This is a genomic window from Paenibacillus sp. MER 99-2, from assembly GCF_023714095.1.
Taxonomy (GTDB): Bacteria; Bacillota; Bacilli; order Paenibacillales; family Paenibacillaceae; genus Paenibacillus.
On sequence record NZ_JAMAUZ010000003.1, the window covers coordinates 749,731 to 807,401 of the forward strand.

General features: G+C 46.0%; 46 protein-coding genes. 33 read left to right on the top strand and 13 right to left on the bottom strand.

What is annotated here, in order from left to right; genetic code table 11:
• Positions 1-46 precede the first annotated feature (46 nt).
• From M3636_RS18160 to M3636_RS18240, 17 genes are all read left to right on the top strand, one after another.
• Positions 47-385: a hypothetical protein gene (locus tag M3636_RS18160; RefSeq protein WP_251383462.1), complete on the top strand. Its 339-nt coding sequence runs from the start codon at positions 47-49 to the stop codon at positions 383-385.
• Positions 386-527: 142 nt separating this feature from the next.
• Positions 528-2,435: a helicase-related protein gene (locus tag M3636_RS18165; protein WP_251383463.1), complete on the top strand. Its 1,908-nt coding sequence runs from the start codon at positions 528-530 to the stop codon at positions 2,433-2,435.
• A 43-nt stretch (positions 2,436-2,478) separates the two neighbouring features.
• Positions 2,479-3,597 (top strand): ComFC family protein, encoded by a 1,119-nt coding sequence (locus M3636_RS18170; protein ID WP_251383464.1) that lies wholly within the window; start codon positions 2,479-2,481, stop codon positions 3,595-3,597.
• Between the two features lie 361 nt (positions 3,598-3,958).
• Complete coding sequence (locus M3636_RS18175; protein WP_251383465.1) at positions 3,959-8,944, top strand: fibronectin type III domain-containing protein; 4,986 nt, start codon at positions 3,959-3,961, stop codon at positions 8,942-8,944.
• A gap of 261 nt (positions 8,945-9,205) precedes the next feature.
• A complete protein-coding gene (locus M3636_RS18180; protein ID WP_251383466.1) occupies positions 9,206-9,613 on the top strand; it encodes a TIGR03826 family flagellar region protein in 408 nt (135 codons plus the stop codon).
• Positions 9,614-9,877: 264 nt separating this feature from the next.
• A complete protein-coding gene (gene flgM / locus M3636_RS18185) occupies positions 9,878-10,162 on the top strand; it encodes a flagellar biosynthesis anti-sigma factor FlgM (RefSeq protein WP_251383468.1) in 285 nt (94 codons plus the stop codon).
• A gap of 11 nt (positions 10,163-10,173) precedes the next feature.
• Positions 10,174-10,677: a flagellar protein FlgN gene (locus tag M3636_RS18190; RefSeq protein WP_128103753.1), complete on the top strand. Its 504-nt coding sequence runs from the start codon at positions 10,174-10,176 to the stop codon at positions 10,675-10,677.
• Between the two features lie 18 nt (positions 10,678-10,695).
• A complete protein-coding gene (gene flgK / locus M3636_RS18195) occupies positions 10,696-12,234 on the top strand; it encodes a flagellar hook-associated protein FlgK (protein WP_251383469.1) in 1,539 nt (512 codons plus the stop codon).
• Positions 12,235-12,258: 24 nt separating this feature from the next.
• The gene (gene flgL, locus M3636_RS18200; RefSeq protein ID WP_251383471.1) at positions 12,259-13,179 is read left to right on the top strand and encodes a flagellar hook-associated protein FlgL; all 921 of its coding nucleotides are present in this window, start codon (positions 12,259-12,261) and stop codon (positions 13,177-13,179) included.
• Positions 13,180-13,194: 15 nt separating this feature from the next.
• Positions 13,195-13,764, top strand: coding sequence for a DUF6470 family protein (locus tag M3636_RS18205; protein WP_251383472.1), 570 nt, complete (start codon positions 13,195-13,197; stop codon positions 13,762-13,764).
• Between the two features lie 42 nt (positions 13,765-13,806).
• Positions 13,807-14,295 (top strand): flagellar assembly protein FliW, encoded by a 489-nt coding sequence (gene fliW / locus M3636_RS18210; protein WP_251383473.1) that lies wholly within the window; start codon positions 13,807-13,809, stop codon positions 14,293-14,295.
• A gap of 1 nt (position 14,296) precedes the next feature.
• Positions 14,297-14,542, top strand: coding sequence for a carbon storage regulator CsrA (gene csrA / locus M3636_RS18215; protein WP_251383475.1), 246 nt, complete (start codon positions 14,297-14,299; stop codon positions 14,540-14,542).
• A gap of 144 nt (positions 14,543-14,686) precedes the next feature.
• Positions 14,687-16,387, top strand: coding sequence for a flagellin N-terminal helical domain-containing protein (locus tag M3636_RS18220; protein ID WP_251383477.1), 1,701 nt, complete (start codon positions 14,687-14,689; stop codon positions 16,385-16,387).
• Positions 16,388-16,514: 127 nt separating this feature from the next.
• Positions 16,515-16,895 (top strand): flagellar protein FlaG, encoded by a 381-nt coding sequence (locus M3636_RS18225; RefSeq protein ID WP_251383478.1) that lies wholly within the window; start codon positions 16,515-16,517, stop codon positions 16,893-16,895.
• Positions 16,896-16,909: 14 nt separating this feature from the next.
• Positions 16,910-18,499 carry a flagellar filament capping protein FliD gene (fliD, locus tag M3636_RS18230; protein WP_251383479.1) on the top strand — a complete coding sequence of 530 codons (1,590 nt, stop codon included), beginning with the start codon at positions 16,910-16,912 and terminating at the stop codon, positions 18,497-18,499.
• A gap of 13 nt (positions 18,500-18,512) precedes the next feature.
• On the top strand, positions 18,513-18,905 hold the full coding sequence (fliS, locus tag M3636_RS18235; protein ID WP_251383480.1) for a flagellar export chaperone FliS: 393 nt from the start codon (positions 18,513-18,515) through the stop codon (positions 18,903-18,905).
• Positions 18,898-19,233, top strand: a complete 336-nt coding sequence (locus M3636_RS18240) for a hypothetical protein (RefSeq protein WP_251383481.1) — start codon at positions 18,898-18,900, stop codon at positions 19,231-19,233. Before fliS ends, M3636_RS18240 begins: the two co-directional genes overlap by 8 nt.
• A gap of 461 nt (positions 19,234-19,694) precedes the next feature.
• On the opposite strand, the gene M3636_RS18245 is transcribed toward M3636_RS18240, so the two are convergent.
• Both M3636_RS18245 and M3636_RS18250 read right to left on the bottom strand, forming a co-directional pair.
• Positions 19,695-20,006, bottom strand: a complete 312-nt coding sequence (locus M3636_RS18245; protein ID WP_251383482.1) for a hypothetical protein — start codon at positions 20,004-20,006, stop codon at positions 19,695-19,697.
• Entirely contained in the window at positions 20,006-21,163 is a 1,158-nt protein-coding gene (locus M3636_RS18250; protein ID WP_251383483.1) for a hypothetical protein, read from the bottom strand. Before M3636_RS18250 ends, M3636_RS18245 begins: the two co-directional genes overlap by 1 nt.
• 361 nt (positions 21,164-21,524) lie before the next feature.
• On the opposite strand from M3636_RS18250, the gene M3636_RS18255 reads away from it, so the two are divergent.
• From M3636_RS18255 to M3636_RS18275, 5 genes are all read left to right on the top strand, one after another.
• Positions 21,525-21,722 carry a cold shock domain-containing protein gene (locus M3636_RS18255; RefSeq protein ID WP_024631599.1) on the top strand — a complete coding sequence of 66 codons (198 nt, stop codon included), beginning with the start codon at positions 21,525-21,527 and terminating at the stop codon, positions 21,720-21,722.
• Positions 21,723-22,217: 495 nt separating this feature from the next.
• Positions 22,218-22,781: a ribosome hibernation-promoting factor, HPF/YfiA family gene (gene hpf, locus M3636_RS18260; protein WP_128103739.1), complete on the top strand. Its 564-nt coding sequence runs from the start codon at positions 22,218-22,220 to the stop codon at positions 22,779-22,781.
• Between the two features lie 1,052 nt (positions 22,782-23,833).
• Complete coding sequence (gene secA / locus M3636_RS18265; RefSeq protein ID WP_251383484.1) at positions 23,834-26,338, top strand: preprotein translocase subunit SecA; 2,505 nt, start codon at positions 23,834-23,836, stop codon at positions 26,336-26,338.
• A 358-nt stretch (positions 26,339-26,696) separates the two neighbouring features.
• Positions 26,697-27,810 (top strand): peptide chain release factor 2 gene (gene prfB / locus M3636_RS18270; RefSeq protein ID WP_251383485.1). Its coding sequence is split into 2 segments (ribosomal slippage): positions 26,697-26,768 and positions 26,770-27,810, totalling 1,113 coding nucleotides; the frame shifts between segments, so codons are not numbered across the junction.
• Between the two features lie 120 nt (positions 27,811-27,930).
• On the top strand, positions 27,931-28,842 hold the full coding sequence (locus M3636_RS18275) for a YitT family protein (protein ID WP_251383486.1): 912 nt from the start codon (positions 27,931-27,933) through the stop codon (positions 28,840-28,842).
• A gap of 236 nt (positions 28,843-29,078) precedes the next feature.
• Here M3636_RS18275 and cls read toward each other — a convergent pair whose 3' ends face one another.
• Positions 29,079-30,527: a cardiolipin synthase gene (gene cls, locus M3636_RS18280; RefSeq protein ID WP_128103736.1), complete on the bottom strand. Its 1,449-nt coding sequence runs from the start codon at positions 30,525-30,527 to the stop codon at positions 29,079-29,081.
• A 383-nt stretch (positions 30,528-30,910) separates the two neighbouring features.
• On the opposite strand from cls, the gene argC reads away from it, so the two are divergent.
• From argC to argH, 7 genes are all read left to right on the top strand, one after another.
• Complete coding sequence (argC, locus tag M3636_RS18285) at positions 30,911-31,960, top strand: N-acetyl-gamma-glutamyl-phosphate reductase (RefSeq protein ID WP_128103735.1); 1,050 nt, start codon at positions 30,911-30,913, stop codon at positions 31,958-31,960.
• A 124-nt stretch (positions 31,961-32,084) separates the two neighbouring features.
• Positions 32,085-33,323, top strand: coding sequence for a bifunctional glutamate N-acetyltransferase/amino-acid acetyltransferase ArgJ (argJ, locus tag M3636_RS18290; RefSeq protein WP_251383487.1), 1,239 nt, complete (start codon positions 32,085-32,087; stop codon positions 33,321-33,323).
• A 405-nt stretch (positions 33,324-33,728) separates the two neighbouring features.
• A complete protein-coding gene (argB, locus tag M3636_RS18295; RefSeq protein WP_251383488.1) occupies positions 33,729-34,568 on the top strand; it encodes an acetylglutamate kinase in 840 nt (279 codons plus the stop codon).
• Positions 34,569-34,607: 39 nt separating this feature from the next.
• Entirely contained in the window at positions 34,608-35,870 is a 1,263-nt protein-coding gene (locus M3636_RS18300; protein WP_251383489.1) for an acetylornithine transaminase, read from the top strand.
• A 220-nt stretch (positions 35,871-36,090) separates the two neighbouring features.
• Positions 36,091-37,059 (top strand): ornithine carbamoyltransferase, encoded by a 969-nt coding sequence (gene argF / locus M3636_RS18305; RefSeq protein WP_251383490.1) that lies wholly within the window; start codon positions 36,091-36,093, stop codon positions 37,057-37,059.
• Positions 37,060-37,352: 293 nt separating this feature from the next.
• Positions 37,353-38,591, top strand: a complete 1,239-nt coding sequence (locus tag M3636_RS18310; RefSeq protein WP_128103731.1) for an argininosuccinate synthase — start codon at positions 37,353-37,355, stop codon at positions 38,589-38,591.
• 307 nt (positions 38,592-38,898) lie between these two features.
• A complete protein-coding gene (gene argH / locus M3636_RS18315; RefSeq protein ID WP_251383491.1) occupies positions 38,899-40,302 on the top strand; it encodes an argininosuccinate lyase in 1,404 nt (467 codons plus the stop codon).
• Positions 40,303-40,414: 112 nt separating this feature from the next.
• Here the strand turns inward: argH and M3636_RS18320 are convergent, their stop codons facing one another.
• From M3636_RS18320 to allC, 8 genes are all read right to left on the bottom strand, one after another.
• Positions 40,415-41,770: an allantoinase gene (locus M3636_RS18320; RefSeq protein ID WP_251383492.1), complete on the bottom strand. Its 1,356-nt coding sequence runs from the start codon at positions 41,768-41,770 to the stop codon at positions 40,415-40,417.
• Positions 41,771-41,833: 63 nt separating this feature from the next.
• Positions 41,834-43,228 carry an NCS1 family transporter gene (locus M3636_RS18325; RefSeq protein WP_251383493.1) on the bottom strand — a complete coding sequence of 465 codons (1,395 nt, stop codon included), beginning with the start codon at positions 43,226-43,228 and terminating at the stop codon, positions 41,834-41,836.
• A gap of 321 nt (positions 43,229-43,549) precedes the next feature.
• The gene (locus tag M3636_RS18330) at positions 43,550-44,410 is read right to left on the bottom strand and encodes a fumarylacetoacetate hydrolase family protein (protein ID WP_251383494.1); all 861 of its coding nucleotides are present in this window, start codon (positions 44,408-44,410) and stop codon (positions 43,550-43,552) included.
• The gene (locus tag M3636_RS18335) at positions 44,407-45,738 is read right to left on the bottom strand and encodes an amidase family protein (RefSeq protein ID WP_251383495.1); all 1,332 of its coding nucleotides are present in this window, start codon (positions 45,736-45,738) and stop codon (positions 44,407-44,409) included. Before M3636_RS18335 ends, M3636_RS18330 begins: the two co-directional genes overlap by 4 nt.
• Complete coding sequence (locus M3636_RS18340; RefSeq protein WP_251383551.1) at positions 45,735-46,613, bottom strand: solute carrier family 23 protein; 879 nt, start codon at positions 46,611-46,613, stop codon at positions 45,735-45,737. Before M3636_RS18340 ends, M3636_RS18335 begins: the two co-directional genes overlap by 4 nt.
• The gene (locus M3636_RS29775) at positions 46,495-47,094 is read right to left on the bottom strand and encodes a purine/pyrimidine permease (protein WP_251383496.1); all 600 of its coding nucleotides are present in this window, start codon (positions 47,092-47,094) and stop codon (positions 46,495-46,497) included. The genes M3636_RS18340 and M3636_RS29775 overlap by 119 nt, the downstream gene beginning before the upstream one ends.
• Before the next feature lie 277 nt (positions 47,095-47,371).
• Positions 47,372-48,592 (bottom strand): pyridoxal-phosphate-dependent aminotransferase family protein, encoded by a 1,221-nt coding sequence (locus M3636_RS18350; protein ID WP_251383497.1) that lies wholly within the window; start codon positions 48,590-48,592, stop codon positions 47,372-47,374.
• A gap of 25 nt (positions 48,593-48,617) precedes the next feature.
• Complete coding sequence (allC, locus tag M3636_RS18355; RefSeq protein WP_128104624.1) at positions 48,618-49,862, bottom strand: allantoate deiminase; 1,245 nt, start codon at positions 49,860-49,862, stop codon at positions 48,618-48,620.
• A 171-nt stretch (positions 49,863-50,033) separates the two neighbouring features.
• Here allC and M3636_RS18360 point away from each other — a divergent pair, with 171 nt between their 5' ends.
• Entirely contained in the window at positions 50,034-51,665 is a 1,632-nt protein-coding gene (locus M3636_RS18360) for a PucR family transcriptional regulator (protein WP_251383498.1), read from the top strand.
• A 181-nt stretch (positions 51,666-51,846) separates the two neighbouring features.
• On the opposite strand, the gene M3636_RS18365 is transcribed toward M3636_RS18360, so the two are convergent.
• Positions 51,847-52,635 carry an alpha/beta hydrolase gene (locus tag M3636_RS18365; protein WP_251383499.1) on the bottom strand — a complete coding sequence of 263 codons (789 nt, stop codon included), beginning with the start codon at positions 52,633-52,635 and terminating at the stop codon, positions 51,847-51,849.
• A gap of 221 nt (positions 52,636-52,856) precedes the next feature.
• Between M3636_RS18365 and M3636_RS18370 the strand changes: the two genes are divergently transcribed.
• The 3 genes from M3636_RS18370 (at position 52,857) to M3636_RS18380 (ending at position 56,030) form a co-directional block, all read left to right on the top strand.
• Entirely contained in the window at positions 52,857-53,486 is a 630-nt protein-coding gene (locus M3636_RS18370; RefSeq protein ID WP_251383500.1) for a YhbD family protein, read from the top strand.
• A 16-nt stretch (positions 53,487-53,502) separates the two neighbouring features.
• On the top strand, positions 53,503-54,330 hold the full coding sequence (locus tag M3636_RS18375) for a polymer-forming cytoskeletal protein (protein ID WP_251383501.1): 828 nt from the start codon (positions 53,503-53,505) through the stop codon (positions 54,328-54,330).
• A gap of 143 nt (positions 54,331-54,473) precedes the next feature.
• Positions 54,474-56,030 (top strand): MDR family MFS transporter, encoded by a 1,557-nt coding sequence (locus tag M3636_RS18380; RefSeq protein ID WP_128103722.1) that lies wholly within the window; start codon positions 54,474-54,476, stop codon positions 56,028-56,030.
• Between the two features lie 108 nt (positions 56,031-56,138).
• Here M3636_RS18380 and M3636_RS18385 read toward each other — a convergent pair whose 3' ends face one another.
• Positions 56,139-57,572, bottom strand: coding sequence for a VanW family protein (locus M3636_RS18385; RefSeq protein ID WP_251383502.1), 1,434 nt, complete (start codon positions 57,570-57,572; stop codon positions 56,139-56,141).
• Positions 57,573-57,671 lie beyond the last annotated feature (99 nt).

Consider the following 57,671-nt stretch of genomic DNA (forward strand, 5'->3'; position numbering starts at 1 on the left):
GTGGTAGTAATGTCCATATAATTACTTATTATGGATATTGATTGGAATGTGTACATATCAGCGGAATGGACGAATTACTGAGGTGAAAGAATTGAAGCAGTCTTTAATTAGTTTGCTAGTGTTGTTGGGTATAATCTATAGTGGCCTGAGTGTTGATCCAAACACAACAGTTGCTGAAACCGATAATATGGATGACCTTCCTACACAGGAGAAGCTGTCCTTAGATGATTTTGATGTGCAAGATATTCCGGATATATACGGTACCTCGCCTGACACGACATTTAAATTCATGTTCAATGGACGTGTACTTGAGCCTGGAGAATCTATTCTTGTATGTACTGCCGCACCAGGGCAGCCATGTCATGATAAGGATGAAGAACAGTAAATAGAATAATGAGTGTTTGAAAAAATGGACATGAAGCACATGCGCCGGCGAATCGCTGGGAGAGCATGTGCTTTTTTCGTTTTACTTGGATGTGAGTGTGGATTGAATTGTGCATCTTGATGGGGAAAGGGAGGGGAACTAGGTGAGAGTGGCGTTGTATGTATGTAGGGTAGAGCTTGGATGGAGCATGATGTTGTCACTGGACATCCGTGTGGATGTGAGTTGGTGGCTGGAGGGAGCGAGTGGTCGGCGTGTGTCTCGTTGGCTGTTGCTGCATGAGGCGTTACCGTTAAGCCAGGCATCGTGGATGGTAGAGCATTTTCGCATGGAACGAGATATGGATCAGTGGCGGGAAGAACAGTGGCAGGCATATGTGCGCGGCAAAATAGAAGCGTATGAGCGGGCTTCCGGGGAACACGAAGCCCGGCGTAGCGCAGGTGGCGGCAGGCATGAAGCTGCCGCACTGCGGGGTAGGGGTGGCGGGATTCCAGAGTCGTATCCCGCCTGGGCATGGGCTCAGCTCGAACAGGGCGCTGCCCTGCTGGCTGAGCAATTACACGGCCGCCAATTGCTGGCGGCCGAGGCAGAGGCGCTGCTGGCGGACAACGCCCCGCCGCTTGCCTCTGCCTGGCGCGCGGCTGCGCAGCTCGCGCACCTACATGGGCGGCTTAGCATCGCTGCCGCCCTGGAGTGGCCTGCCACGCGGCGTCGCCGTGCGTGGCTGGGTAGCGCGCAGAGCGCGCCGCGCTGCCGCCGGTGCGGCAGCGTAGCCGAGCAGCGCGTGCCCTGCGCTGCGTGCGGCCAAGCGGCGTGCGCCTACTGCGAGGCCTGCCTCGCGCTGGGGCGCAGCCGTGCCTGTGCGCTGCTGCTGCGTAGCGCAGCGCCTGGGGTCGTGCCCGTACGAGGCGAAGCATCGCGTGGCACGGCGGGTGTTTCCACCGGCGATGATCTGAGCCGGTGGGGGCTTAGCCCTGCGCAGAGCGAGGCTGCTGCCGCGGCGCTGGCTTTTTTGGCTCAGCCGCCCGCAGGGGGCGAGCCGGGGAGGTTTTTGCTGTGGGCTGTGACGGGAGCGGGCAAGACGGAAATGATTTTCCCGCTGTTGAACCACATTTTGGAGCGTGGCGGTCGGGCACTCGTTGCTACACCGCGTAGAGACGTGGTATTGGAGCTAGCGCCGCGGCTTGCGAAGGCATTTCCAGACGTTTCACTTGCGACACTCTATGGCGGCAGCACCGAACGTTGGAAAGACGCCCAGCTCACCTTGGCGACCACGCATCAGCTCATGCGTTTCTACCGAGGGTTTGACCTAGTGATCATCGACGAATTAGATGCATTTCCTTACCATAATGATCCGATGCTCGCCCATGCGGCCACGCACTCGTGCAAGCCTGACGGACATTTTGTGTATTTATCTGCTACCCCTCCATCCAGGCTGCAGAGAGAAGTTGCACAAGGAAGATTACTTCATGCGAGAGTACCCGTACGTTTTCATCGTCACCCATTGCCTGTACCTCAGCTGTTGAAGATGTCCACGGTGGCTCAGTGCATTCGGCAAGGCAGTATTCCAGCTGCTCTGAAGAAAGGCATTCAGATTTCATTACAGAGAGATGCACAAATCTTCGTTTTTGTTACCCGAATTGCGCAGATTGAGGCGTTTGTGAACCTCATGCGTCGTCAATTCCCACAAATTCATATTGAAGGAACGTCATCTCAGGACGCCGAGCGTGCCAGCAAAGTTATCGCATTTCGTGAACGCACCATCCGCCTGCTTGTAACCACGACGATTCTGGAGCGGGGTGTCACTATTCCACGGAGTGATGTATTTATTCTGGATGCAGATAACGGACTTTTCGACGAAGCTTCCCTCGTGCAGATGGCTGGCCGAGCAGGGCGCTCCATGGATGATCCAAAAGGAAGAGTTGTCTTTGCATCATCTCGCCGTACACGATCTCAAGTGAAAGCCGTGGGTCAGATCAAAAAAATGAACACCATTGCCCGGCGCAAAGGCTATCTACATCCACCATCTAAACAACCAATCCAACAACGTTAGTTCACGGCTGCTCAAAACAATCCAACGACTGGAGGCAACCCTCATGCCCTATTGGCTCGACGCGATTACCGAACACCTACAGCCGCTGATCCGGCGATTACACCATCTGCTTGCCCCGCCAGGAGCGACTTGCCTAACCTGTAACACACGAGCGCTCCTATCTTCAACGTATCCTGGAATATGCCTCAAGTGTGTGGAGCGAATTCCGTGGATTCGTTCCATCCGTTGTCCGCGGTGTGGTCGGGGAATGGGGTGCCCTGACTGTGCCCGCCCACATATGCAAAACCGCTCCTTCACCTGCAACCGCAGTGCCGTCCAATACAATGAGTTAATGAAAGATTGGATTGGCATGTACAAATTCCGAGGACATCAGCGCTATGCGCCACTCCTTACCTCACTGCTCGTACAGGCGTTTCAGGCGATGAGCGAAGAGATGACTGCTGCTTTGGCAAAAGAACCCCCTGCCTCTGTGGCTCATGCCGCCACCTTTGCCCAGAATCAGGTGGATGCATACCCGCATCCACCCCGACCAAGCGCGCCCCATGAAGGGCACGCTCAGCAAAACCGCTCGCACACATCAACAGATGTGCGAGCCAACCCTCTCGCAGCGACCCGCAATCCGCAGTCGCTGCTCCAGAGCTCCAAGCCGCGATGGCGGCCTGACGCGGTAACTTACGTTCCCGTCAGCGCTGAGCGCCTGGCCGAGCGCGGCTTCAATCAGGCAGAGCGACTCGCTGCTGGACTTGCTGCAGCGACCCGCCTGCCCCTCGTTGATCTGTTGCAACGCCAGATCAACACCACGAAGCAGAGCTTCAAAACACGCGGCGAGCGGATTCAGACGATGCAGGATGCTTTCGCCATCCAGTCGAATGGTGTGGAGCTATTGCAATCACTGCAAGGGGAGGCTCATTACCATTCACAAGTGCACCCACTCCAGCTCCCCGCAACCTCTTCTATATACGAAGAAGTACAACATTCAACGCATCCATCATCAATGACCAACCCCACTACTAATCTAAGGCAGCCGCTACGCTTGCTACTTGTAGATGACATTTATACAACAGGGAGCACCTTGGATGCTTGTGGACGGGTTATATTGAATACAGGATATTCTCACGGCATACCTATCGAGATTTACACCTTAACATTAGCGAGATCTTGAACTTCTATGGATGGCGCAAGGAACTAATTTTGATGAGAATATGAAGAAAAACTGTCTATATAGTTGTGATTAGCTTTAACGAGATAACTCCTCTTGAAAACGAAAAAAGGACTATATCTTCGGTGCGAATATATGTTCTTTTATTAATGAGTAAATACTGTATGAGTCCATCTTCTATGCATTATAATCATTTTAAATATCAGTTGTTTAACGAAATAATGATGAGAGTTTACAATCAAGAAAAAATTTCCATGAAAAAAGAGGGATTGCTATAATAGTGTAGAATAGATAATTCTGCCATTTACCACAGGTGACAGCTTCGGGAGGGGCACAATATATCTATTTGAAGGGGAGAAGAACGGTGGTTGCAAGACGAAAAAATGGGTTGTATGTATGGACTGTCCGTTTACTAGTATTTGTACTGGTATTCGGACAGTTTGGCGTGTACGGGGGGAACCGGGCACATGCAGCGAGCGGTACGATTGTATCATCTGATAAGGATTACCGTTATGTCCTTTCACGGCAGGGTGACACACTTAGCGTGAATCAGGTGCCGATCGATCTTGGTTGGGCGAGATCATACAGTTTTTCGGCTACGGGTTATTCCTTTTCAAGAAGCCAGTCGATTCGCGGAACAGTACAGGATATAACCAATGTAACTTTTGGTTCGTACACGTCCACGTACGCTGGCAAAGTGAATAACGCATTTCTCATTGATTTTAATGAGGTGTGGGAGTATTACAGTGTTATGGAGTTTAGACAGTCTGGAAAAGAACCGGGATACTGGAACATTTCCAAAGTGGATGAGTTCGGCATGGAAACACCAAGATATGTACAAAGTTATGAAGCAACACAACTTAGTTTGATTGTTGATGCTGATACAGGAAGAGTAGTCGATTTTGTTTCCAACCTGAATCCGTATTACACACGAAAAGCAGAATCCTTTAGTTTTGTGAAGGAAACCGGAACGAAGACACCAATTACTACAGTTCCAGCTACGCCTGTTAACTTAGCGGCGACTGCGAGTGATACTGCAATTCATGTGAACTGGAATGCTGCTGAGCAAGCAGTGCAGTATGAGATTGAAGAAAATGGCGTAGTAAAAGAACCGTTTTATGGAGTGCAATATCGAACTTCTCCATTTAAACCGAATACTACATACACTTATAGAGTGCGTGGGGTTAACACGATAGGGGCAGGGCAGTGGAGTGAACCGTTTGAACTAACAACTTTACTAGAGAAGCCCGTGCTAAAAGTAACTTCAGAAGAGAGTAAAAATACGATTGAGTGGAAGGCAATTGAATTCGCCGATCGCTATCAATTACAGATTGATGGTGGCACACCGATTGAGCTTGGAAATGTAACTTCCTACGTGCATGAAGGCTTAGAAGCTAATTCAACGCACACCTACGTTCTGAAAGCCTTCTCGGCTAACAATGAGAGTGCATGGAGTAAATCCGTAAGTCAGCTAACGGTACCAGATCGTGCTGATGGATTAAAGGTTACCGATGTTACGTTTAATAAGCTGACTTTGGCTTGGACGGCGGTTAAGGGTGCTACTGGATATGACTTAGAGATCAATGGAGTAGTTACAGCTGTTACTGGCACGACGTATAGCAAGACAGGACTGACAGCAAATACCGAGTATAGTGTTAGAATTAGACCCAAAAATGCGGGTGGAGCAGGAAGCTGGAGTGATCCAATCACAGGCATTACTCAGATGAGCACACCCGTAATTGAAGCTAGTCCGTCGCAAGAAGAGGTTGTTCTTGTCTGGGCAGCAGTGGACGGAGCTACCTCCTATGAAGTTGAGGCAGACGGAGTTGTTGTTGAAGGGATAGAGGATTTAATCTACAACCATGCAGGACTTACACCAGGGACAGCACACAAATATCGTGTACGAGCAATCAGTGAGAATAACACAAGTGCCTGGTCAGCGATCAAAGCACAAAATACATTACCTGGTTCCGTTGCTGGACTAGTGGTTAGTGCGGCGACGAATGCAGCGATCACTTTGAAATGGAACGTTGTATCAGGTGCTACGGGATATGACATGGAGATCGATGGTGTAGTTGTTGCAGTGACAGGTTCTACTTACACCAAAAGTGGGCTTGGTGCCAATACAGAGCATACCTTCCGTATTCGCTCGAAGAATGCTGCAGGGGCTGGGGCATGGAGTGAGCTTGTAACAAGTCGAACTCTGTTTAATACACCTGTATTAAAGGCTACGTCAGAGAAAGAGGCTATTACATTAACATGGCCGGCTATAGCTGATGCTACCGAATATGAGGTTGAAGCGGATGGCGTGGTATCCATTGTTACAGAGCCTACATTCACACATCTGAATATATTGCCGGGTACATCTCACAAATATCGTGTACGTGTAGCAACGGCGAATAATACAAGCGCATGGACAACCGTATTAACACAAAGTACGCTCCCGGATTCCGTTGCAGGTCTGGTTGTGACGACAGCCACCAATACGACTATAGCGGTCAAATGGAACGCGGTTACGGGAGCAACAGGATATGACCTAGAAGTTGATGGGACAGTCGTTCCGGTCAGTGGATTGACTTATAACAAAACTGCACTTGCAGCCAATACAGAACACACCTTCCGCGTGCGTTCCAAAAACACGGCGGGTGTAGGTGCATGGAGCGAAGTAATTACAGCAACAACGCTACTAAACACACCGGTGTTGAAAGCTGCATCAGAAGAAACAGCTATTCAATTGACTTGGGCCGATGTAGCTGATGCAACAAAGTATGAAATTGAGGCAGATGGAATCATTGTAGGTACGGTTAATGAACCAACATATCAACATATGAATTTGTTACCTGGAACAGCACATAAATATCGTGTACGTGCTTTGACAGAAACGAACATGAGTGCATGGACTGCTGTTTTGTCGCAAAATACATTGCCCGGATCTGTGACAGGGTTAAATGTAACTTCGGTAACGAACGTAGCTATTGCGCTGAAATGGAACGCAGTTACGGGTGCAACCGGATATGACCTAGAAATTGATGGCACGGTTGTGCCGGTCAGTGGATTGGTTTACACGAAAAGTGGCCTGGGGGCGAATACGGATCATACGTTCCGCGTACGTTCCAAAAATGCAGCTGGAGTGGGCGCATGGAGTGAAGCAATTCTTAGCACAACGATGCTCAATACGCCTGTTTTGACAGGTACATCCGAAGAAACGTCGATTACATTAACCTGGCCTGATGTTACAGATGCTACGAAATATGAGATTGAGGCAGACGGAATCATTGTAGGAACAGTAAGTGAACCGACGTACCAACATGGCAACTTGTTGCCTGGAACAGCACATAAATACCGTGTGCGTGCGTTAACAGAAGATAACACAGGTGCGTGGACAGCTGTTCTATCTCGAAATACTCTACCAGGCTCTGTTACAGGCCTCACAATTACTTCTACAACAAGCGCAGCCATTGCACTGAAATGGAATGCGGTGACAGGAGCAACTGGGTACGATCTGGAGATTGACGGTACGGTTGTTTCAGTTAGCGGATTAGTGTATACGAAAAGTGGTCTCGGTGCGAATACGGATCATACCTTCCGAATTCGTTCCAAAAATGCAGCAGGTGTGGGTGCATGGAGTGATCTGGTGACAGGTGTAACACAGTTGAGTGTGCCAATCCTGAAGGCAGTATCAGAGGAGACGGCAATTACAATTACATGGCCAGAGGTTACCGATGCGACCAAGTATGAAGTGGAGGCCGATGGGGTTGTCGTTGGAACTGTTGCTAATCCTAAATACACCCATGAGGATATCCTCCCGGGTACTGCCCACAAGTATCGAGTACGCGCATTGACCGATACCAATAGCAGTATCTGGACAGCTATTTTGACACAAAGTACATTACCGGGATCAGTAACCGGTCTGAACGTTACTTCTACAACAAGTGCAGCCATTGCATTGAAATGGAATGCAGTGACTGGCGCTACCGGATATGATCTGGAAATTGACGGTACGGTTGTTTCAGTTAGCGGATTAGTGTATACGAAGAGTGGATTAGGTGCAAATACAGATCATACCTTCCGGATTCGTTCCAAAAATGCAGCAGGTGTTGGTGCATGGAGTGATCTGTTACCAGGTACGACACTGCTTACTACACCAGTTCTGAAAGCAACGTCTGAAGAGACCGCTGTTACATTGACATGGGCAGAAGTTAAAGATGCAACCGCATATGAAGTTGAAGCAGACGGTACCATCGTAGGCACTGTGGATGAGCCAACCTATGTGCATAATAAGTTACTTGCAGGAACCGCCCATAAATATCGTGTGAGAGCATTGACGGACACCAATACAAGTGCATGGACGGCTGTCCTTACGCAAAATACAATACCTGGTTTGGTAACAGGACTGAGTACCTCTTCAGTGACTAATACAGCCATTGCATTAAAATGGAATGCTGTCACTGGAGCAACTGCATATGATCTAGAGATTGATGGTGTAGTGGTACCTGTAACAGGCGTGGCATATACCAAAACAGGCTTGATCACGAACACAGAGCATACCTTCCGTATCCGCGGCAAAAATGCTGCTGGAACGGGTGCCTGGAGCGAGATTGTAACAGCCTATACTCAGCTTAATGTGCCTATTGTCAAAACGACATCAGAAGAAACAGCAATTACTCTAAACTGGGCTCCAATTGCAGATGCAACAGCATATGAGATTGAAGCAGATGGAGTCGTTGTAGATCGTGTAAGTGAACCGACATACACACACCGTGATTTACTTGGTGGGACAGTTCATAAATACCGTGTACGTGCATTAACAGAAATTAATAGCAGTGCATGGACAGCGATATATTCTTCAACTACGTTGCCAGCAGTGGTTTCTGGTTTAAGTGTAAATACAACAACAGCCAACTCTATCGCCATACGATGGAATGCAGCTACAGGTGCTAGTGGTTATGACCTTGAGGTTGATGGTGTTGTTGTAGCTGTAACAGGAACAACGTATTCACGCAACAACTTTACAGCGAACACAGAACACACCTTCCGTATTCGTGCCAAAAATGCGATCGGTGCAGGAGCTTGGAGTGAAGCTCTGATACAGACTACACAACTTGCAACCCCAATTCTCAAAGGTACCGCGGATAAAACAAGTGTTTCATTGACTTGGGATTCTATTGCGGGCGCATCGTCGTATGAGGTTGAAGCAGATGGTCAGGTTGTTGCAATTACGACGGATCCATCATGGGCACATGTAGAGTTGCTGCCTTCAAGCTTGCACAGATACCGCATTCGGGCATTCAATGAGCAAAATACAAGCATCTGGTCATCCATACTCAGTGTGAGAACGACGTTGAACTAAAGTCTATACTGTCTTGGATGTAAGTTATCCCTTGATTCTGAGGCGGAGTGATACTTCTTTTTATAGAAGTTACACACATACGCAGGTTGAATTTATGAAAGATTAGAATAAAACATTTGAAAGAGAGGAATAAGGTTGCGTAGTTATGCACCATATTCCTCTCTTTTATTTCGCGAAACCCTATGGACTTGATGTGAGAAAATAAGGTAATCTATAGATATTATCCATGCGGAATGAAAGTGTGAGAGGGGCGTTTAAGCGATGAATCTGGGTAATTGTCCTCGCTGTGGCAGACTATATGCAATAAATATTCGGGAAGTGTGCACAAACTGTATTAAAGAAATAGAAATAGAATACCAAACTTGTGTAGACTACTTGCGTGAGAATAAAGGTGCTAACATTCAGGAATTGTCTGATGCAACGGAAATTTCGATTAAACAGATTACCAAGTTCATCAGAGAGGGACGAATTTCCATCGAAAACGCCCCGAATATGATGTATCCTTGTGAAGTATGCGGAACCTTGATTCGTGAAGGTCATATGTGCGACTCTTGCCGTAACCGATTGACTAAAGACTTGGCTGGGGCAGCCCGCGAAGTAGGTCAGAAGGAGAACAATAATATAGGCGGACGAACCTATACTGCTGTCGACAAACTGCGCGATTCATAGGAATCAGGGCTTAATTACATGTTTTGCTATAACAAATGTTTTGGAACGTACCGATAAACTTATTAAAGATTATCGGTTTTTTTTATTATCCTAATTATTTGATAACGTAAAGATAAAGTAAGAAAAGCGAATATCGATGTAAACCAAGGAAGAAAGACCACAATGTAGTAGTAGTTTTTCTGGTGATTATAGAATCTTCGGCATTGCTGATAACGTATCATTCTATAATCGAAAAATCCTAAGGTGGAAGGAAGTGTAGTTCACATGAAGATCAATGAACCAAATCGAATTGGTGCTATCAATTCATATCAGAGGAACGTTGAATCCAATCAGCAGGCTGAGGCTAAGAAAAGCCGCCGTAAGGACGAGGTATCCATTTCTCCGGAGGCGATGAAGATGCTTGAGGAACAAGGTCGTACACAGGATATAGGACGTTTGGAGCGTATCCAACAGTTGAAAGAGCAAGTGAGCTCAGGAACATATCAGGTAGACAGCAGTAAACTTGCCGACAAGTTGCTGCCGTACTTTAAGTCTTTTGATAAGGAATAGGTGATCATGTAATGGCAGCACTGGACAGATTAATTGCAGTATTGCAGCAGATGGAACAAAGTCACCGCGACATGCTGGCACTTAGCGAGATCAAGCGACAGGTGATCGTCAAGAACGATGTGGATGAACTTATTGCCGTTCTGAACAAGGAATCTAGGTTTATGAAGCAGCAGGAGCCATTGGAGACTGAACGACAGCGTGCCGTGCACGAACTGCTTCAGGAGCGGGGAATCAAATCCATGTTGAATCTGAACATTACCGAAATTTCAAAATTGATTTTTGATCCGGCTGACAAGCAGCGATTACTCGAGGTTCAGAAGAAGCTAGCGGGAACATTACAAGAATTGAAGGAAATTAACCAATTGAATCAAAAGCTGATCGAGCAGTCCTTGATGTTTATCGACCTATCGATGGACATCTTCGCTTCAAGACCAGAACAGGATGCCACCTATCAGCATCCTGCCGATAAGAACGGCAATCCAGGGCGAATCGGTCTGTTTGACACGCGTGCCTAAACATTAGGGGGAAACTAAGTGGCATCTACATTTCATTCAATCGAAACGGCTAAACGCAGTTTGTTCACACAGACGACAGCTCTTAGCACAACAGGCCATAACGTAGCGAATGCGAATACGGAAGGGTACTCGCGTCAGAAGGTAAATATGCAGGCATCTATTCCTATGGAGCCGTTTGCATTTCTGCATTCTACAACACCTGGACAGCTCGGCACAGGGGTAGAGTTTGATTCTATCACGCGTGTACGTGAGAAATTCCTCGACGACCAATATCGTAATGAGAATACGAACTTCGGAAGCTGGTCCATCCAGCGCGATACCTTGGAGAAGCTCGAAGCAATTGTAAATGAACCATCCAACACAGGCTTCCGTACTGTTATGGATAATTTCTATAAATCATGGTCTGATCTAAGTAAGAATCCAGAAGATGTTACAGCACGCCGAATTGTAAAAGAAACGACGCTAGCTTTGACGGATGCGATGAATCAGATCAGTCGTCAATTGAATGCACTAAGTGAGGATTTGGATAGTAATATTGCAGTTAAAGCTAATGAAATCCAGGGCTACCTGGGGAATATAGCGAACTTGAATAGTGCCATTGTGAAAGTCGAGTCGCTAGGTGACAATGCCAACGATTTGCGTGATCAACGTGACTTAATGGCAGATAAGCTATCCAAAATTATGAATATTACAGTTACAGATTCTCCACAAGGTTACCAGATCCAAATGAATGGACAGGCGCTTGTTACAGGTGGAGCTGTACAGGTTCCTGTAGATCCAGCCTTTTTGAACACGGCTTATACAGCGGGAACCTTAACTAATGGTGAAGTTCACGGCATGATCAAGTCCAGAGATACGTTGGTAAGTGATTATCGGAAGCAAATGGATGAGTTGGCGAATACGCTCGCAAATGGGGATATCGAAATCACACTTCCAGCAGGATCGGTTATCCCTGCTACGAACGCCTTAGGACTTGCAGGGGGCGCGTTAGCGACAGATACGAAGGTAACTGTAAAAGGACTCAATGGTCTGCATCAGCTGGGGTATACGATGGATGGTACAACCACCCCGGGTCTACCTTTCTTCACAGCATCGGATGGCGGAACAACCATTACTGCTGGAAATATATCGCTAAACGCAGAAATTCTGGCTGATCCGAACAAGATTGCGACTTCACTTCGCACAACGGATGCTTCTGGCACGGAGACTGTAATCAAAGGGAACAACACACTCGCCATCTTGCTTGCGAATCTGAAAGATACACCGATGAAATCAGCAGATGGTTTGCGTAATGCGACCATTGGTGCTCAATTTAGTGCAATTGTTGGACAATTAGGGGTACAGTCTCAAGAAGCTGCACGTCAGACATCTAACTCGGAATTTTTGGTAGAACAGGTGGACACTCGTCGTCAATCCGTTAGTGGTGTGTCATTGGATGAAGAAATGGCTAATATGATCAAATTCCAGCATGCCTATAGCGCATCTGCACGTTTTATGACCACATACGATCAACTGCTAGATAAACTAATTAACTCTACGGGTATGGTAGGCAGATAATAGAAAGGAGTGACATAACAGATTATGAGAATTACGAATAACATGCTTAGTTCGCAGTTACTTTTGAACCTGAATCGTAATGCACAGCAGATGAATAATACACAGACTCAACTTGCGACAGGTCGTAAAATCAACAAGCCTTCTGATGATCCGGTAGGGATTACCTACTCCCTTCGTTATCGGGCTGAATTGTCTTCTAATGAACAATTTCAGAAAAATGTAGATAGTGCAGTATCCTGGCTAGAATTCAATGATACCGTGATGAATCAAGCAGGTAATGTGGTTCAGCGTCTGCGTGAGTTGACGGTTCAAGCATCGACTGGAACGAATCCTCAGTCCGCACTGGATAGTATCAAAGAAGAGGTGAGTCAACTTAAGGAACAGCTTATTGATATTTCCAACAGTAAGCTTAACGGAAAGTATATATTTAACGGTGAAACCTATGACGTGAAGCCTTACGATTTCCCGACTAATGCTGATGGGACGATGGATACAACTACAGCTACATCGATCATTACAGATAAAGGGAAAATTAATTTTATTGTTGGTGAGAGCGTACAGCTACCGATTAATGTGAGTGGAAATGAAGTATTTGGTACCTCTACGGAAGAAGATAATCTATTTGGTATTATGAACAATATCATGAAGGCATTGGGCAGTGGTAACAAGGCAGAACTTTCCAATCAGTTGGGAAATATCGATAGTCGTATGGATAAGATGTTAGCGATCCGTTCTGAAATTGGTGCAAAAACGAACCGTGTTGACTTGATGGCAGGCCGCTTAGACGATTTGGGCATAAACTTAACGAATCTTCAAGCCAAAGTTGAGGATGCTGATTATGCGGAACTTGCGATGCAATCTAAAATTCAGGAAAATATCTATAATGCTTCCTTGTCTGCGGGAGCCAAAATCATCTCTCCATCGTTAGTAGACTTCCTGAGATAGAAGGAGGATGTATCTTTGAGTACTCTTCCAATTGTTCAAATTAGAACAACGCCATCGTTATTAAGTATAGATGCCGATCTTGGCCAATTTTCTATACGTCAGCCCAAAGCAGATGTGCAACTCAATACTAAACCTTCTAAATTAACGGTAGAGAGTCATCCTATTCGACTGAATGTAGATCAATCCAAGGCGTTCTCTGCATACACTGGCGGAAATATGATAGATATGAATGCGAGGATATATTCAGGTATTGAACAGCAATTCCTGCAAAATATGGCCAATCGCGTACAACAGGGCAATCAATTGGCAGCTATTCACAAACCGGGTAACACGATTGCTAATATCATAGGTACGGACTGGCAACCACAGCCTTTCCCTGAGACTCGAACTCCTGCATCATTTGATAACGTAGATATTCGTATTGAAACGAGACCGCCTGATATTCGTTTTCAAGCCGCTGTTTCGGAAATGAATGTTACGGTCAACAGACCTGAGATTGAATACCAGAGGGGAAAGCTCGATATCTATGTTAAGCAGTATGCATCAATTCAATATACTCCACCTACTGTAGATATGGGGTTATAAGATATAATGTAGAGCTATAGACGGTCTCTGATACAGTCCTCTATGGCTTTTTTTTATCAATTTTTGCCGAGGGAGGCGTTTGTCATTCATATCCAAACAAGCATATGGGGAGAAATAGAAGTTAAAGAAGAAGATATATTTAAGTTTCCTAAAGGTTTACCGGGATTCGAGGAGAAAACAGAATTTACATTAATCCCATGGGAGGATACGCCTTTTACTTATTTGCAGTCGATACAAGAGCCTGGACTTTCATTTCTGTTAGTAAGTCCATTTGTGTTTATGCCTAGCTATAGTTTTGAACTGGCCGACGTAGACAAAGAAGAGCTCGCGATTGAAGATCAAGTCACCGTATACACAATTGTTACAATACATTCTCAAGCTAATAATTCTACAATGAATTTGCTAGCACCGATTGTTTTGAATCCTGAAAATCGCCTAGGTAAACAGGTTATACTTCATCAATCTGGTTACGAACCACGCCATCTCATTTGGGCTGAAGAAGAGAAGACCTCAGTGAAGGGTGGAGTATAACATGCTGGTTTTATCACGGAAAAAGGGTGAATCTATTATCATTCAAGATAATATTGAAGTTACAATATTATCTGTAGAGGGTGATACGGTGCGTATTGGAATTTCAGCACCTAAACACATTGATATCTTCAGACAAGAAGTATATCAATCTATTCAGGAGACAAATAGAGAGTCTGCAACACCTCTTGCGGCTAACGTTGAAGCATTTATGGAACGTCTTCGAAATAGTAGCAACAAAAAAGAATAAAAAAATTCCAATTTGCTATAAACACTTGCTCTCCTCCTGTCGATATATAATTTAGACGCTGCTTCGGCAGGGCGGCCGACCTTAATGTCGCGGCGTTTACCACAAGGATGTGGTACTAACTTATTTTCAGGGAGGAACTATCTAATGATTATCAATCATAATATCGCTGCGTTGAATACGCACCGTCAGCTGAGTGTAAACTCCGCTAACACAAACAAAAACATTGAAAAATTGTCTTCTGGTCTTCGCATCAACCGTGCTGGTGACGATGCTGCTGGTTTGGCAATTTCCGAAAAAATGCGTTCCCAAATCCGCGGTTTGGATCAAGCGAGCCGTAACGCTCAAGATGGTATCTCTTTGATTCAAGTAGCAGAGGGTAACTTGAACGAAACTCACTCTATCCTACAACGTGTTCGTGAATTGGCTGACCAATCTGCCAACGGAACGAACACTGCAGAAGATCGTAAAGCTCTTCAAAACGAAGTAAGCCAATTGAAATCTGAGATCGACCGTATCGGTGATACTGCAGAGTTCAATACACAAAAATTGTTGAATGGTAACTTGAGTGGTGCTGGTGGTTCTAACGGTATCAACCAACTATCTGGTTCCCAAGTATTCAAACAAACTGCTGGTACTTTGACAGGTGCAGACGCTAGTGGAGTAGCAACTAGCACAGGTGGAGCAGAAGAGCTTAAGTTTGACAAAAAAGATGCAATCGTAATTGATGGAAAAACCATCACGATCGACTGGAGCAAGCACTTAAGCGAAGCAGATAAGGCTGTATTGACAGGTGACTGGTCAACAACTCCAATGGATGCAACTGCAAGTGGTAAAATCCGCGATGTATTGCAAAAAGCAATCAATGCATCTATTGATGATTCTGGAACTGGTGTAGAGCATGTTAAAGTGACTGATGCAACTCCAGGTAACTTCAAAATCGAAAGTGGTTCAAAAGGGACTTCTTCGAAAGTTGAAAACTACTTTGGTGACGGTGCTACGCTTACAGCTAAACTTGCAGACGGAACTGATGCTGCAGGAAGCGGTTCTGTATTAGACGTGTTCGTTGGTGCGGCTGCTGAGCAAGCAGGTGCAGTAACAGTTGCAGCTGGACAGAACAAAGTTCTTGATGCAATTGTTGCAGCTGATAAATTTAGCTTTAGCATCAATGGTGAAACTCGCACAGTTACGGGTCTCACTGCAAATGCTGACACCGATGCTAAAGCATTGGCTGATGCTCTCGCAACAGCTATCAATGCGCAAATTCTCGATATCAACACTAAAGGTGGATTTACTGACACCGATAAAGAAATTAAAGACGTTGAAGTGAAAGCTGAAAATGGTCGTTTGACTGTAACTAGCCCAAGCGGAGTAATTGATTTCGGTGAACTTGCTAATGGTGATGTATTGTCTAAACTCGGTCTTGATCAAGCTTCTCGCGAAGCTTCCGGTACGGGTGCTGTTTCTCTGCAAATTGGTGCGAATAAAGGCCAAAACCTTACATTCTCCATCAACGATATGAGATCCAACGCGCTGGGTATTTCCGGTGTAGATATCTCCAGCCAAACTGGAGCACAAAATGCTCTGACTAAATTGGATTCCGCAATCTCCAAAGTTTCTGCTGAGCGTTCTAAACTGGGTGCTGTTCAAAACCGTTTGGAGCACACAATCAACAACTTGGGAACAACTTCTGAGAACTTGACTGCTTCCGAATCCCGTATTCGTGACGTAGACATGGCAAAAGAAATGATGGAACAAACAAAAAACAACATCCTTGCACAAGCTGCACAAGCAATGTTGGCACAAGCAAACCAACAACCGCAAGGCGTTCTGCAATTGCTTCGTTAATTTTCACTTTAGTAATCAAGCTCCGGATTTTTCCGGGGCTTTTTTTATTTTTGTTAGCATTTCCCTAAATATCTGTTTGATTGTAACCGATATATACTTTAAATAAGCTTGGTTGGAGGATAGGCTCATGAATGTACAGCTTTCTCTATCCGCTTCAGGATCAGTTAGCGGACAACCCAGATCTGATGCTTCAGTGACGGGTGATTCAGTAACCTCAACACCTGCTATAAAGAATACGAAAGAGATGAATTTAAAAGAGCTACAAGGTGCTAATGTCTCTATTGCTGATGAACATTTAATTAAAACGATTGAGCGTGCTGTGCAGTCCTTACAGGGCCCTCAGACAACCTTAGAGATAAGCGTGCATGAGAAAACTCATGATATTATGGTAAAAGTTCTTAATAGAGATACGGGTGAGTTGATTCGAGAAATCCCACCGGAGAAAACATTAGATTTAGTTGCTAAAATGATGGAAATTGCCGGAATATTAGTTGATGAGAAGATATAGAGAGGGGATAAGGTATGGTAACTCGTATTAATGGTTTTTCGGGTATGGATATTGATAGTATGGTCAAAAGTATGATGGCTGCCAAGAGAGTTCCTCTGGATAAGATGAATCAGCAAAAACAAATCTTAGAATGGACAAGAGATAGCTATCGGGAGATTAATAGTAAGCTAGTTGAGTTTAGAACCAATAAACTCGTTGATAAGTACGGGAAAAGCGCAGCATTGAATACGAACAAATCAGTTATTAATGGTAATACAACAGCAGTTAGGGCAGAAGCAGGGCCTTCAGCTACAGGAATAGACATGAAGGTGAGTGTAACACAACTAGCTTCTAACAAAACTGTGGAGACAAGGGGTGTGGGGCAGAGCGTTTCTAGCTCCAAAACTCTTGCTGACCTGAAAATGATTAGTGATGGTGTGACAGATCCTGCAGTATTAACCGATGCTGATCGCGAGACTTATAACAAGGCAGTGTACCCATTAACAATTGGTGGGGTTACTTATGAGGACGATAAAGGGGAGCCATTATTTAATGGAACTACGTCCATCGCAACTCTAGTATCCACAATTAACGGTAACTCTAAGTCAAATGTTACTGCTAAGTTTGATGAAATTACGGGTAAATTGATGTTTACCTCAAAAAAAGGTGGTACTTTAGGTAATACAGATGAAATAATCTCAAGTGGTGATAATAGCACATTGAAATTATTTAACCAAAGCTATGATTCTGTTAACGATCCCACTGAGTTTGTTACCAAGACAGGGAAAGATTCAATATCGTTAGTTAATGGTGTTGAATTTAAAAATAATAGTAATAGTTTCACGGTCAACGGTGTGACTTTAACTTTATTAAAAGAAACATCCAGCACAGTGGGTGGTGTTACAACGGATACGCCCGCTGAGATTTCAATCCAATCAGATACTGAAACGGCAGTACAAAATATTAAAAATTTTGTAGAAGATTATAATTCGCTGCTTAATTTACTGAATTCGAAAGTCGATGAAGCCAAATATCGTAATTTTGCACCTTTGACGGATGAGCAGAAGTCAGCCATGAAGGACGATGACATAAAGAACTGGACAGAAAAAGCAAAAAGTGGACTTTTGAAAAATGATGATATTCTCCGAAGTACAATTTCTTCTATGCGTAGTATTATTTCAAAAGAAGTTGTAAACTTAAAAGAAATTGGAATTAATCTGGGGGATTATAATACTAAAGGTAAGCTAGAGCTAGATGAAGCGAAGTTGAAACAAGCACTGGCTACTAACCCACAGAAAGCAATTGATCTATTACAAGGTCCTGCAAGTGATTCTGAAAATGGGATCTTTGATAAATTAGCATCTAAAGTTACAGAATCTCTTGAGAGTATGGTAAAAAGAGTAGGTACCAGTCGATATTCTACTGATCTGACGACGACATTTAATGAGCAGAGTGTTATGGGTAAGAGACTTAAACAGTACAATGATAGAATTAGTGTTATGCTGACCAATTTAAATAATGCTGAAACACGGTTTTACAAACAATTCACTGCGATGGAAACAGCTATGAGTAAACTCAGCAGCCAATCCTCTAGCTTGTTTTCAAGCTTGGGAATGAATTCTTAAAGAGGGTGAGTACATGATTAAATCTCCTTATGATAAGTATCGGCAATCTTCAGTTCAGACATCGTCTCCTTCACAACTCGTTGTTATGTTGTATGACGGTGCAATACGATTTGCACGTACCGGTATTGAAGGATTGAAACAAAATGATTATGAAGCGACTAGTCTTAACTTGGGTAAAGCTCAGACTATTATTAGCGAACTTATGAGTACCTTGGACAACTCCGTTGAAATTTCAAAGGGATTGTATTCAATGTATGAATATACTAATTATCTCCTAGTGCAGGCTAATATTCAGAAACAACCTGATAAAGCTGAAGAAGCCATTGGGTATCTTACGGACTTACGTGAAACATGGATACAGGCTTCTAAAATAGCTGTATCACAGTCAGAGAGTGCACATGGATGATTTAATAGCAGAGTTAGAACTATTGAACTCTAATATAATAAGTGAATTGTCAGACGCGAATTATGAAGAATTGGTTGAATATGTAGATAAAAGAGGAATAATCATTCAACGTATTCAAGATCATTTACACAATGTTTCTATTGATTCAGCTCAGAAGGCAAGAATTGTTGCGTTAACAGACCATGATGCTGCTATCTTAAGCCAAATGAATTTACTTCGTGTTGAGGCTCAGGATTGGCTTATGAAGCGTAACCAGGCAAAGGCTCAGCGTAATGCATACGAGAGTGACTTCTCTCCTGAAAGTATTTTAATGGATAGAAAAAAATAAAAATATATAGAAACAAAAATGAGTGAATATAAAGGTAAACGTTGTGGCTGCTTCCCCTTAGATATCTAAGGGGATTTTGTTATGCCAACAGTCAGGGGGAATTCCATAAGTTTAATCTAAATTATAATTAATATCGCGATTACACATACTCTAATAAATTTTAGTCAAATAAATCTCATCTTCATACTGATTAACATAATGGAAAGAAAGCGTGCGTGAACCGTATCTATAGATCATGTCATATCTACCCTCAGCTTCGTTCAAATACACCTTCTGTGGCTTACATAACCATAACTTAACCGTATCGGGATATAGATACTGTTGTCAGGAAACAGTTTGAACACCATGACTCTTGAATTATTATTCAATTCATGCAGATAATAATTAAAGCCGATCGTGTGTTGTGGGTATTTTAACCAACCCAATTGAGCTGTTCTCATTAATTGACGTTAGGGTTCAGATTATTCCATGCTCACATCGACAAGCAATTCCCCAGAAACCACTCGATCCAAATGCCACCACCACTCCTCAATGGGCTTACTTGTATCATTGAAAGAGTATACTGCTTTCATATAGTTATAAAGCTCTTCACTACGATTAAGTAACATTTGGTCATATTTATGAAGTAATTGCAGATCAGATAGCTCCAGTTTATCTCTATTTCTATGAAGATCACTACGCATGCCGAAAGTATCCAGGTATTCGAAAGGGCTCACTTCAAGCTCGTCTTCCATATCAATTCCATAGAGTTTAATCATTTTTTGGTAATCCATTATTCCACATCCTTAATTTTACCTATATATTTGGCATTGATTTCTTCCTCGAGATATTTAATATAACCCCGATCAGGAGGAAAGGCGGTTTCCATTTTACCATCTTCACCCACCATAACAATCCATGTTTTATCACCAAAGATATAATACTTTTGTGGGAAATCGGGCTGTGAGTACTCATATAGATCATTATCTTTATTGTTGATAATTTCAGTGATTTTGGAGTTGTAGTCTTCAGTTGTCCAATCTTCGGGTATGTGTTCCTTTTTAATTCTTTTAGCTAAGTGTCTTTCAAGAAGTTCCTCTGATTTCCACGCAGGTCCGTGTTCCTCTATCTGACTAGTTATATTAATTACGTTCTCAGTTGTTTTTGGATCAATTTTGTTATCTGGTTGTTCAGTTTTGTTTGATTCACCCGATGAACCACCGGCTGAATCATCATGTTTGTTATGCTTTGGCATGCCTAACTTTCTTCCAACAAGAAACATCGCTGCTTGAGTAGTTAACCCGCCCGAATAATACTTCCAGCCCTGTTCGTCTAACTTCTCTTTTTGCTGATTATATGATTGTTCGGCTAATTCTCGCGCATCTCCGAAATTAAAGGTGAAGTTCCACCCGAACTTTATAACATTACCAATATCAACAGCTGTTCCGATAGTATTGCTATATAACATATTTACGGCTGTTTCGAAAGGATGCTTTATAGCATTTTCTCCAAATGCTGTCCATTCCTCTACCTTTGAATTGAGTTGGTCTGAAGCACCTTGGGAAAAGCTATCCTTAGTTGAATTCGGATCATAGCCCAATCGATCCATTAAATTAGAGGCATTGGTTATGTGATGTAATTGATACATTTGCTCAAGAGTTAAATTTCCGTATAGTTCAACATTACCTGAATCAGCATTTTGGAACCTGGCCACAACGGTTTCTAGTGTCGTAGAGACATGCCCGATTGAATCTAGAATAGAGTACATTATTTTCTCAGCATGAGCGTAATCAGATAATAATCTTTCCGAAGTGAACCCTTGAAAATCAGATTGAATCTGAATTAAAATGTTTCGGTGAGTTATTAATATATGTTCTAATTCATCTTTTCGTATTTTAAAATGGTGAATAGTCTCCTTCATCTGATCTATTGGAATTTTTATTCTGGTCATAACAAGCACCTCAATAATTTGATATACTACTTCTTATATCATTTTAAATGTTGTTATAAGAAACAAACGCGTACATATGAACTATTTCTATTAAGACTAAAGATTTAATTTCTCGAATTTACGGACAAGGAAAAAGAAAGTTTTGTATATCTTCTAGAGGGCAGAGTTATTTTCGAAAGAAGTGAGTTCGGGACAATATTACAGCATTCATCACAATCTCTGATTAATCTACAAAAAATACCAAGAAAACATTTTCTTTACCAATTGACAATGGATAACTTTGGATGGTATCATCTGAGTTGTGGGCAGAGGTTAAGGCCGAAAGCTTCACTTCATTTGATGACGAAGGGAATGTTAGTGCATGCAAGGTAAAGTAAAATGGTTCAACGCAGAAAAAGGTTACGGTTTCATTGAAACTGAAGACGGCGGCGACGTATTCGTACATTTCTCCGCAATCCAATCCGAAGGCTTCAAAACTTTGGAAGAAGGTCAATCTGTTGAATTCGATATCGTCGAAGGCGCACGTGGACCGCAAGCAGCTAACGTAATCAAATTATAATCATCCGGTTAATCCGACCTACATATATGGTTAGATGGTTACCAATTGAATTATCGCTAGCATAAGGCTCTGGCATGTCCAGAGTCTTTTTTTTGTTTTACTAGATTTGCAAACATTGCAGACTAGATTCTTAGATTTCACTGAATTGTACTAAGACGTATCCCAACACAAATCATCGTACAAAATCAAAGTATCCCGTCAGCCTCCTTTCAATCCTTCATTTAATGTTAGGATTCATAAAGCTAATCCGGTTCATTTTACATATAAGATTAATTCAACTCAAAAACGGTTAATTACATCATCAAGCGCCTAATAAGACTATCCATGTAAATAAGCGATTATGGCTAAAAATGATGAAATATCGCGAAATATGGCGTTAAACCCATGATGGTAGATGTGGCTGGAGTAGATGTCATTATTCGGTCACCGGGAGTTTTTACATGGCGCTTACATTCGTGTTATAATGAAGTGGCAAAGTAAAAGGAGGAGTGCCCTATGAATTTAAGTATTCGAGGTCAACAAATCGAGGTTACCGATGCTTTGAAAGATTATGTCGACAAAAAGTTGAGTAGACTCGAGAAGTATTTCGATGCACCCCTTAACTCTGACGGTGCTGTTACACTGAGCACGACCAGAGGCCTGCATACGGTAGAGGTGACGATCCCACTCAAAGGCATTGTACTCCGTGCAGAAGATGAGAGCGATGATATGTATGCTTCCATTGACGCAGTGGTGGACAAGCTGGAACGTCAGATCCGCAAACATAAAACAAAAGTCAATCGTAAGTTCCGTCAAGAAGGCAGCCTGAAAACACTCTTTGTTGAAGATCCATCAGGTACAGTGGCTACCGCTGAATTGGATGCAGAACCCGACGATGATGATTACGAAGTGGTAAGAACCAAACGGTTTATGTTAAAACCGATGGACGTGGAAGAGGCAATCCTCCAAATGAACATGGTTGGCCACAATTTCTTCGTTTTCTCTAACGTCGATAATGAAGAGGTCAGCGTTGTATATAAACGGAACGATGGCAAATACGGTTTGATTGAGCAAGGCTAATCTTACCTTCCATGTGAAGTTTTACAAATGAATGAATAATGAATGATTCGAATAACATGTGAATGAAGTAATATCCGATAAATGAATATAACGAGGAACAGAACGGAACGACGTTGTTCCGGTGCTGGACTGAACAAGAGCCTCCATCCTTACGGGATGGGGCTCTTTCGTGTCTAAAGCGATCGGAAGCCTGCTGCTTACAGGGCGTGTTCAAATAGATCGGTTTCCAGTACCGAGAAGATGGATGAAGGTAGAATGGAGTAGCGGAGTGTAAACGAAAACTACATGAGCACTACATATTACCTACAGAAACAAGCCTCGTAAGCATCCTACTTGGTTCTGCTAAATTCCATATTCGATGCTGAGATGCCGCTCGCGCATCCTTCGTAATCAATAGCGGACTTTTGAATAACCTCATAAACTCAAGCAAGAGACAGGTTCGTGAAACTATTTGTCATGTTGTTGCGTTTAATAGATTATACGAGATTTAGTGCATCCTATAAATGTGATGTTTAATCGATGACATTGAATGTGGGATTAATATCTAAGATTTCCAGTAAAAAATGGGATTATGGCGGTTATTCGCAAAAAATGAAATAGGTGAAGAGTACGCTTCCGCTAACGGCTATGATTTTTGGCACTTTTTGTCCACGGTTATGTGGTCAGAACTTCAAAGAAGTGTGCTGTGGCGTGTTGCGGCGTCCCTTACAAACTGTTACAATTTATACAAAGAGAATCATTGTCCTGATGAAGAATTGTCAACGAATGATCGCTAATCATAATCAATGACAGGCACAGCACCATGAACATGATTCGCAAGGCTTCGGATTCCAGCTTATTTTATAAACTGGGTTCCTGGTTGAATACCGAATCACTTCATGAGAACGCTTGGCAAGCCTGGAGTTGATTCAACTAATATTATTTTCATTCTTATAATTTGAACTCAAATTATATCGTTTGTCACCCCCGGGCAAGTGGATGCAATATCCATCCGATGGTGTCGCACGGCGGCAGCAGGGGGTCTATTCTGTTTTGCACGAAAGGGGTATACCATGCTAGGACTTGTCAAAAAGATCTTCGGCGACATGAACGAACGTGATGTTAAACGTCTGATGAAGACGGTCGATGTGATCAATAAACTGGAACCACAATTTCAGGCTTTGTCTGATGAACAACTGAAATCCAAAACGGAAGAATTCCGTGCCCGCATCGAAAAGGGTGAAACTACGGATCAGCTTCTCCCAGAGGCATTTGCAACCGTGCGTGAAGCATCCCGCCGAGTTCTCGGCAAACGTCACTATGACGTACAGATGCTGGGTGGTATTGCTCTGCATGAAGGCCGGATTTCCGAGATGAAGACGGGTGAAGGTAAGACGTTGGTAGGAACGCTGCCTGTATACCTGAACGCGCTCATGTCCAAAGGTGTTCACGTGGTTACAGTCAATGACTACTTGGCACAGCGGGATAGCGAAGAGATGGGACAGATCTATGAGTATCTGGGCATGACTGTAGGTATTAACCTGAGTGGTATGGATCATGCGTTGAAGCAGCATGCGTATGCATGTGATATTACGTACGGAACGAATAACGAATTTGGTTTTGACTATTTGCGTGACAACATGGTGCTCTACAAAGAACAAATGGTACAACGTCCGTTGTTCTTCTGTATCATTGACGAAGTAGACTCTATCCTGGTCGATGAGGCGCGTACGCCGCTCATTATCTCCGGACAAGCACAGAAGTCTACAGACTTGTATTATGCAGCAGATCGTTTTGTTAAACGTCTCGTTCCGGAAGAAGACTTTACGGTAGACATTAAAGTGAAATCCGTAGCTTTGACTGAAGCAGGTGTGGCAAAAGCAGAAAAAGCGTTTGGTATTGAGAACTTGTATGACCACGCGAATGTAACGCTCAACCACCACATCGTACAAGGTCTGAAAGCGAATGTGATCATGCGTCGTGACGTGGATTATGTTGTGAGTGACGAAGAAGTCATGATCGTCGATGAATTCACAGGACGTTTGATGTCAGGACGTCGTTACAGCGATGGATTGCACCAAGCGATCGAAGCTAAGGAAGGCATCGAAGTACAGAACGAGAGCATGACACTTGCGACGATTACATTCCAGAACTATTTCCGGATGTATCGTAAGCTTGCAGGGATGACAGGTACAGCGAAAACCGAGGAAGAAGAGTTCAAGAAAATATACGGCCTCGAAGTATTGCAAATTCCAACGAACCGTCCGAACAAACGTGATGATATGGCGGATGTCGTTTATAAGAGTATTGATGGTAAGTTCAAAGCGGTTGTAGAAGAGATCGTAGAACGTCACAGCAAAAACCAGCCCGTGCTGGTAGGTACCGTGTCCATCGAAAACTCAGAGCGTCTCTCTGATATGCTGAAACGCCGTGGTGTACGTCACCAAGTATTGAATGCCAAGTACCATGCGGAAGAAGCTGAGATTATCTCAGGAGCTGGACAAGCCGGTGCAGTAACGATTGCAACCAATATGGCTGGTCGTGGTACGGATATTATTTTGGGTGAAGGTGTGGCAGAGGTTGGCGGTCTTCATATCATTGGTACAGAGCGTCATGAATCACGCCGGATCGATAACCAATTGCGTGGTCGTGCGGGACGTCAAGGTGACCCGGGTTCAACGCAGTTCTATCTGTCACTGGGTGATGAACTGATGAGACGTTTCGGTGCAGACAATGTATTGAACATGATGGAGCGTCTAGGCTTTGAAGAGGATCAACCGATCGAGAGCCGGATGATTACACGTGCAGTGGAATCGGCACAAAAGCGGGTTGAAGGTAATAACTTTGACGTACGTAAAGTCGTTCTCCAATATGATGATGTTATGAACCAACAGCGTGAAATTATATATAAACAGCGTCGTGAGGTGCTGGAGTCCGAGAATATTAAACAAATCGTTATGGATATGATCAAGCCATCCATCGAACGTATTGTAGAAGCTCACTGTAGCGACGATATTCCGGAGAACTGGGAACTGCAAGAAGTTGCCGATTATATGAACAGCAAATTGCTCGACGATGGCTCAGTTACTAAAGACGAGCTGTGGGGCAAAGAAGCTGAAGAGATCATCGAGTACCTGTTCGAGAAAGTACAGACCAAGTACAACGGTCGCGAAGAGCGTATCGGTGAAGAGATGGTTCGTGAGTTCGAGAAAGTCGTTGTGCTCCGTGCAGTAGACAGCAAGTGGATGGATCACATTGATGCAATGGATCAATTGCGTCAAGGTATTCACCTTCGTGCATACGGTGGTACAGACCCACTTCGCGAATATCAATTCGAAGGCTTCGAGATGTTCCATCAGATGATCGCTTCGATTCAAGAAGAAGTAGCGACATATGTGATGAAAGCACAAATCGAGAGCAACCAGGAGCGTCAAGCTGTTGTTGAGGAAAGTCAGATCTCGACTAGCGGCGAACCTGCTGAGAAGCGCCCGGTAAAAGTGTCCGACCAGATCGGACGTAACGATCCGTGTCCTTGCGGCAGCGGCAAAAAGTTCAAACATTGCCACGGTCAAGAGTAGTACGCTAAATAGATAAGTTCGTGTAAACTTATTACATGAACCTATATAAAATGAACTAATTCATTACACAGAACGAAGAGGACAGAAATAACATGTAGAAGCGAAGCGTTCGCCTTTATCACCGGATTTCCCCTTTTAGAAAAGGGTTCAAAGAAATCTGGGGATAACAGCGATCGAAAGGTTGTTCTGTCATCGGAGTGGTAAGTGTAATATTCTTTAGTCCATTTTATATACATGAACGAATGTCCTATGGCTCCTTGCAGTCAGGTATACTTTTGAATTGGGAGCACAGGCTGCCTAGTTCAACTGTAATGCTCTGATAGCGAGGAGCTTATCTTAATGAAAAGAGGAATCCGATATGATCGATCCAAGCGTGAAGCAAGATCTGCGTGAAATAGGCAAGAAACTAACAAACCTTAGGGGGTCTCTTTGACTTAGATCTGAAGCAAGAGATGATTGAGAACTTTGAGGTGAAGATGTCCGCTCCTGATTTTTGGGACGACAACGAGAAGGCACAAGCAGTCATTGCTGAGATGAATGCGGTGAAGGGGTCTGTTGATCAATACACCAAACTACAGCAGGATTACGACGATGCTCTGATGATGGTGGAACTCGCTGACGAAGAAGGCGATGAGGATCTAGCCGCAGAGGTTGGTAACAGCGTGACAGCCATCGTAAGCAAGCTTGATGAGTTCGAGCTTCAACTGTTACTGAACCAGCCATATGACAAGATGAATGCCATTCTAGAGCTTCATCCAGGCGCAGGTGGAACAGAGTCGCAGGACTGGGGACAGATGTTGCTTCGGATGTACACCCGTTGGGCTGAGAAGTGTGGCTTCAAGGTCGAGGTTCTGGACTATCTTCCGGGAGAAGAAGCTGGGATCAAGAGTGTGACACTATCCATTAAGGGACACAATGCATACGGTTATCTAAAAGCCGAGAAGGGTGTACACCGACTGGTGCGAATCTCACCATTTGACTCATCCGGACGTAGACATACTTCATTCGTCTCCTGTGATGTGGTTCCCGAGATTGATGATACTGTAGAGATCGATATTCGAACAGAAGACCTCAAGATTGATACGTATCGTGCGAGTGGTGCGGGTGGACAACATATCAATACCACCGACTCTGCCGTGCGGATTACTCACATTCCAACAGGTGTGGTTGTAACGTGTCAGAACGAACGTTCACAGATCAAGAACCGTGAGCGTGCGATGACGATGCTTCGTTCGAAATTGTATGAGCGCAAAATTGAAGAACAAAAACAACAGCTGGATGAAATCCGAGGAGATCAGTCGGATATTGCTTGGGGCAGCCAGATTCGCTCCTATGTGTTCCATCCCTATAGTATGGTAAAGGATCACCGTACGAGCGTAGAAACAGGGAACACAGGAGCAGTAATGGACGGCGACCTCGATGCATTCATCGATGGTTATTTGCGCAGCCAGATTAAAGTGGAAACCGATTAAATAAAGTTCCTGTATGGACTGGATACGTGTAGGCGTATGCTGGTGTATACAGGGGCTTTTTTTTGACGTGCATAAGTCATTTTACATTAATTGATGAGACAAAAGGAGAACACGATCACCATGCAACAGCAACAACCATCACATCAACACCCTAACCGCAAGAAGAGATTAACCACCTTGATTCCTCTGAATGGGCCTTGGAGGAACGTTGTAGATACAGCATCTATTATTTTGGGGTCGTTCCTCATTGCGGTAGCATTTAATTTATTTTTATTACCGAACCAGATCGCATCTGGCGGTGTATCCGGTCTGTCGATCTTGGGTGATGAGTGGCTCGGGCTGGAGCCAGCATATACCCAGTGGGCCATTAATATTCCGCTCCTAATCGCAGGCTTCCTTCTAATCGGTAAGCAGTATGGGATCCGGTCTGTGCTGGGTAGTATCGTTCTACCGCTGTTTGTTTATCTTACGAAAGACTGGACGATTCCAACGACAAACCCATTGTTAGGATCGCTGTACGGCGGAATAGGGGTTGGACTCGGTATTGGGATTGTCTATCGGGGTAGAGGGTCAACAGGTGGTATGAGTATACTGGCAAGGATCGTGCAAAAATATAGTGGACTGAGTTATTCGATCTGCGTTGTGATTATGGATGCTACGGTCATTATTATGGCAGCCTTTGTACTGTCATTAGAGCAATCTTTATATGCACTAATTGGCCTGTACGTCACGGGGAAAGTCATTGATGCGGTGGAAATGGGACTCGGCTACTCCAAAGTAGCTTACATTATCTCTAACCAGATTGAACCGATTACCAAAGTCATTCTTGAAGATCTAGATCGTGGATTAACGAAGCTGGAGGCCAAAGGCGGTTATACCGATGATCAGCGAACTGTACTCATGGTTGTGGTGGGGCAAAATGAAGTGCCAAGACTGAAAACATTGATTCGGTCCGTGGATCCAGCAGCTTTTGTCATTATTAGCAATGCACATGAAGTGCTCGGTGAAGGTTTTAAAAGAGAAGAGACATGAGCAACTGCGAACGCTTCAGCAACCTATATTAAATGAATGATGAGATTGGACTCTAATATCGTATACAAAAAGGGACATCCTGCACCAGTATAGCTGGGCGGAATGTCCCTTTCTTCAATCTTGAGCAGTTCATACGTCACTTGCAGAGCTCGCATTAATGCATGAGTTTGTAATTATAGATCACATTGGGATCGAATTGAAGTACTGTCTGCACTGCACATACCTTTGTTCACTCGCTACAGAATAGGAGACAGAAGACGAGATATCGCTTCTTTGAAGCGGATTTTGATGCTCCGTTTGTTGTACTCTTCAATCGTAAGCTCACGGGATACAAGAAGGTCATGCTCGAAGGTTTGCACAAGAGCAGTTGCAATCGTCTCATCATACATAAAGGCATTCACTTCAAAGTTTAACCGGAAACTACGATAATCAATGTTCGCCGTACCGACAGATGCAACCATACTATCTATGATCAGTGTTTTGGCATGAATAAAGCCGTTATCGTAGACAAATGCCTTCGCCCCAACCTTCAACAGTTCCCCAATATACGAAAGCGTAGCCCAATACACAAAGGCGTGATCCGGTTTGTTCGGAATCATAATACGTACATCTATACCAGATAGGCAAGCAAGCCTTATGGCTTCGAAGACACTTGCGTCTGGGATAAAATAAGGCGTCTGAATGAGGATGGAGTGCTTCGCTCCATTGATCATTTTCAGATAACTGTTTTTGATATGCTCCGTTTCAGCATCAGGGCCGCTGGAGACAATCTGCATCGCGATCGTTCCTGTTCCCTCGATATGAGGAAAATGTGCTGGCACATAAGGGGTATCATGCTGCTTCGATGCCTCATTCCAGTCGAGAAGGAAGCGAGTTTGCAGTGCATGGACGGCATTCCCCGTAATTCTGAGGTGCGTGTCACGCCAATATCCAAATTTGGAGTTCAAGCCTAGATACTCATCACCTACGTTAAAACCGCCAGTATAACCAAGGTTTCCGTCAATAATGACCATTTTTCGATGATTCCGATAGTTCATACGCAGATTAATCAAGCTGAATTTGGATGGGAAAAAGACCTCCACCAGACCGCCCGCTTCGCGCAGCTCTTTGAAAAATCGATTCGATACACGCCGCGATCCAAGCGCATCATACAGCAATCGAACTTTGATACCTTCTCTCGCTTTGCGAATGAGCGCGTCACGAATACGTTTACCTAGGCGATCCCCTCGGTAGATGTAATACTGCACATGCACATGATCCTGCGCAGCTTCGATATCATCCAGTAACCGTTGGAATTTATCCGTGCCATCGGTAATAATTTCGACCTCGTTATCCTCGGTTAACAGCGCGCCATTCTGTTTCAGGTTCATGTAGATCATGTCCTGGCTGTTTTCGGTCACTTTGTTGTGAAAAGGTGTTCGATTGCTCTGTAGCTGGGCAAGCTGTGCCTCGATACGTTCCTCCAGCCCAAGCTTCTTACGATCTTTCCATTGAAATAGTCGGTAACGAGTCAGGTTCTGCCCTGTCAAAAGATAAAGTACAAACCCAAGCACGGGAATAAAATTCAGGACGAGCAGCCACGCCCAGGATGAACTCGCATCCTTGCGCTCGAAGAATACGACCGCTGCCGCAAAAATAATATTCAAACCCAGGAGTACAATAAGTAAGATGGATTCAATATGCACCGTAGACCCCCATGTCTCCAAAATGTCTTATCAGAACTCATCTCAGGAAGATCCTTTGTTATGAATGATATTCTGTATGTAATCTTCCTATATAAGAGGTTGTTCAAAAAGTCCCTTTTTGATGCTGAAAACAGGTCTTCCCAAACCCTCACTACTACGTATTTTAGCAGAAGTATTCGGGTTCGTCCTCTGCTGCTCTAAAGATATGTTCGGGATGGATGAAAATCCATGTAAAATTGATGGTAGAGTGTTGTATTTATATAACTAGAGTCGTATAATAATACACAAATATGCATAGAAGCGACGGAATTACCGTGGCATGCCTAACCTTAGGCATTGGACATGGTTGAAGTAGCGCATACAACGAGATTGGGGGAGCGAGAGTGAATAACAAATTAAGAGTGGCAATCGTCGGTTCCACCGGCTACGGCGGGGTGGAACTGATTCGTTTTTTACAGCATCATCCGCATGTTGAAATTACTTCGGTAATCTCTTCATCCAGCAGTGGGGAGTCTATTGCAGTTGGATTTCCGCATTTGACGGGCGTGATTAACAGGCCACTTGATGGCGTGGATCCAGTGGAGATCGCAGGACGTGCAGACCTTGTGTTCACAGCGACTCCGTCCGGTGTAAGTGCGAAGCTTGTTCCTGGCCTGCTGGAAGCAGGGCTGAAAGTCATTGATCTGTCTGGTGATTTCAGAATCAAGGATGGAGCGGTGTACGAAGAGTGGTATAAACATCCGGCTCCTTCAGACGAACTATTACAACAAGCGGTGTACGGTATGTGCGAATTGTACGGTGAAGAAGTGAAAGAGAAGGCATTCATTTCTAACCCAGGCTGTTATCCAACAGCGACATTGCTCGGATTAGTCCCTGCGGTGCAAGCTGGCTGGATTGATCCTTCAAGCATCATTATCGATGCAAAGTCGGGTGTATCTGGGGCGGGACGCGGAACGAATCTGGCGTACCATTATGCAGAGATGAATGAGAATTTCAAAGCCTACAAATTAAATAAACATCAACACATCCCAGAGATTGAACAAGTGTTAGGTAATGTTGCTGGATCGCCAGTAACCGTTACGTTTACGACACAGCTTGTGCCGATGACACGTGGCATTATGAGCACCATGTATGCAAGTTTAGTTGGCGAGCACACAGATCGGGAATTGGTGGATCTCTATCGTCAATTTTATGAAAATAGACCTTTTGTACGTGTACGTGAGCCAGGAATCTGGCCATCAACGAAAGAAGTTACGGGATCGAACTACTGTGATATCGGATTCTCTGTTGATCCACGTACAGGTCGTTTGACGATTGTTTCTGTCATTGACAACTTGGTAAAAGGCGCATCCGGCCAAGCGATTCAAAATTTGAACCTGATGATGGGATGGGAGGAAAACCTCGGGCTGAACATGACACCAGTATATCCATAAGCTTGGAAGGTGTATTAGGAAGCATTTCATTTTAGTTGCTTTCTGACACGCATCCAGTAGGAATACAGAGTTATGTTAAGGCGGATAATCGGTATATGGCCGAACGCGAGACGGGGGATAATATATGGGAACAAACGTAGGGCAGCAGTTATTTACAATAATTGAGAACGGAACGATTGTAACCCCGAGCGGCTTCACTGCCGGCGGACTGCACTGTGGATTGAAAAAAACATCACGTAACGACATCGGAGCTATTCGCTGCGAAGTGCCAGCAACTGCTGCGGCCGTATACACAACGAATGTGTTTCAAGCTGCACCGCTCAAAGTAACACGTGAGAGCCTGAGCAATGGACGCCTTCAAGCGGTTATCGTAAATAGTGGCAATGCGAATGCATGTACAGGACAACAAGGCGAAGAAGATGCTTATGCAATGCGCTCGGCGGCTGCGCGCGAGCTTGGTGTAGCGGAGGAAGATGTGGCAGTTGCTTCTACAGGGGTTATTGGTGAGCTCCTGAAGATGGACGCGGTTCATTCGGGCATTACCGCACTTCCGGCACAACTGGGCAATGAAGCCAATGAAGCAGAGCAATTTTCACAAGCGATTCTAACGACCGATTTGGTGAAAAAAGAAGCCTGCGTGTCCGTTGTTGTGAACGGTAAGACGGTTACGATTGCAGGAGCAGCCAAAGGCTCGGGTATGATTCATCCGAATATGGCTACCATGCTGGCGTTCATGACCTCTGATGCGGTCATTGGTGCAGAAGCTTTGCAGCGCTTGCTGCGCCAAGCGACGAACCACACGTTTAACATGATTACGGTAGATGGAGACACCAGCACAAATGATATGCTCGTGGCGATGTCTAGCGGCTATGCAGGGAACGAAGAGCTTACAATGGATCATCCGGATTGGGATGCGTTTGCGGCTGGTTTTACGTATGTGTGCGAAGTGCTGGCTAAGGCAATTGCACGAGACGGTGAAGGTGCGACGAAGCTGGTTGAAGTTCAAGTCACAGGTGCAGTAAGCGATGAATCTGCTCAGGCGATTGCAAAGACAGTAATCGGTTCAAGCTTGGTGAAATCAGCGATGTTTGGTGCAGATGCAAACTGGGGACGGATCATTGCTGCGGTAGGACGTGCTGGTCAGCCGGTAAATCCAGATACGGTGGACATTCGACTCGGAGACATCTCGGTACTTGAGCAATCTCGTCCAGTCGTATTTGACGAAGAAGCAGCATTAGCGTACTTACAGACGGATACGGTGCGTATTATTGTTGACCTGAACCACGGCGAAGGAACAGCTATCGCGTGGGGCTGTGATCTGACATATGACTATGTACGAATTAACGCGGCATACCGCACGTAAAAGAGGTAGTTCAAAAATTTTGCTTTTGATTACCGAAGATGACTGACGTCATTTGAAAACCAATCTTTTTGAACAAGCGCTTAACCAACTTTTTGATCTCTTGATTAATCGATATCTATATGATTGATGTATAGCTTTTACCAAAATATATAGAGAAAATAATAAGGATTAAACTTTTAATGAAATTTATTTATAGACGAAAGTAGTGAAGAAGTCGGAATCGATTCTGTAGAAGCGCAGCGTTCGCATTTGTCTCCGGATTTTCCCCTTAGACAGGGGAATCAAAAAATCTGGAGACAACGGCGATCGGAAGAACGATCCGAATTTGGAACGGTTGGACTCGTCTATCGTGAATCAATTAAGTGTTAAGCCTTTTAAAATGTTGGAACGAAAGGAGCCATGCTCATGACCTCGACATTACAAAATGAAGAGACTGGAAGCGAAGCTGTATCTGAGAAGCAGATGTTCGTTATGAAATGCGGAGGCAGCACGCTTGCGGCGTTGCCTGAATCCTTTTTTGCCGATCTGCGTGATCTTCAATCTCAAGGAACTCAGCCTGTGATCGTACATGGCGGAGGCCCAGCGATCTCGGAGAACCTGGCGAAGCTGGGCATTGATACGGAATTTGTAAACGGCTTGCGTAAGACGACAGAGCCTGTACTTGATGTCGTAGAGATGGTGCTGGCAGGTAGCATCAACAAACAAATTGTACGTTTAATCCAACGTGTGGGTGGGCGTGCGCTCGGATTATCGGGAGTTGACGGCGGTTTGATTCAAGCGAAACCTGTCAGCAACCATGCAGAGATCGGTTGGGTTGGCGATGTGACTAATGTTCAAGCGGAGATTATCCAAGGTGTTGTGCAGATGGGGTATATGCCTGTCATTGCGCCAGTGGGCGTAGATGCTTCGGGTCAACGCTATAACATTAATGCCGATACAGCGGCAGGTGCGGTAGCTTCTCATCTGGGTGTCAGTCGAATGATCGTAGTCACTGACGTTCCGGGGATTATGAAGACTGTGAACGGGGAGAAAAAAGTATTGCCATCCGTCTCTGTACAAGAGATTGAAGATATGATCCAAACCGGCGAAATATATGGCGGGATGATTCCTAAAGTGCGGGCAGCTATCGCTTGTATTCATGGGGATGTGCGTGAGGTTGTTATTGTGGATGGTAGTGAGCCGAAGATTTTGAGCCGGGTGTTACAGGGAGAAACGATCGGAACACGGATTATCCGGATGCAGTAGGATTCTTATTTTAAATCAAGAATGGGAGAGTGAAGGGTGATGGCAAATAGTAAAGAACAAGCAGGCACCGGCACAGCAGTGGCGGGAGCGGCTGCAACAGGAGCGGCATCAGCGGCTCAGACAGAAAGCTCACTTTTTCAAACCTATGCACGTTACCCGATTAGCTTAGTTAAGGGAAAAGGAAGCTGGCTGTGGGACGATCAGGACAACCGTTACCTCGACTTCATGTGCGGATTGGCTGTAACGAGCCTTGGTCATGCACCAGAGAAGGTTGGCGCGAAGCTGAAAGCGCAGATCGATGAGCTATGGCATGTATCTAACCTGTTCCAGATTCCAGGTCAAGAACGTGCGGCAGCTTTATTGACGGCGAATACGTGTGCAGATGCGGTGTTCTTCTGCAACAGTGGTGCCGAGGCTAATGAAGCAGCGATTAAACTAGCTCGTCGCTATCACCAAAAGGTGAAAGGCGTAGATCGTTATGAGGTCATTACTTTTGCACAATCCTTCCACGGACGGACATTGGCTACGTTAACAGCTACAGGACAGGATAAGGTAAAAGAGGGCTTTTTGCCGTTGCCAGCAGGATTTGTTACTGTTCCATTGCATGACAATGCAGCGCTTGAAGCGGCAATTGGGCCACACACGGCTGCAGTTATGTTGGAAATGGTGCAGGCTGAGGGCGGCGTGCATCCGGTTAAGCCTGAGTTCTTGCAGTTTGTTCAGCAACTATGCGAGAAGCATGGATTGTTATTGATTGTGGACGAAGTACAGACGGGAATGGGGCGTACCGGTAAATTGTTCGCGCACGAACATTACGGCATTGAACCTGACATTTTCACAGTGGCTAAAGGCATCGGTAGTGGCTTCCCTGTTGGAGCTATGCTGGGTAAAGGTTATTTGAAAGATGCATTTACAGCAGGTAGCCACGCGACTACATTTGGGGGTACGCCACTTGCTTCCTCGGTTGTCACTGCAACCATCGAAACGATGCTGGAAGATAAACTGCCTGAGCGTGCAGCTGAGATGGGCGAATATCTGATGAGCTCCTTGAGAGAGCGTTTGGCGGGCAATTCTTTTGTCAAAGAAGTTCGTGGACTGGGCTTATTGGTCGGCATTGAATGTGAAGAAGCGGTAGGCGATATCGTGGTTGCAGGGCAGAAACGTGGTATTTTGTTTGTGTCTGCAGGGCCGAATGTCATTCGTCTGCTTCCGAACTTGTATGTGAGCAAAGAAGAGATCGACGAGGCTGTTTCCTTAGTGGCAACACTCATTGAAGAGCATGTCGCAGCGAAGAACGCCTAATCCGCACGGATAGGTTCAGATATCATTGATACTTTTCGGAAAATTTTCTATTCCGGGGTCATCAACGGCTCCGGTGTAGATTCTGATAATGAATTCCCTGTAGCCGCGTGTTTATGCAGCATAAGTAGGTCATTCGCAGTCATGATAGGAAAAATCCAGGCTATCACTAACTTCTGCACATGCGGGTGCAGGGAACCGGAAATAAGGAGGCATTATTAACATGACACAAGTTCAATCAACCGAGAAGGTTCAGAAGATCGACCTAAGAGGCCGGGACTTTATTGAATTCACCGATTATACGGCAGAAGAAATTCGTTACTTGCTTGACCTTGCCATTGAGATCAAAGGTAAGCAAAAAAACGGTGTGCCTTTTCAGCCGTTAAAAGGTAAAACGATCGGACTGATTTTTGAAAAATCATCTACTCGGACACGTGTTTCTTTTGAAGTGGGTATGTTCCAGCTAGGTGGGCACGCACTGTTCCTGAGCAAAAATGATATCCAGCTCGGTCGCGGCGAAACGACGCATGATACGGCTAAAGTATTGTCTCGGTATCTCGACGGCATTATGATTCGTACCTTTGGGCACCATAATGTAACTGAGCTGGCAGAGCATGCAGATATTCCAGTTATCAATGGACTGAGTGATGCGGCGCATCCATGTCAGGTGCTGGCGGATTTCCAAACGATGCTGGAGCATAAGGGCAAACTTGCAGGTCTCAAAATGGCTTACGTCGGAGACGGCAATAACATGGCGCACTCTCTGATGCTCGGCGCAGCTAAGATGGGGATGCATGTGGCTGTTGCGACTCCTGAAGGCTACGAGGCTGACAGTGCAATCGTAGAACAAGCACGCAGCATTGCAAAGGAGAGCGGATCACAGGTTGTGGTAACGTATAGTGCCGAAGAAGCGGTCAAAGATGCGGATATCGTGTACACGGATGTGTGGGCGAGTATGGGCTTTGAGGAAGAACAGAAGATTCGTGAGCAAGCATTTGCTGCATATCAGGTGAACGAAGACTTGATGAAGGCTGCGAAGCCAGACTATATGTTCCTGCATTGTCTCCCGGCTCACCGTGGAGAGGAAGTAAGCGCAGGCGTAATCGACGGACCAAACTCCTTGATCTTCGATCAAGCAGAGAACCGTTTGCACGCACAGAAGGCTTTGATGGCTGCGTTAATGAGCGAATAGCTGCGATTTGCATGAATGGGTTGATTTTAGACGCGGATTTCGCGATGATATATTAAATATAATTTCTATATAAATCGGACTAAACATTTACACGAGAACGGAGAGGACAGAAATAACATGGAGAAGCGGAGCGTTCGCCTTTATCCCCGGATTTTACCCTTGAAAAAGTAAATCAAAAAAATCTGGGGATAACAGCGATCGGAAAGTTATTCTGTCATCGAAGTGGCAAGTGTAAATATTCTTTAGTTTCATTTGTATAGTGAGTAACTGAACTTGGGGAGGACCTATTAGACATGGCTAAAGAAAAAATCGTACTCGCCTATTCCGGCGGGTTGGACACATCTGTAATTTTGAAATGGTTGAAAGAAACTTATGACGCTGAGATCATCGCGTTTACAGCAGATATCGGTCAAAAGGATGAATTGGACGGCTTGGAGGAAAAAGCACTGGCAACAGGTGCTTCCAAAGTATACATCGATGACCTGCGCGACGAGTTCGCAAAAGACTTCATCTACCCTATGTTCCAAGCGGGCGCGCTTTACGAAGGACAATATTTGCTCGGTACAAGTATCGCACGTCCTTTGATTGCTAAACGTATGGTGGACATCGCGCGTGCAGAAGGTGCTACAGCGATTGCTCACGGTGCGACAGGAAAAGGGAATGACCAAGTTCGCTTCGAGCTGAACGCGGCTGCACTGACACCTGATATTGCTGTAATTGCACCTTGGCGTCTGGAAGAATTCCGTAATCAATTCCCAGGACGTGCTGAGATGATTGCATATGCTGAGAAACACGGCATTCCAGTCACGGCATCTGCAGCTAAACCTTACTCCACAGACCGTAACCTTTTGCATATCAGCTATGAGAGCGGTGTGCTTGAAGATCCTTGGTTCGATCCAAGCGCGGACGAGAACAAAGATATGTTCTTGCTGAGCAGCGCGCCTGAAGATGCACCAGATCAAGCGGAATATGTTGAACTGGAATTCGAACAAGGTGACTGTGTAGCCCTGAACGGTGAGCGTCTCAGCCCACTGCAAGTGATGGAGCAATTGAATGAGCTGGGTGGTAAGCATGGTATTGGCCGTGTGGACATGGTCGAGAATCGTTTTGTCGGAATGAAGAGCCGTGGCGTGTACGAAACACCAGGCGGAACCATTCTGTTCACTGCACACCGCAAAATGGAATCCATTACGATGGACCGCGAAGTCATGAACCTGCGTGATAGCTTGATCACACGTTACAGCACGCTCGTATACAACGGCTTCTGGTTCGCACCAGAGCGTCTGGCGCTGCAAGCACTCGTGAGCGAAAGTCAGAAAAACGTAACCGGTACGGTTCGTGTGAAACTGTACAAAGGTAATGTTATCGGCGCTGGCGTGAAAAGCCCTGTCAGCTTGTACAACCCAGACATCGCAACGATGGAAGCTGACCCTACGCAAGCATACGATCAAGGCGATGCAACAGGCTTTATCCGCCTGAACGCACTGCGTCTGAAAGTAAACTCCGGCGTAGAGCAAAACAAAAACAACTAATTACATGCTATGTAAATACGTGTTCAAAAAGGTCGGTTTTCAGTACCGAGAAGATGGGATGAAGGTAGAAATGGAGTAGCGGAGCGTAGGCAAAACTACGTGAGCAACGGACATTTCGGCTAAATCCCATATTCGACGCTGAGATGCCGTGAGGCATCCTTCGTAATCAAAAGCGGACTTTTTGAACAACCTCTACAAGTGTTTTAGTTCAATGTATAGAGTCATCTAAATATAACTGACAAGGCAGGCCGTTCTTGCATATCTGGCAGGAGCGGCTTTGTCCATGAGCGAAAGGGGAGTACTCACCGTGAGCAAGCTTTGGGGAGGACGTTTTACCAAACAAACGAATCATCTAGTTGAGGAATATACCGCATCGATTAATTTTGACAAAGCATTGGCTGAGGAAGACATTCAAGGTAGCTTGGCCCATGTAACGATGCTAGGTAAATGCGGCATTCTGCCTGCGGAAGACGTGGAAACGATCAAAGAAGGCTTGATTACCGTATTACACAAAATTCGTGCCGGCGAAGTGGAATTCTCCGTATCTGATGAAGACATCCACATGAACATTGAGAAAAATCTCATTGAGACCATTGGCCCTGTAGGTGGCAAATTACATACAGGCCGTAGCCGGAATGACCAAGTGGCAACCGATATGCACCTGTATTTGCGTGAGCGCGTGGTTGGTTTTGTGGGAATGCTACATGCCTTGCAGGAAGCACTGATCGGACAAGCGAAAGACAACCTCGATACTATCGTACCGGGTTATACGCATCTTCAGCGGGCACAGCCTATTCTGTTTGCCCACCATCTGATGGCCTATGTGTCGATGTTCCAACGGGATGCTGAACGTCTGATGGACAGCTACAAACGCATTAACGTTCTGCCTCTTGGCGCGGGTGCGCTTGCAGGAACAACGTTCCCGATTGACCGTCATTTTGTAGCAGAGCAATTGGGCTTTGATGGCGTATATGAGAATAGTTTGGATGCGGTAAGTGACCGTGACTTTATTGTTGAGTTCCTGGCAGCAGCATCGCTCATTATGACTCACTTGTCCCGATTGAGTGAAGAATTGGTGCTGTGGAGCAGCACGGAGTTTGGATTCGTTGAGTTGGATGATGCGTTCTGCACAGGCAGCAGCATTATGCCACAGAAGAAAAACCCGGACGTTCCTGAGCTTGTTCGCGGGAAAACAGGACGTGTGTACGGCAACCTGATCGGGTTGCTGACTGTGCTCAAATCTCTTCCGCTTGCTTACAATAAGGACATGCAGGAAGACAAAGAAGGCATGTTTGATACGGTAGCTACACTGGAAGGTGCACTGCAATTGTTCGCACCGATGATCGCTACAATGAAAGTAAACAAGGATCGCATGCGTCAGGCTGTGAACCAGGACTTCTCCAACGCTACAGATATTGCGGATTTCCTCGTAGGCGAAGGCTTGCCGTTCCGTCAAGCGCATGAAGTGATTGGCAAGACGGTATTGTACTGCATTCAGAACGGCAAGTATTTGCTGGATCTGACGATTGACGAATTCCGTCAATTCTCTGAGCTGTTTGATGAGCGCATCTATGATGTGTTGCAGCCAGAAGCGGTAGTTAACGCGCGTAACGTTTACGGCGGTACAGCATCAGGTCAAGTGGCTGAAGCCATTGGACGTAGTGAGAAGGTACTGGAGATCACGGAGCAGTGGATTACGAACCGCGGTTAATACCGAGAATCTCATTAATATAACGGCCCAATATACGAAAAAGAAGCCAGTGAGAGAAGAATATCTCTCACTGGCTTTTTGTGTTTGCTGACTGTGACGCAACTCCAGTCCCTTACGGCTTCTGCCAGCCGCCTTCATTCACTTCGGTGAGAACCTCGCCGCTGCGAACAACGACATGTCCACGCACGATAGTGCCTATCACGCTGCTTGGGAATGAATGGCCGATGTAGAGGCTTTGCTTGTGCTCGGCATAATAGTTGTCTTCCGTCACCGTAAACGTTTTGTTTAGATCAACGATGGCGAGATCAGCATCCATCCCGGTGACGATGCTGCCTTTACGTTCCGCAAGACCGAAGCGCTCTGCTGGATTGGACGCTGTCCAAGCGGCAACTTGCTCCAGTGGAATGTTATGTGCTAGTGCAAGCTCCAATGCTGACAGTAGGGTGAATTGTCCGCCGCTAATGCCGCCCCATGCTTGGAATAGATTGAAATCTTTTGGATCCTTCATATCGTACGGACAGGGCGAATGATCCGACGATAACATATCGAATTTTCCTTCTGCCAGCAGGGAGATGAGTCGTTGTTGTTCGTCTGCTTCCCGCAGCGGAGGAGCACACTTGGCGATGCTTCCTTTTTCCCGTAGGCTATCGTGGTTGAAGAGTAGATAGTGTGGGCAAGTCTCGACCGTTACGTTCATGCCGCGAGCTTTGGCAGCTTCAATACTCGCTACTGCTGCAGCGGAGCTGATATGCACGAAATGCAGTGCGCAGCCTGTTATTTCCGAATAGTACAGAGCACGTTCTACAGCTTCGACTTCGGCGATAATCGGACGGGTCTCCAGATAATCGTCGGCGCTGAAGAGTCCTGCTGCTTCTTTTTCATCTTTTAGCCAGTTGGTGATCGCTGCACTCTCTGAATGTAGAGCCAGCACCTTGCCTAAAGCTGCAATCTTCTTCATGCCCGTAAGCAGCGTCATGTCATCCACGGCTTCAAATTCTTTGTTGCCAGTTGTGGATAGAAATGCCTTGAACCCGATTACTCCTGACTCCGCCAGTGGCTTCAGGTCATCCTCATTCCCTGGCACCAGACCACCCCAGAGCCCGAAATCAACAAGTGATTTTTCGTTACCGATCCGAGCTTTCTCCAGCAGCGCCTCTTCATTCACCGTTGAGGGAATACCGTTCAGTGGCATGTCGAAGAAGGTGGTGCAACCGCCTGCGGCCATCATAGCCGATCCCGTCGTAAAACCTTCCCAGTGCTCTCGTCCTGGTTCGCTGAAATGGACGTGTACGTCGATCATACCTGGAAACACATGAGATCCGTATGCATCATAAGTATGCTCAGCTTCACCCTCCAGTTTGGCGGCAATTGCCGCGATTTTTCCATCTTTGATACCGACATCGACTTTCTTGACACCGTCCGGCAGCACTACGCTGCCGCCGCGTACAACCAGATCGTAACGTTCCATACACAACTCTCCTCTTCAGTGGTCTTGAATTATTCAAACGTAATAGTCCAGTTCAACCTGTATTTATTCGTAAATGGTGCCTTTTTTGAATGATGATCCTTTGAATGCGAATTTGCTGAGTAGTAGGTATGCAATGCCTGCTACGACGAATCCGATAATCCAGCCGACGTCAACCAGTAGGAACGCAGCTCCGGCTCCGATCACCATGGCTAGTAGGGCGCTCGGATTGTAGCCTTTGAATGAACCGTTGTCCAGATAAAGCTCGGTCGTATCTACCTTTTGCCTACGTAGAATGTAGTATTCGACTAGCATGATCGCCACGATTGGACCAAGGAAAGCGGAGTAAATCAGGATGAACGTGTTTAAACCTTGAGCGGAAGAATCCTGCACGAGTACCCATGGGAAGGAGCAGAGCGCAAGTAATCCAGTAATAATGACAGATGTTTTGTATTTTAGCTTGGTGACAAGCGAGATGACATAAGCTGGTGGCACGATATTGGCGACCATGTTGACAGCAACTGCCCCAATGACGATAAATGCGGATACAGCGACAGTGATATATGGATTGTCAACGATCACAGCGAACGCTTTAACGGGATTCGAAATTCCTGTTGCTGCGGCCATCATTGCGCCAATCGTGAGGACGAAGCCGTATGCGATAACGATGGGGAGGAAGTAGAGCATACTGCGCTTTTTGTCACTGATGCCGCTCTTAAGCTCACGGGAATAGTCACCAGCACTTAGGAAGATTGCCGCATAGTTACCCAGGAATACCATGATGAAAGCGAAGAATGGAAGTCCCCACGTGCCTTGCGCATTTACCCAATTTTCGGTGATCGCCGTGCTATGAGAATTGAGCAATATACTGAACACGTAGACGAGTGCTAGCATAATAACAACAGAGGCAAGGGTCTCCACCCACTTGATCGCATGAAAGCCATAAAGTGAAAGGACAATCTGAACTGCCTGCAATACGATGAAACAAACGACAACACTGTCAAAGCTACCGCCACTGAGTACTTTTACAATTTCGTTCAGTGCGGTTCCCCCGACCCAGCTCTGGAATCCATACCAGACGATGGCGGGCACACCGCGTAAGAAGGAGGAAATGATGGAACCTTTGATGCCGAATGACATCCGCAATTGAACAACATAAGGGATTCCTGTTCGGTAACCGAATCGGTCGTTAATGGCAAAGATCACTGAAATGATACCAATTGCAACCATAGCTGCCACGAACGTCTGAAATACATTGAGTGTAGCGACACCAGCAACAATGAGACTTGCTCCAAGTGTCATGTTGCCAAGGTTCACGCCATCCCCGATCCACATAAACATGTAAGCGATCGATCCAATCGTTCGTTCACTCTCCTGCTTCGGTTTCAGGGAGTCGTCCACACTGATATTTTCTTGCAAGTGTGTCTCTTCCAGCACTCGACCTGCCAAATTCGTAGACATATTCCGCCCCACTCCTCTTCGTATTGGGTGAGCAAAGCTGATCGTTCTCATGTAAGTACACGAACCGTTCCGATCAGTCCTTGCCCACACCACAGATGAATAAAATAATGTAAGATAACGTAACCTTTATGTGTTATGTAATCTCACTTTAGATTTGTTATCCTTATTTTATCACCTTGTCCTCACAATTCATTGACAAAAACGTAGATTATGATCGGGTTTTCTGTTCAAATTAAACAAAAAAATATTACGTTTAATGTCATGTTATGTTGAGGGGCAGGACACGAATGTTTATACAGACGATTTTCAATAATCAGAGATTCAGTTTTCTACCGAATTGCTCAATGTTTTTAACCCAGCAATCCGGCATTCCACTTCATCACCAGCTTCAATTACGACTGAACCAGGTGTGCCTGTCAAAATGATATCTCCCGGATGTAATGTCATTACATGTGAAAGGAAAGAGATTAAGTATGTGGGTGAGAAGATCATTCGGCTAACGGTATTGTGGTGCATGACTTCGCCATTCAGTACAGTTTCAACTATAAGATTAGGCAGATCAACGTATTCGTCAGGAGTAGATAAGGAGGAGCCAAGGCTCAGGAACGTATCGAAGCTTTTGGCTCTTTGCATAAATCTAGGATTACGCGCGTGAATCTCCTTAGCCGTCATATCGAGAGAAGTGGTATAACCGGCTACGTAATTCATAGCATCGTGCTCGGTAACATTTCTGCATGTCTGCCCAATGACGATGGCTAGCTCTGCCTCTGCCGTGATCTGTCCAGCTCCATCCGGTAGACGAATCGCTTCGCCGGGGCCAATCAGCGACGTGTCGGGTTTGAGGAAGATGACAGGCTCATCCTCGGCAGGGCGTCCTGACAGCTCGATGGCTTTTGCCAGGTAGTTCATGCCAACCCCAATCATTTTGCCAGGTCGGCGGTATAGCGCGCGGTAAGATACAGCGTCCACTGGCAGTGCAGGAAGAGCGGAGAGGGTCTCCTGTCCGCCACTAACGTACCAGTCTTGCAAAGTCTTCAGTTGTTTGTTTTGCAATAGTGTGAAAAGGCTTGTATCCCAATCGGAGTTCCGATTCTCATTCAGCCAAGTCAGTGGAATCACGCCATGATCTGTCAGGAACGCTGCTTGCTCCTGTCCTTGAAGTTCAATCGTTACTAGTTTCATCCGCGCACCTCTTCTGTGAAATGTTCTGCCATCCAACGCAGTAGCTTAAGATCGGTATTAGCGCCACCGATAAAGGAGAGCCCGATGGGCAGTCCATCCTCACGAATGACTGGCACGGTTACCTGAGGTAGACCTGAAAGCCCTGCGATACAAGAGAGTTGCATGGTCTTTGCTCGATAGGCCTCGGCTTGCGCACCTTGTAGCCCGAGTAGTGGGGCGGGGCCTGGAGCAGTTGGAATTGCCAGGAGTCCGTCATCGCCGAGCAGTTCAATAAGGCTGCCACGAATTCGAGTACGTAGGTCACTCTCGGTGGTATGTGAAGATGCCTCCAGTGTACAAGCCCATTCAAATCGTTCTGCGATACCAGGGCCGAATGTTGGACGTTCCTTTATCAACCAATCGCGATGTTCATGGGCAATTTCTAACCCTTGAAGAACACGGAACGCTGCCGACCAGTCCGCCAAGCTCTCTGTAGGTGCTGTTAATTGGATTGAAGTGCTAGCCTGCTTCCAGTTGGGCAGTTCGTGCAGCTTCGAGAGTAGGGTTGAACGATCGTTTTCCTCTGGCAGACCCCAAGCTTCATCTGCAATGAGGAAACGCGAGAATGTTGGTTCAACATCGGATGCGTCATATGCACCGCTTTCTGCAATCGCTTCTACGCTCAAAACATTATCTTGATGAGTTGCCGATCTATTTTGTAGTAGTACCTTGCCCACATCTAACAGAATCTTCGGAGATTGGCTCATCCAGCCAACCGTATCGAAGCTACGTGCGAGTGGAATGACCCCTTCCGCAGATACGGCTCCATGTGTTGGCCGGAAGCCATACAGACCACAGTACGATGATGGAATACGAACCGAACCACCTGTGTCTGTGCCTATGGCGAAATGAACCAGACCTGCCGCAGCTGCAACGGCTGAACCGCTTGATGATCCGCCTGGTATTCGATCTGGTGCGAGGGGGTTGATTGGTGTGCCATAGTGAGCATTTTCCCCATTCAGGCTGTACATCAATTCGTCCGTCTGTGTTGTGCCTATAAGTCTTGCGCCGCTGGCTAGTAAGGGTAACAGCGCGGGAGCTGTGGAATCCGCCGCTTTATGCGTTCGAAGCCAATCTGGATTACCTGCTCCACTGGTTACACCTTGAATATCAAAGACGTCTTTCACTGCGAATGTCAGCCCGTCGAGCTCGCCCGTCCCGGTAGAAGCTAACTGAACCGTGGCATCCACAAATGCTCCCCATTGATCCTGACGTTCCAAAGTGATCTCGTTCTCTGTTTCTGTGCCCAGTTTGAACTCCTTCGATTGATTCGCATGTATCCTTCTCATGACTGTTCTCCTTTCGGATTCAAATTGGAATTGAGTGTGCGTCCTGAGTGCTCAGATGTTGGAGCTATAAGTCTCCGAACCTTGTTTGAAGCCAGCGTCTGATCTTGTTGGGATGAACCGGAGCGAAGTCGATCCAACACTAGTGCTAGTAAAATGCCGACGAGCAGACCATTTCCGAGTAGCGGACGTAGCAGTGGGGGCAAGGAGGCGAAATATTCCGATGGCAATCCCATCACGATGACTCCAACGAACAGAGGTGCTGCTGTCCGGTACAAGTTTGCTGCATCCATTTGAATCTGGCCGAAATATTGTAGTGATGAACCGAGTAGTCGTAGATATGTTACTAATAATACAGCGCTCCCGATGCTGAGCGGTAGTTGTGTCAGCAAACCGCTGATTGCCGGGATCAGACCGATTCCCGTGAAGAGCAGACCACCGATGACAAATGGGAGTCGGTCTCGAATACGGGTCTGTTGAAGAAAACCTACAGATGAAACGTAAGGAGCGTAGGGTACCAGCCCGAGTAGCCCTGATAGAACCGCAAACACACCGCTGATAGTAAAGGAACGTCTATACTGCTTGTCAGAGGCTTCTTGTTCGTAAATGTGATCTGTCCCCTTCAGAGCGCCGAATGTGTTCGAGGCATTAACCAGACCGGCGATGATCGCAATCATGACAACGCCTATGTTTAGGCCGTGCCATAGATCACCGAGAGGGAACCAACCTATGTCGAGTGTTCCTGTGCTGGATGTCTCGCTATCTCTGCCGAAAATGAGAGTGTATAGTACCCATCCACCCAGAATCCCAATCAGTAACGCATACTGTCCAATCGCAGGTCTTGCTTTTACGGATAAGACTGCGACGAAAACAGCCACGGCTGCTGATAACAGAAACACGGTGGGTTGAATCGTTGTTGCTTCCGTAGAAGATCCCGAGCATTCCTTCCAGAAAAATCATGTTCAGCCGGCAACCGAGGAGAAACATAAATACAGCCATCACGCCTGGCGTAAACAACTTCGACAACGGTGAGGCTAGTCCGCAGACACCAATTAGAATGGTGATGATTCCTGAGATCACGATACCCGCGGCCAGACTACCGCCCAGCTCCGTCAGGGAGATGCCCAGTGAAGGCGCAGCCGCGCTGAGGCTCAGAATGACACCCCACCACAATCCTGACTGTCCTTCCATGACCGATCTTTGATGCCCAAACGCTGCTTGTACCACGCAGGCGAGCCCTGTAAGAACAAATGAGCATTGAATTAAGAATTGGATTTTGTCTTGCGGTAATGCAAATGCCGCCCCTACCGTGATTGGAATGACGACTGTATTTGTAAATAAGAAAAAGAGCCACTGCAACCCAGCAAGTCCTGAGCGCAGCCGGATGATATTGTTCATGTGTCACCTTCCGCTTGGAGTTTCGCCGAAACGGTCTTCGAGCAGTAACAATGATGTGCCCGGCGTTCCTATAGCGAAGTCTTGTTTATGCAAAAGGATTCCGGACATGCCGGAATCCCATTTCTCTGTAACATTCAAGTGTGTTCAGCTGAGACTCTGCGTCGTATTCTCTAAGCTGTAATGCGATTATGTTCTAGCTAAGAAGTTATAACGGAGGGGTGTGGCACCTGGATGTATTTTACTCATACACGTTAAGTGCTTCCTGTACTCCACGTCCGATGACAATTGGTGCGTTGTGTCGGATTAACACAGCTTCCAGTGCGGATAGTACGAATAGCACGTTTTCCTTACGGCAGCTATAACCCATCGTACCGATTCGCCAGATTTGCCCATGTAACGGGCCGAATGAGCTGGCAATCTCAATGCCGAACTGGTGAAGTAACATGCTTCGTACAGACTCACCATCAACCCCTTGTGGAATCTTCACACAGGTGACCACAGGTAGCTTCCAATCGACGTCGTTAAATAATTCTAGACCCATGCCGCGAATGCCTGCCATTAATGCTTTTTCATGCAGCTTATGACGTTCGAAGCGCTCTTCGAGTCCTTCATCGAGCAGGATGCGTAGTCCCTCGCGTAACGCGTATAGCATGGACGTTGCTTCGGTATGATGATTTAGACGACGTGGCCCCCAGTAGTCCTGCAACTGACTCAGATCGAAGTAGTTGCTGCGAATCGGGTGTGCTACATCTCGACGGTCGCTGTCTAGTGCGACGCCTCGCTCTACCTTTTTCCGACTTGCCAGAATCTGTTCTACCCGCTCGTTGTACGTAACTGGAGCCATACCGGAAGGTACGGAGATGCACTTTTGTGTGCCCCCGATAACCGCATCAAGCTGCCATTCATCTACTTTGACTGGCGCACCACCAATGGAGGCAACGGCATCGACGACTGTTAGCACACCAAGCTCACGGCAAGCTGGGCCGATTAAATCCAGTGGCTGCATGCAGCCTGTTGAAGTTTCACCATGTACAATGGCTACAATCTTCGGTTGTACCCGTTTAACCTCATCAATCACAGCCTGTTGGTCGAACACTTCTCCCCAAGGACATTCCATCAGATGCAGCTCAGCACCGTGGCGCTCAGCGATTTCTGTCAGCAGGTGGCCGAAACGTCCGAAGATCGGTACGAGCACTTTGTCGCCAGGTTCAATTAGGCTGCACAATACGGCTTCCAGTCCTGAACGGGAAGTGCCGTCAACCGGGAAAGCCCATTGATTCTTTGTTTGAAACGTTTGTCTTAACATATCCATCGTCTCGTTCATCATTTGCGTGAATGCTGGATCGAATTGACCTAGAATCGGTGTTGCCATTGCTCGCAGGACTCTCGGATCTACTTCGACCGGTCCTGGTGTCATGATTGTTCTCAAAGGTGCATGGATTTCCCGGTACTTCGTCATCTCATAACCGCCTCCTGAATGTATATTAATAAGCCAATTGATGAAGTAGGTCGATCAGCAGGCGTACACCGCGCTGCAAATCTTCTGTATCGGTAAACTCCGCGGGGGAGTGGCTAATGCCGCCTCGACTTGGTACAAATAACAACGCTGTCGGGCAATACGTTCCGAATACTTGTGAATCATGTCCCGCGCCACTGGTCATCTTTTGGTACGAAATACCCTCACGCTGTAAAATGCTCTCAGTCGCTGCATTCAGTGCTGAATCCATCGCAACCGGAGGCTCATCCATCCACTTGCGATAAGCAATGCGTGTTCCGTGTTGGGCTGCGACAGCCTCGAATTCGTCGAAGCATTCATTGCAGAATGTTCGAATGGTCTCTGTGTCACTGTGGCGTACATCTAGGCTAAAGGTGACCTCGCGTGCAATGACGTTACCAACATTGGGTTTGGCATCCAAACGTCCAACCGTAGCTACTAACCCGTCTTCACTTGCATTGGCTCGATGCATCAGTATCCGAATCAACTCAGCAGCAGTAAACATGGCATCCTGCCGCCACTTCATCGGGGTTGTGCCCGCATGATTGCTCTCGCCATGGACTGTAATATCGTAGCGGCGTTGCCCAACGATATGGCTGACAACACCGATTGATTTCTTCTCGCGTTCCAATACCTGGCCTTGCTCGATATGCAATTCGATAAAACATTCGAGGTCACTGCGCTGGGGCTGTGGATGCTGCCCTAATCCGAACCCGGCATTGTACATCGCCTGTTCAAACAGCATACCACTCGCATCTTTTAAATGTTGAATAGCCTCGCGATTCTTCGTGCCAGTAATATTACCTGAACCCCAATAGGTCATCGGGAAGCGGCTTCCCTCTTCTTCACAGAGTGAGACAATCTCAATGGGTTTGAGCGGCTGACCGTATTGCTCTAATAAATGTTCCACGGCAATTAGCGCAGCAACGATTCCGTAGGCTCCGTCGTATTTTCCGCCCCCTATAACTGTATCAACATGAGATCCAGTCAGTACAACCCGAGCCTGAGGGTCGCGTCCAGCTGCATGCCCGAACAAGTTACCAACGTCGTCGTAGTACACCCGTAGCCCGAGGTCGTTCATTTTGGCTTCAATGGCTCGTTGTGCCGCGATCCAAGCTGGGTCATAGAGTAGCCGGCTTACGCCATTCCGTTCGTCTTTGCCGTGCGAAGCCAGCCATTCAATCATGTTTTCGACCTGCTCGGATAAGGCAGACGGCTTCGGTTGTTTGATTATCAATGCAATCTCCCCCATTCCGGCAGCATAAGCTTTCCAACCGGTGTTATATTAATTGACTTGGCATTGCGATTAATTAATCGTAGAATAAAACAAAAGGGAAATCATTCACGAAAATGTAGAAGAATAACAGGATTCATTGGACATGTTAACCAAAGGGGCGCAAGAACGATGAAAATGAATGAGCTACTGAAGCTGCCGGTGTTTGACGGAACAATCATTGTCGCAGGAGCAACGGGTTTGAACAGGGAAGTTCATACAGTCAACATGATGGATGCCCCGGATATCATTCCATACCTGAGAAAGAATGAATTACTCATTACGACGGCTTTTCACTTTAAGGACGATCTGCCGGCTCTGCTTGAACTAATCTCGGAGATGAGTCGCCAAGACTGTACTGGGCTCGGTATCAAAAGCAAACGTTACCTCGGGAATATCCCTGAATCCGCAATTCAGCTAGCTAACGAGTTGGATCTGCCTCTGATGGAGTTGCCTGTCGATCCTTCACTTGGCGATATTGTTAACAAATCGCTAAGTCATATCCTCGATGTACAAACTACTGAACTGCATAATGCCATACAGACCCATCGACAGTTCACTCAGCAGATCATGAGCGGTCAGGGCATCCCGAAGCTGCTGGATCAGTTATCATCTTTGCTTCGCTTGCCGGTACTTCTTCTCGGCCCTTACCTTCAGCCCATCTATGGTCGATTCTCCGCGACCACCGCAGCGCATATTGAAGCATTGTTGTCTGGCGGAGGGCATTTTCATGTGGCACCATCTGTTTTCTCGGCGTTCTCTCTATTAAGTGAGAAACGTGAAACGCTGACATTGTTTCCAGTGTATACCCACAGACAATTACATTTCCTGTGTATAGAAGGCTTGGTTACGCCGTCTGAACGTTCGAATATTTTGACTATAGAACAGGCAACTAACGTGATTGCGTTTGAATTAATGAAGGATAATGCGCTCAAGCAGAATCGCCGCCGCATCCAGAACGAATTTTTTGCTAATTTTATCGGTGGCGCATTCTCCAGTAGTGAGGAGATCGCGAGTCGGGGACGTGAATTTGGACTGTCCAGCGATCAGCGATATCTTTGTGCAGTTGGCAAATTCGATGGTACGGATAGAACCATCTCATTCATGCAATATAAGGCTGAGCAGGATCGGATTGCCGAACATCTTGAAGGGGAATTGACCCATTTTCGATATCCATTACATTTGTTCACTCACGACCGCGCCTACGTGCTGTTAATGCCGCTGGTTGAGGAGTGGAAAACGGTTAAACCATTGTTTGTCGCACTACTAGAGCGTCTTCAGGGCAAGATTGCTGTCCATTACGAATCAGAGCTATCGTTTGGCTTCAGTAGCTATGCTCAGCCGCTCGCCCAGATCCCCGTTTCTTACAAAGAGGCCAATGAAGCTCTGTACTTCGGTGGCATAGCGGGCAAAACGCGCTTTATCGAGATGTATCAGCCGAAGGAAGTTCCTGAAATTTTACGTATGATCCCTTATGAGCACCTCCACAAATTCTATGCGGATACGATGCAAGGATTCGAGGACGAGACCATTAAGGATCATCATATGCTGCTCCATACGTTATCAGTTTATCTTGAAACGCATTGTCATCTGGCTGAAACAGCGAAACGACTTTACATCCATCGCAACACAGTGATATATCGGTTAGAGAAATGCGAGGAGATTATCGGTCGCAGTCTGAAAGATCCAGAAGAAACGTTGCGTCTACGTATGGCGTTCCGAATCAAAGCGCTATTGCCAAAGGAAGGGTTGGCAGAGGGATGAAGAGGGACAAGGTGACAGTGATTTTTTCGTGTGTTATCAGATCAAGCGATTGAATGAATACTTCGTATTATGAGGGGAGAACATAGCGGCTTTAAAGGATGATCCTGTAAGAGCTATGTTTTCCTCGTATCCTCTCAAAAAGCACAATTACATTCTTTGTACGTCATACCTTGCATAACCGCTAGTCTCGTTTAGGCAAAGGAAGCCATTTCAATACGTCTTGAATCTTCGCATCCCAATAACCCCATTCATGTGCACCTGCTTCTTCCTCGTATGTCAGCTTGAAGTCCGTCTGTTCGCAGGCCTTTCTGAAGGACTGGTTATCTTCATAAAGGAAGTCTTCCGTTCCACAGCACTGATACAGTAACGGTCTTGCGTCTGGACTTTGCTTGCTCTTTTGCAACAAATGAAGCAGATCATTCTCTGACCCCGCTATTTGTGATCCGAAAATTCGTTTCATTTCAGCCTGCTGCAATGCAGATCCTTCAGTGTTGTTCAGGTGAGCAACCATATCGAGTGCACCGGATAAGCTAGCTGCCGCCGCATATTGCTCTGGTTTACGAAGCGCTAGCTTGAACGCACCGTAGCCACCCATTGATAGGCCAGCAACGAAGTTATCTTCACGTTGGTGGGATAGAGGGAAGAACGAGCGGGCGAGTGTTGGCAGTTCTTCACTAATAAATGTCCAGTAACGTCCACCCTCGGCCATATCCGTGTAGAAACTGCGGTGAACCTGTGGCATAACAACAGCAATACCGAGATCAGCAACGTACCGTTCAATCGATGTTCTGCGCAGCCAGATGGAATCATCGTCCGAAAGACCATGCAACAAGTAGAGTGTAGGATGTAATCCTGTCCCAGTTACATTTTGCATCCCGATTTGAGTATGCGTTTGTTGTGGCAAAATAACATGCATACTCGTGCTTAATCCAAGTGTGTCTGAATAAAAATCACATTTAATAAGTGCCATCTAATAAAGTAACCCCTTTCATAAGTCCGATATGTAACCTTTACATCTCCCGTTTGGAAGCCTAGGGATATGAATTCTTCATGAAGCGTAGTATCTATTACACAGGTTATACCCAAAGCTCCCCTGATGCAATGACGAGATTAATATACGGTTGAGAATGATCCTCTTCACAACGTAACAATGTTATGTTACACTGTTTTCATTGACAAGGGGGTTCAACGATGACGGATGATTTGATCTCCAAAAAAGAATTATTAGACCTGACGGGCATTTCATATGGGCAGTTATATCGCTGGAAACGTAAAAATCTCATTCCGGAGGAATGGTTCATTCGGAAGTCTTCTTATACAGGACAGGAGACCTTTTTTCCGAAACAGCAGATTTTGCCACGAATCGATAAGATTATCCACATGAAGGACGGCTTATCGCTGGATGAGCTGGCGGATGTGTTCTCGCCATCATTAGGCGAAGTAGAGATGTCTGTCCAGCAACTAATAGATCGAAACATTGTTTCATTAGCATCTCTTGAATTGTTGACAGAAGCAGGTCGGGAGCAACCATTGTACGGTCTGGAGCAGATCATGATGCTTTATGTACTTGAGAAGCTATTAATGAGTGGAGATATCACAAGACAGGAAGGTTCGTTATTGATCGAAGTGATGTCAGATCATTATTACCGTTTCAGAGACAGAGCGAGTGAATTGTTGCTTATTCGCAAAATGGGTGTACCGACGTTTATGCTGGTTGGCGCAGGAGCGGAGCTTTATTTTGATCAGGGTGTAAAAGTGGTATTGAGAATTACGCTGGCAACGTTCATGGAAGAACTCAAACTTAAATTAGGGAATGTCTGAAAAGGGGGAGAAATGAATGGAAGAGCGTCACTTGAGAAATGACTTGAATGTAACGGGGTCTCGCAAAACGACAGGTGGGCACTATAACCGAGTGAATATTGATGGCATGGCCAAATTGGACGGAGACTTGGATTGTACTTCGCTCAATGTAAATGGAACACTGAAAATCTATGGTGCGTTGTACACCCAGAGTGTAACCGTAAATGGTATGGCTAAAGTGGAAGGCGAGCTGCAAACGAGCTCACTGGATGTAAATGGAACACTGGGCGTCCATGGCCCGGCACGCGCTGAGACTACAACGGTCAATGGGATGTGTACAATTAACGGCCCGCTGGTTAGTTCTCGTGTCCGTGTGGATGGCATGACAACCATTAATGGAGCTTTGGCTACGCCGGAGTTAACGGTGAACGGAAAATGCAACGTACGCGGCAGAGTGGACAGTGAGCGCATCGATATCGGCGGGATGGCTACGATTGATGGAGATGTGCAGGGCGAGACGATTAGTGTTCAAGGTAACCTGAAGGTAGGAGGGCTACTGAACGCAGACACCGTGGAGATTCGTCTATATACGTCTTCTTCGGCTAGGGAAGTTGGCGGTGAACGAATTGATATTCGGCGTAGAGAGCGCAGTGGATTATGGAAAGCACTTGGCTTGGGCGGGGCTCCTTCTTTTCGAGCAGAATTGATTGAGGGAGATGAGATCATGCTTGAAGATACAGAAGCCGATACCGTTCGAGGTACACGAGTTCATATTGGACGTGGCTGTAACATTAGGCTGGTCGAGTATTCGGGTGACTTGTCGGTAGATCCGGAAGCGAGAATAGGCCGCGTTGAACAAATCTGATGCGAAAACTGATGTGGATTGCTCGTTCACGATATATTGTTTTGGCGTAAAGCAATCGGTCCTTGGACTGATTAATGATTGCAACATTTCGGATATACTAATGCAGTCATATGAATAGATCGTGAATGGAGAGATTAAGAACGATGGCTGCAAGTAAAAACAAAATTGGATTTGTGCTGGCAGGGCTGCTGCTTAGCATACTCATGGCTTCAATGGATAACACCATTGTGGCTACGGCGATGGGCGATATCGTCGGCAAACTCGGAGGACTCGACAAGTTCGTTTGGGTAACCTCTGCATACATGGTTGCGGAGATGGCGGGAATGCCGATCTTCGGTAAACTGTCGGATATGTACGGACGGAAGAAGTTTTTTGTATTTGGTATCATTGTATTTATGCTCGGTTCGGCACTGTGCGGAACAGCGACATCTATCGTGGAATTAACGATGTATAGAGCCATTCAGGGAATTGGTGCGGGCGCACTGGTACCCATTGCATTTACGATTATGTTTGACGTTGTTGCGCCAGAGGCACGTGGCAAGCTGGGTGGATTGTTTGGTGCGGTATTTGGTCTATCCAGCGTATTTGGCCCGTTGCTTGGGGCTTACATTACAGAGTATGCGACGTGGGAGTGGGTTTTCTATATTAACCTGCCACTCGGTCTAATTGCGTTTCTGTTTATCACCATCTGTTATAAGGAATCACACCAGCATCAATCCCAGCAGATTGACTGGTTAGGTGCTGTAACACTGATTGGTGCCGTTGTCTGCCTCATCTTCGGTTTAGAATTGGGTGGTAAGACGTATGCGTGGGATTCGGCTCAGATTATTGGTTTGTTTGCCGGATTTGTCGTGCTGGCTCTATTGTTCCTGTTTGCAGAGACGAGAGCCAAGGAACCGATTATTTCCTTTGGTATGTTCCGCAATCGAGTGTATTGGTCCAGCAACGTGATCGCAATGTTCAGTGGAGCGGCGTTTATTACAGCTTCAGTGTACATACCGATTTTCATTCAAGGTGTTTTGGGCGGCAAAGCGACCAACTCAGGTCTGGTTTTACTGCCAATGATGCTTGGTTCGGTCGTAACGGCTTCCCTGGGCGGGGTATTAATGACCAAAATCAAGTACCGCAATATTATGATTCCCACACTGGCTCTGCTCGTGCTTGGGCTTGGATTGCTTACAACGCTGGATGAGGGATCATCACTCTGGACGATTCGCATCTTCATGGTTATGGTCGGGCTTGGCGTTGGCGCATCGTTCTCGGTGCTTAGCAATGCGGCGATGAATGCATTTGAACCACGGAGACGCGGAGCAGCTAGTTCTACGCTTAACTTTTTGCGATCTCTCGGGATGACGATGGGGATCACGATCTTTGGGATCGTCCAGAGCCAAGTGTTTACACGTAAAATGACTGAGGCGCTCGGGTCAGCAGCAGAGGCTGGTGGAGCGGGTGCATCTGGTGGGGGCATACCAGAGGGACTGAATTTGACAGATCCACATGCGCTGTTGTCGCCGGAATTAAGACAGGGTATTCCACCACAGATTCTGGAGGCCATTACACATGCGTTGTCTTCTTCCATTGTGCAGTTGTTTGCCTGGGCTGCCATTCCGGCTGCACTGGCTCTAATCGCTTCCTTCTTCATGGGCAATGAGAAGATGGTCATAGGCGAAGAGCAAGGCGAATATACAGGCGGTCATTAACTTCTTGCTGCATTAATACAGGAAAGACACACTTCACACGTTAACCGAAAGGTAGACGAGAGGTGTGTCTTTTTTTTCTATAGAAGCTTTGACAATAAGCTGGATTAATTAAGGTTGTTTGGTATCGGAGATCCCATCCTCAACAATGGAAGGCTCTTGTTCATCAGGTATACTGCTGTTTCCCGGGCGTGCAATTAGGCGATTCTGTGCTTTGTACGTATCTCGTGAAATGGTTTTGGATTCGACGACTTTCCCATCGACCCGCTTCGTCCGTACAGTCTCGACAATATATCCAGGCTGTCCGTTTTGCAGCACCTGCTCTGCTCCATCGGGGAGAACGTTGCTGGATACGTATTTTACGGGAACACTTAACGTTTCAATCGTGCGAGATTCAAGGGCATAGCTGACATTCTCCGGAAATGTACCAAAAAACTTCACGACTAACCGATGGTTGTTGACCTCGGCATGAATAAGTAATGATTTTTCAGTGTTATTTTTGAAACGGAAATTAATGGCTCCAGAAGCAAAGGTGGCGTCTAAACCTTTCGGTAGATATTTCACCGGTAGGGAGTGATTGCGACGCTCAACGATATCAAGACCTGTGAGCAGGGCTGCATTGTATATCGTACTGGATACCTGGCAGATGCCCCCGCCAATTCCGGGTGTCAGTCGTCCGTTCACAATGACCGGCGCTTCGCGGAAGCCGAATTCTTTCTCGGCCTTTTGAACAATTTTCTCATAATCAAACATGGCACCTGGCTTCAGAATCATGCCGTCAATGGCTTCGGCTGCTGCGCTCACATTATGTACCCGACCCTCACTGCTATTGCCGAGCCCTGTCGAGAACTGAATGATTTTCCGTTCAATGCCCTCTGAGCGCAGGGAGTCCACCGTAACATCAGGTTTCAACGTATACAGTGGGAGCTGAATGCGGATCGAATCAGGTTTACCCTCCAAGTCTATTACACCGAAATCATGAGGTAGCTTGACCTGTAATTGACGGATTAGTTCATCCCAAGCGATGCGGCGTACACCTTTCTCCGGGATGTATTGAATCTTGTCGCTAGGCGTGATCCTGCGAACAGCATTGGAAGGAGAACCGAAGGTTTCTTTTTCCCACGCAGGGCTCAGTTGAGCTTTTAATGATGTCGCATCATACGTCAGTTCCACAGGCCAATCTTCAGCCAGATGATAACGCGCATAGGCACGTTCCCATAAGTTTCCCTCCTCCAGTTGCTTCATGGCAAGTCGGAAGCCGTCTGCATCGTAATGTGCGCCTGTTTGCTCGGCTGTAAAGGGTAGTGTTCTCGCTAAGGGTTCGTCCAGTTCCAAAATGACAGGCCACTCTTCCAACGTTTGTAATCGCTCATCCAGTTCAAGCATGACCTGCGCTCGATTCATTCCTCCGATTTGCCATCCGCCTACCTGCACCTTCTGGGGTATCGACGGTTGGTTCACATACATATAGATCATTCCATAGGACGCGGAACCGAACAAGAGGATTGAGAACATTGCAATGACTGCCACGTGTATTTTTTTCATAACCGTACGCTCCTTTTTACTTCTGTTGTTCCGCACTTTGTAACACTTTCTATATATATGATCCAATGTAGGAAAACTTTCGGGTACTCAATAGGTAAC

Coding starts and splice junctions, on each gene's coding strand:
- M3636_RS18380 (WP_128103722.1), top strand. CDS start 54,474: ATGGCTGCAAGTAAAAACAAAATTGGATTTGTGCTGGCAGGGCTGCTG.
- M3636_RS18325 (WP_251383493.1), bottom strand. CDS start 43,228: ATGTCTACGAATTTGGCAGGTCGAGTGCTGGAAGAGACACACTTGCAA.
- M3636_RS18240 (WP_251383481.1), top strand. CDS start 18,898: ATGGATGATTTAATAGCAGAGTTAGAACTATTGAACTCTAATATAATA.
- M3636_RS18190 (WP_128103753.1), top strand. CDS start 10,174: ATGGCAGCACTGGACAGATTAATTGCAGTATTGCAGCAGATGGAACAA.
- flgM (WP_251383468.1), top strand. CDS start 9,878: ATGAAGATCAATGAACCAAATCGAATTGGTGCTATCAATTCATATCAG.
- M3636_RS18335 (WP_251383495.1), bottom strand. CDS start 45,738: ATGAGAAGGATACATGCGAATCAATCGAAGGAGTTCAAACTGGGCACA.
- argF (WP_251383490.1), top strand. CDS start 36,091: ATGACACAAGTTCAATCAACCGAGAAGGTTCAGAAGATCGACCTAAGA.
- M3636_RS18275 (WP_251383486.1), top strand. CDS start 27,931: ATGCAACAGCAACAACCATCACATCAACACCCTAACCGCAAGAAGAGA.
- fliD (WP_251383479.1), top strand. CDS start 16,910: ATGGTAACTCGTATTAATGGTTTTTCGGGTATGGATATTGATAGTATG.
- M3636_RS18370 (WP_251383500.1), top strand. CDS start 52,857: ATGACGGATGATTTGATCTCCAAAAAAGAATTATTAGACCTGACGGGC.
- M3636_RS18225 (WP_251383478.1), top strand. CDS start 16,515: ATGAATGTACAGCTTTCTCTATCCGCTTCAGGATCAGTTAGCGGACAA.
- M3636_RS18385 (WP_251383502.1), bottom strand. CDS start 57,572: ATGAAAAAAATACACGTGGCAGTCATTGCAATGTTCTCAATCCTCTTG.
- secA (WP_251383484.1), top strand. CDS start 23,834: ATGCTAGGACTTGTCAAAAAGATCTTCGGCGACATGAACGAACGTGAT.
- M3636_RS18365 (WP_251383499.1), bottom strand. CDS start 52,635: ATGGCACTTATTAAATGTGATTTTTATTCAGACACACTTGGATTAAGC.
- M3636_RS18300 (WP_251383489.1), top strand. CDS start 34,608: ATGGCAAATAGTAAAGAACAAGCAGGCACCGGCACAGCAGTGGCGGGA.
- fliS (WP_251383480.1), top strand. CDS start 18,513: ATGATTAAATCTCCTTATGATAAGTATCGGCAATCTTCAGTTCAGACA.
- M3636_RS18375 (WP_251383501.1), top strand. CDS start 53,503: ATGGAAGAGCGTCACTTGAGAAATGACTTGAATGTAACGGGGTCTCGC.
- M3636_RS18320 (WP_251383492.1), bottom strand. CDS start 41,770: ATGGAACGTTACGATCTGGTTGTACGCGGCGGCAGCGTAGTGCTGCCG.
- M3636_RS18245 (WP_251383482.1), bottom strand. CDS start 20,006: ATGGATTACCAAAAAATGATTAAACTCTATGGAATTGATATGGAAGAC.
- M3636_RS18250 (WP_251383483.1), bottom strand. CDS start 21,163: ATGACCAGAATAAAAATTCCAATAGATCAGATGAAGGAGACTATTCAC.
- hpf (WP_128103739.1), top strand. CDS start 22,218: ATGAATTTAAGTATTCGAGGTCAACAAATCGAGGTTACCGATGCTTTG.
- argB (WP_251383488.1), top strand. CDS start 33,729: ATGACCTCGACATTACAAAATGAAGAGACTGGAAGCGAAGCTGTATCT.
- M3636_RS18180 (WP_251383466.1), top strand. CDS start 9,206: ATGAATCTGGGTAATTGTCCTCGCTGTGGCAGACTATATGCAATAAAT.
- M3636_RS18160 (WP_251383462.1), top strand. CDS start 47: ATGTGTACATATCAGCGGAATGGACGAATTACTGAGGTGAAAGAATTG.
- fliW (WP_251383473.1), top strand. CDS start 13,807: ATGGCTTTTTTTTATCAATTTTTGCCGAGGGAGGCGTTTGTCATTCAT.
- M3636_RS18360 (WP_251383498.1), top strand. CDS start 50,034: ATGAAAATGAATGAGCTACTGAAGCTGCCGGTGTTTGACGGAACAATC.
- M3636_RS18330 (WP_251383494.1), bottom strand. CDS start 44,410: ATGAAACTAGTAACGATTGAACTTCAAGGACAGGAGCAAGCAGCGTTC.
- M3636_RS18255 (WP_024631599.1), top strand. CDS start 21,525: ATGCAAGGTAAAGTAAAATGGTTCAACGCAGAAAAAGGTTACGGTTTC.
- M3636_RS18220 (WP_251383477.1), top strand. CDS start 14,687: ATGATTATCAATCATAATATCGCTGCGTTGAATACGCACCGTCAGCTG.
- M3636_RS18350 (WP_251383497.1), bottom strand. CDS start 48,592: ATGACGAAGTACCGGGAAATCCATGCACCTTTGAGAACAATCATGACA.
- argJ (WP_251383487.1), top strand. CDS start 32,085: ATGGGAACAAACGTAGGGCAGCAGTTATTTACAATAATTGAGAACGGA.
- M3636_RS18170 (WP_251383464.1), top strand. CDS start 2,479: ATGCCCTATTGGCTCGACGCGATTACCGAACACCTACAGCCGCTGATC.
- M3636_RS18310 (WP_128103731.1), top strand. CDS start 37,353: ATGGCTAAAGAAAAAATCGTACTCGCCTATTCCGGCGGGTTGGACACA.
- csrA (WP_251383475.1), top strand. CDS start 14,297: ATGCTGGTTTTATCACGGAAAAAGGGTGAATCTATTATCATTCAAGAT.
- flgL (WP_251383471.1), top strand. CDS start 12,259: ATGAGAATTACGAATAACATGCTTAGTTCGCAGTTACTTTTGAACCTG.